Origin of the sequence: Rhodobacter capsulatus, assembly GCF_052363175.1 — a bacterium.
GTDB lineage: Bacteria > Pseudomonadota > Alphaproteobacteria > Rhodobacterales > Rhodobacteraceae > Rhodobacter > Rhodobacter capsulatus_D.
In genome coordinates, this window is sequence record NZ_CP198946.1 from 3,390,563 (window position 1) to 3,445,168 (window position 54,606).

General features: G+C 66.1%; 56 protein-coding genes (1 of these 56 running past the window's edge). 29 read left to right on the forward strand and 27 right to left on the reverse strand.

The genetic code is table 11. The features are described from left to right. Nucleotides 1-28: 28 nt before the first annotated feature. A complete protein-coding gene (gene fsa, locus ACTTAI_RS17570) occupies nt 29-682 on the reverse strand; it encodes a fructose-6-phosphate aldolase (protein WP_444452790.1) in 654 nt (217 codons plus the stop codon). Nucleotides 683-888: 206 nt separating this feature from the next. Between fsa and ACTTAI_RS17575 the strand changes: the two genes are divergently transcribed. The 3 genes from ACTTAI_RS17575 (at nt 889) to ACTTAI_RS17585 (ending at nt 4,455) form a co-directional block, all read left to right on the forward strand. Continuing rightward, nucleotides 889-3,072 (forward strand): primosomal protein N', encoded by a 2,184-nt coding sequence (locus ACTTAI_RS17575; RefSeq protein ID WP_444452791.1) that lies wholly within the window; start codon nt 889-891, stop codon nt 3,070-3,072. A gap of 63 nt (nt 3,073-3,135) precedes the next feature. Then, entirely contained in the window at nt 3,136-4,005 is an 870-nt protein-coding gene (locus tag ACTTAI_RS17580; RefSeq protein ID WP_444452792.1) for a 50S ribosomal protein L11 methyltransferase, read from the forward strand. A 102-nt stretch (nt 4,006-4,107) separates the two neighbouring features. Further along, complete coding sequence (locus ACTTAI_RS17585) at nt 4,108-4,455, forward strand: hypothetical protein (RefSeq protein WP_444452793.1); 348 nt, start codon at nt 4,108-4,110, stop codon at nt 4,453-4,455. 108 nt (nt 4,456-4,563) lie between these two features. Here ACTTAI_RS17585 and ACTTAI_RS17590 read toward each other — a convergent pair whose 3' ends face one another. After that, complete coding sequence (locus ACTTAI_RS17590; protein WP_444452794.1) at nt 4,564-4,752, reverse strand: DUF1127 domain-containing protein; 189 nt, start codon at nt 4,750-4,752, stop codon at nt 4,564-4,566. A gap of 337 nt (nt 4,753-5,089) precedes the next feature. Here ACTTAI_RS17590 and ruvC point away from each other — a divergent pair, with 337 nt between their 5' ends. The 4 genes from ruvC (at nt 5,090) to ACTTAI_RS17610 (ending at nt 7,858) form a co-directional block, all read left to right on the forward strand. Further along, nucleotides 5,090-5,641, forward strand: a complete 552-nt coding sequence (gene ruvC, locus ACTTAI_RS17595) for a crossover junction endodeoxyribonuclease RuvC (protein ID WP_444452795.1) — start codon at nt 5,090-5,092, stop codon at nt 5,639-5,641. Next, complete coding sequence (ruvA, locus tag ACTTAI_RS17600; protein ID WP_444452796.1) at nt 5,638-6,306, forward strand: Holliday junction branch migration protein RuvA; 669 nt, start codon at nt 5,638-5,640, stop codon at nt 6,304-6,306. The genes ruvC and ruvA overlap by 4 nt, the downstream gene beginning before the upstream one ends. Nucleotides 6,307-6,374: 68 nt before the next feature. Continuing rightward, entirely contained in the window at nt 6,375-7,412 is a 1,038-nt protein-coding gene (ruvB, locus tag ACTTAI_RS17605; protein WP_444452797.1) for a Holliday junction branch migration DNA helicase RuvB, read from the forward strand. Nucleotides 7,413-7,447: 35 nt separating this feature from the next. Further along, nucleotides 7,448-7,858 carry a group III truncated hemoglobin gene (locus ACTTAI_RS17610; RefSeq protein WP_110806154.1) on the forward strand — a complete coding sequence of 137 codons (411 nt, stop codon included), beginning with the start codon at nt 7,448-7,450 and terminating at the stop codon, nt 7,856-7,858. A 56-nt stretch (nt 7,859-7,914) separates the two neighbouring features. Here the strand turns inward: ACTTAI_RS17610 and ACTTAI_RS17615 are convergent, their stop codons facing one another. Further along, nucleotides 7,915-8,919 carry a YcjF family protein gene (locus tag ACTTAI_RS17615; RefSeq protein ID WP_444452798.1) on the reverse strand — a complete coding sequence of 335 codons (1,005 nt, stop codon included), beginning with the start codon at nt 8,917-8,919 and terminating at the stop codon, nt 7,915-7,917. Further along, nucleotides 8,916-10,319, reverse strand: a complete 1,404-nt coding sequence (locus tag ACTTAI_RS17620) for a YcjX family protein (protein ID WP_444452799.1) — start codon at nt 10,317-10,319, stop codon at nt 8,916-8,918. The genes ACTTAI_RS17615 and ACTTAI_RS17620 overlap by 4 nt, the downstream gene beginning before the upstream one ends. A gap of 127 nt (nt 10,320-10,446) precedes the next feature. Between ACTTAI_RS17620 and truA the strand changes: the two genes are divergently transcribed. Beyond that, nucleotides 10,447-11,214: a tRNA pseudouridine(38-40) synthase TruA gene (gene truA / locus ACTTAI_RS17625; RefSeq protein ID WP_444452800.1), complete on the forward strand. Its 768-nt coding sequence runs from the start codon at nt 10,447-10,449 to the stop codon at nt 11,212-11,214. A 1-nt stretch (nt 11,215) separates the two neighbouring features. On the opposite strand, the gene ACTTAI_RS17630 is transcribed toward truA, so the two are convergent. The 3 genes from ACTTAI_RS17630 to ACTTAI_RS17640 form a co-directional block, all read right to left on the reverse strand. Continuing rightward, a complete protein-coding gene (locus ACTTAI_RS17630) occupies nt 11,216-13,150 on the reverse strand; it encodes a polysaccharide biosynthesis protein (RefSeq protein ID WP_444452801.1) in 1,935 nt (644 codons plus the stop codon). Between the two features lie 130 nt (nt 13,151-13,280). Further along, complete coding sequence (locus ACTTAI_RS17635; protein WP_444452802.1) at nt 13,281-13,886, reverse strand: sugar transferase; 606 nt, start codon at nt 13,884-13,886, stop codon at nt 13,281-13,283. Beyond that, nucleotides 13,883-14,761 (reverse strand): NAD-dependent epimerase/dehydratase family protein, encoded by an 879-nt coding sequence (locus ACTTAI_RS17640; protein WP_444452803.1) that lies wholly within the window; start codon nt 14,759-14,761, stop codon nt 13,883-13,885. The genes ACTTAI_RS17635 and ACTTAI_RS17640 overlap by 4 nt, the downstream gene beginning before the upstream one ends. Before the next feature lie 84 nt (nt 14,762-14,845). On the opposite strand from ACTTAI_RS17640, the gene ACTTAI_RS17645 reads away from it, so the two are divergent. From ACTTAI_RS17645 to ACTTAI_RS17710, 14 genes are all read left to right on the forward strand, one after another. Beyond that, a complete protein-coding gene (locus tag ACTTAI_RS17645; protein ID WP_444452804.1) occupies nt 14,846-15,970 on the forward strand; it encodes a polysaccharide biosynthesis/export family protein in 1,125 nt (374 codons plus the stop codon). A gap of 81 nt (nt 15,971-16,051) precedes the next feature. Next, on the forward strand, nt 16,052-16,918 hold the full coding sequence (locus tag ACTTAI_RS17650) for a branched-chain amino acid aminotransferase (protein WP_444452805.1): 867 nt from the start codon (nt 16,052-16,054) through the stop codon (nt 16,916-16,918). 56 nt (nt 16,919-16,974) lie between these two features. Then, on the forward strand, nt 16,975-17,430 hold the full coding sequence (locus ACTTAI_RS17655; RefSeq protein ID WP_444452806.1) for a universal stress protein: 456 nt from the start codon (nt 16,975-16,977) through the stop codon (nt 17,428-17,430). Nucleotide 17,431: 1 nt separating this feature from the next. Further along, nucleotides 17,432-17,890, forward strand: a complete 459-nt coding sequence (locus tag ACTTAI_RS17660; RefSeq protein WP_444452807.1) for a DUF2267 domain-containing protein — start codon at nt 17,432-17,434, stop codon at nt 17,888-17,890. A gap of 66 nt (nt 17,891-17,956) precedes the next feature. Continuing rightward, entirely contained in the window at nt 17,957-18,523 is a 567-nt protein-coding gene (locus tag ACTTAI_RS17665) for a NifU family protein (protein ID WP_444452808.1), read from the forward strand. Then, complete coding sequence (tsaB, locus tag ACTTAI_RS17670; protein ID WP_444452809.1) at nt 18,513-19,145, forward strand: tRNA (adenosine(37)-N6)-threonylcarbamoyltransferase complex dimerization subunit type 1 TsaB; 633 nt, start codon at nt 18,513-18,515, stop codon at nt 19,143-19,145. The genes ACTTAI_RS17665 and tsaB overlap by 11 nt, the downstream gene beginning before the upstream one ends. Beyond that, complete coding sequence (gene rimI, locus ACTTAI_RS17675; protein WP_444452810.1) at nt 19,145-19,564, forward strand: ribosomal protein S18-alanine N-acetyltransferase; 420 nt, start codon at nt 19,145-19,147, stop codon at nt 19,562-19,564. The genes tsaB and rimI overlap by 1 nt, the downstream gene beginning before the upstream one ends. A gap of 150 nt (nt 19,565-19,714) precedes the next feature. Then, on the forward strand, nt 19,715-20,791 hold the full coding sequence (locus ACTTAI_RS17680) for a BMP family lipoprotein (RefSeq protein ID WP_444452811.1): 1,077 nt from the start codon (nt 19,715-19,717) through the stop codon (nt 20,789-20,791). Continuing rightward, nucleotides 20,791-22,383, forward strand: a complete 1,593-nt coding sequence (locus ACTTAI_RS17685; RefSeq protein ID WP_444452812.1) for an ABC transporter ATP-binding protein — start codon at nt 20,791-20,793, stop codon at nt 22,381-22,383. Before ACTTAI_RS17680 ends, ACTTAI_RS17685 begins: the two co-directional genes overlap by 1 nt. Beyond that, a complete protein-coding gene (locus ACTTAI_RS17690; protein ID WP_444452813.1) occupies nt 22,383-23,486 on the forward strand; it encodes an ABC transporter permease in 1,104 nt (367 codons plus the stop codon). The genes ACTTAI_RS17685 and ACTTAI_RS17690 overlap by 1 nt, the downstream gene beginning before the upstream one ends. Beyond that, entirely contained in the window at nt 23,486-24,460 is a 975-nt protein-coding gene (locus ACTTAI_RS17695; protein ID WP_444452814.1) for an ABC transporter permease, read from the forward strand. Before ACTTAI_RS17690 ends, ACTTAI_RS17695 begins: the two co-directional genes overlap by 1 nt. Continuing rightward, nucleotides 24,444-25,244 (forward strand): purine-nucleoside phosphorylase, encoded by an 801-nt coding sequence (locus tag ACTTAI_RS17700; RefSeq protein ID WP_444452815.1) that lies wholly within the window; start codon nt 24,444-24,446, stop codon nt 25,242-25,244. The genes ACTTAI_RS17695 and ACTTAI_RS17700 overlap by 17 nt, the downstream gene beginning before the upstream one ends. Nucleotides 25,245-25,317: 73 nt before the next feature. Then, complete coding sequence (locus ACTTAI_RS17705) at nt 25,318-26,238, forward strand: sulfite exporter TauE/SafE family protein (protein ID WP_444452816.1); 921 nt, start codon at nt 25,318-25,320, stop codon at nt 26,236-26,238. Then, the gene (locus tag ACTTAI_RS17710) at nt 26,235-26,993 is read left to right on the forward strand and encodes a TIGR02186 family protein (protein ID WP_444452817.1); all 759 of its coding nucleotides are present in this window, start codon (nt 26,235-26,237) and stop codon (nt 26,991-26,993) included. The genes ACTTAI_RS17705 and ACTTAI_RS17710 overlap by 4 nt, the downstream gene beginning before the upstream one ends. A 2-nt stretch (nt 26,994-26,995) precedes the next feature. Here ACTTAI_RS17710 and ACTTAI_RS17715 read toward each other — a convergent pair whose 3' ends face one another. The 3 genes from ACTTAI_RS17715 to ACTTAI_RS17725 all read right to left on the reverse strand — a co-directional run bounded on the left by ACTTAI_RS17715 (nt 26,996) and on the right by ACTTAI_RS17725 (nt 30,990). Then, nucleotides 26,996-27,232 carry an Lrp/AsnC family transcriptional regulator gene (locus ACTTAI_RS17715; RefSeq protein WP_110806172.1) on the reverse strand — a complete coding sequence of 79 codons (237 nt, stop codon included), beginning with the start codon at nt 27,230-27,232 and terminating at the stop codon, nt 26,996-26,998. A 73-nt stretch (nt 27,233-27,305) separates the two neighbouring features. Then, the gene (locus ACTTAI_RS17720) at nt 27,306-28,847 is read right to left on the reverse strand and encodes an ATP-dependent DNA helicase (RefSeq protein ID WP_444452818.1); all 1,542 of its coding nucleotides are present in this window, start codon (nt 28,845-28,847) and stop codon (nt 27,306-27,308) included. 169 nt (nt 28,848-29,016) lie between these two features. Then, the gene (locus tag ACTTAI_RS17725; RefSeq protein ID WP_444452819.1) at nt 29,017-30,990 is read right to left on the reverse strand and encodes a protein meaA; all 1,974 of its coding nucleotides are present in this window, start codon (nt 30,988-30,990) and stop codon (nt 29,017-29,019) included. Nucleotides 30,991-31,201: 211 nt separating this feature from the next. Here ACTTAI_RS17725 and ACTTAI_RS17730 point away from each other — a divergent pair, with 211 nt between their 5' ends. The 3 genes from ACTTAI_RS17730 (at nt 31,202) to ACTTAI_RS17740 (ending at nt 34,377) form a co-directional block, all read left to right on the forward strand. Then, nucleotides 31,202-31,534 carry a hypothetical protein gene (locus ACTTAI_RS17730; RefSeq protein ID WP_444452820.1) on the forward strand — a complete coding sequence of 111 codons (333 nt, stop codon included), beginning with the start codon at nt 31,202-31,204 and terminating at the stop codon, nt 31,532-31,534. A 184-nt stretch (nt 31,535-31,718) separates the two neighbouring features. Then, nucleotides 31,719-33,011 (forward strand): crotonyl-CoA carboxylase/reductase, encoded by a 1,293-nt coding sequence (ccrA, locus tag ACTTAI_RS17735; protein WP_444452821.1) that lies wholly within the window; start codon nt 31,719-31,721, stop codon nt 33,009-33,011. A 151-nt stretch (nt 33,012-33,162) separates the two neighbouring features. Next, nucleotides 33,163-34,377 (forward strand): ROK family transcriptional regulator, encoded by a 1,215-nt coding sequence (locus tag ACTTAI_RS17740; protein ID WP_444455799.1) that lies wholly within the window; start codon nt 33,163-33,165, stop codon nt 34,375-34,377. Here the strand turns inward: ACTTAI_RS17740 and ACTTAI_RS17745 are convergent. The 6 genes from ACTTAI_RS17745 to ACTTAI_RS17770 all read right to left on the reverse strand — a co-directional run bounded on the left by ACTTAI_RS17745 (nt 34,374) and on the right by ACTTAI_RS17770 (nt 39,045). Further along, nucleotides 34,374-35,045, reverse strand: coding sequence for a glycosyltransferase family 2 protein (locus ACTTAI_RS17745; protein WP_444452822.1), 672 nt, complete (start codon nt 35,043-35,045; stop codon nt 34,374-34,376). The genes ACTTAI_RS17740 and ACTTAI_RS17745 overlap by 4 nt on opposite strands. Nucleotides 35,046-35,048: 3 nt before the next feature. After that, nucleotides 35,049-36,161, reverse strand: coding sequence for a ceramide glucosyltransferase (locus tag ACTTAI_RS17750; protein ID WP_444452823.1), 1,113 nt, complete (start codon nt 36,159-36,161; stop codon nt 35,049-35,051). After that, entirely contained in the window at nt 36,158-36,955 is a 798-nt protein-coding gene (locus ACTTAI_RS17755) for a UDP-2,3-diacylglucosamine diphosphatase (protein WP_444452824.1), read from the reverse strand. Before ACTTAI_RS17755 ends, ACTTAI_RS17750 begins: the two co-directional genes overlap by 4 nt. Before the next feature lie 197 nt (nt 36,956-37,152). Next, nucleotides 37,153-37,725: a biotin transporter BioY gene (locus ACTTAI_RS17760; protein ID WP_444452825.1), complete on the reverse strand. Its 573-nt coding sequence runs from the start codon at nt 37,723-37,725 to the stop codon at nt 37,153-37,155. Between the two features lies 1 nt (nt 37,726). After that, nucleotides 37,727-38,347, reverse strand: coding sequence for an energy-coupling factor transporter transmembrane component T family protein (locus tag ACTTAI_RS17765; RefSeq protein WP_444452826.1), 621 nt, complete (start codon nt 38,345-38,347; stop codon nt 37,727-37,729). After that, entirely contained in the window at nt 38,341-39,045 is a 705-nt protein-coding gene (locus tag ACTTAI_RS17770) for an energy-coupling factor ABC transporter ATP-binding protein (protein ID WP_444452827.1), read from the reverse strand. Before ACTTAI_RS17770 ends, ACTTAI_RS17765 begins: the two co-directional genes overlap by 7 nt. Before the next feature lie 158 nt (nt 39,046-39,203). Between ACTTAI_RS17770 and ACTTAI_RS17775 the strand changes: the two genes are divergently transcribed. Beyond that, a complete protein-coding gene (locus tag ACTTAI_RS17775) occupies nt 39,204-40,907 on the forward strand; it encodes an ABC transporter ATP-binding protein/permease (RefSeq protein ID WP_444452828.1) in 1,704 nt (567 codons plus the stop codon). Further along, nucleotides 40,904-42,568 carry a thiol reductant ABC exporter subunit CydC gene (cydC, locus tag ACTTAI_RS17780; protein ID WP_444452829.1) on the forward strand — a complete coding sequence of 555 codons (1,665 nt, stop codon included), beginning with the start codon at nt 40,904-40,906 and terminating at the stop codon, nt 42,566-42,568. Before ACTTAI_RS17775 ends, cydC begins: the two co-directional genes overlap by 4 nt. Before the next feature lie 15 nt (nt 42,569-42,583). Here the strand turns inward: cydC and ACTTAI_RS17785 are convergent, their stop codons facing one another. Further along, nucleotides 42,584-43,984: a cytochrome P450 gene (locus ACTTAI_RS17785; protein WP_444452830.1), complete on the reverse strand. Its 1,401-nt coding sequence runs from the start codon at nt 43,982-43,984 to the stop codon at nt 42,584-42,586. Between the two features lie 272 nt (nt 43,985-44,256). Here ACTTAI_RS17785 and ACTTAI_RS17790 point away from each other — a divergent pair, with 272 nt between their 5' ends. Both ACTTAI_RS17790 and ACTTAI_RS17795 read left to right on the forward strand, forming a co-directional pair. Beyond that, the gene (locus ACTTAI_RS17790) at nt 44,257-44,922 is read left to right on the forward strand and encodes a Crp/Fnr family transcriptional regulator (RefSeq protein WP_444452831.1); all 666 of its coding nucleotides are present in this window, start codon (nt 44,257-44,259) and stop codon (nt 44,920-44,922) included. A gap of 433 nt (nt 44,923-45,355) precedes the next feature. Next, nucleotides 45,356-47,050, forward strand: coding sequence for a hypothetical protein (locus tag ACTTAI_RS17795; RefSeq protein WP_444452832.1), 1,695 nt, complete (start codon nt 45,356-45,358; stop codon nt 47,048-47,050). A gap of 8 nt (nt 47,051-47,058) precedes the next feature. On the opposite strand, the gene ACTTAI_RS17800 is transcribed toward ACTTAI_RS17795, so the two are convergent. From ACTTAI_RS17800 to ACTTAI_RS17845, 10 genes are all read right to left on the reverse strand, one after another. Then, a complete protein-coding gene (locus ACTTAI_RS17800; protein WP_444452833.1) occupies nt 47,059-48,477 on the reverse strand; it encodes a cytochrome P450 in 1,419 nt (472 codons plus the stop codon). Nucleotides 48,478-48,562: 85 nt separating this feature from the next. Further along, nucleotides 48,563-49,237 (reverse strand): peptide-methionine (S)-S-oxide reductase MsrA, encoded by a 675-nt coding sequence (msrA, locus tag ACTTAI_RS17805; RefSeq protein ID WP_444452834.1) that lies wholly within the window; start codon nt 49,235-49,237, stop codon nt 48,563-48,565. A gap of 11 nt (nt 49,238-49,248) precedes the next feature. After that, nucleotides 49,249-51,003: a cytochrome c biogenesis protein DipZ gene (locus ACTTAI_RS17810; RefSeq protein WP_444452835.1), complete on the reverse strand. Its 1,755-nt coding sequence runs from the start codon at nt 51,001-51,003 to the stop codon at nt 49,249-49,251. 3 nt (nt 51,004-51,006) lie between these two features. Further along, nucleotides 51,007-51,480 carry a peptide-methionine (R)-S-oxide reductase MsrB gene (gene msrB, locus ACTTAI_RS17815; RefSeq protein ID WP_444452836.1) on the reverse strand — a complete coding sequence of 158 codons (474 nt, stop codon included), beginning with the start codon at nt 51,478-51,480 and terminating at the stop codon, nt 51,007-51,009. An 87-nt stretch (nt 51,481-51,567) separates the two neighbouring features. Beyond that, complete coding sequence (locus ACTTAI_RS17820; protein WP_444452837.1) at nt 51,568-52,533, reverse strand: NAD(P)H-binding protein; 966 nt, start codon at nt 52,531-52,533, stop codon at nt 51,568-51,570. Between the two features lie 129 nt (nt 52,534-52,662). After that, nucleotides 52,663-52,869 (reverse strand): TOBE domain-containing protein, encoded by a 207-nt coding sequence (locus ACTTAI_RS17825; protein ID WP_444452838.1) that lies wholly within the window; start codon nt 52,867-52,869, stop codon nt 52,663-52,665. A gap of 160 nt (nt 52,870-53,029) precedes the next feature. Further along, the gene (locus ACTTAI_RS17830) at nt 53,030-53,863 is read right to left on the reverse strand and encodes an SIR2 family NAD-dependent protein deacylase (RefSeq protein ID WP_444452839.1); all 834 of its coding nucleotides are present in this window, start codon (nt 53,861-53,863) and stop codon (nt 53,030-53,032) included. 2 nt (nt 53,864-53,865) lie between these two features. Next, nucleotides 53,866-54,078 carry a putative nitrogen fixation protein NifT gene (gene nifT / locus ACTTAI_RS17835; protein ID WP_444452840.1) on the reverse strand — a complete coding sequence of 71 codons (213 nt, stop codon included), beginning with the start codon at nt 54,076-54,078 and terminating at the stop codon, nt 53,866-53,868. Beyond that, nucleotides 54,075-54,428: a nitrogen fixation protein NifZ gene (locus tag ACTTAI_RS17840; protein ID WP_444452841.1), complete on the reverse strand. Its 354-nt coding sequence runs from the start codon at nt 54,426-54,428 to the stop codon at nt 54,075-54,077. Before ACTTAI_RS17840 ends, nifT begins: the two co-directional genes overlap by 4 nt. Nucleotides 54,429-54,431: 3 nt before the next feature. Next, nucleotides 54,432-54,606 carry the final stretch of a 4Fe4S-binding leucine-rich repeat protein gene (locus ACTTAI_RS17845; protein ID WP_444452842.1) on the reverse strand. Its footprint extends 563 nt past the window's final position, so 175 of the gene's 738 nt are visible here — the last part of the coding sequence; its start codon lies off the right edge, out of view; the stop codon is at nt 54,432-54,434.

The following is a 54,606-nucleotide window of genomic DNA, read 5'->3' on the forward strand; positions in this document are numbered from 1 at the left end:
GCGGGCCGTCGCGTTCGGATCACAGATCTCAGACGATCGACTGACCGGTTTTCGCCCAGTCCTTCAGGAACTGTTCCAGCCCCTTGTCGGTCAGCGGGTGGTTCGCCATCGCCTTGATCACCGAGGGCGGCGCGGTGATGACATCGGCGCCGATCCGGGCCACGTCGGTGATGTGGTTGACCGAGCGGATCGAGGCGGCCAGGATCTCGGTCTTGAAGCCGTAATTGTCATAGATGGTGCGGATGTCCTCGATCAGTTGCACGCCATCGAGGTTGATGTCGTCGAGCCGGCCGATGAAGGGCGAGATGAAGCTGGCGCCCGCCTTCGCCGCCAGAATCGCCTGCGCGGCCGAGAAGCACAGAGTGACGTTGACCATGTGGCCTTCGGATGCGAAAGCCTTGCAGGCGGTGAGACCGGCCCAGGTCAGCGGCACCTTGATGGCGATGTTGGAGGCGATCTTGACCAGTTTCAGCCCTTCGGCGATCATGTCCTTCGCTTCGGTCGCCACCACTTCGGCCGAGACCGGACCCGCAACCATGTCGCAGATTTCCTTCGTCACTTCGAGAATGTCGCGGCCCGATTTCAGGATCAGCGACGGGTTGGTGGTGACACCATCGACCATGCCGAGATCATTGAGTTCCTTGATCGCGGCGACATCCGCGGTATCGACGAAGAATTTCATGAAGGGCCTCCTGCGCTCTGTCTGGCCGCGATTTAGCGCAAACAGCGCGCGATTGCGAGAGCGGAATCGGGTGCCTGGGGGGGCTTGCCGCCCCCCGCGGCCTGACGGCCTCTCCCCCCGCGCGTATTTGGGCCAAGAAAAAGCCCATCCGTTTTTTCTTGGCCCAAATACGCCCGCAGGAGGCGTTGCAGGGCGCGAGGCCGGGCATGTCTGAGCAGGGGTTCTTTCCGGAAGGCGCCCGGGTCTCGGTCCTGACCGCCGAACCGATCGGCAAGCCGCTTGATTATCTGGCGCCGGAGGGCGGCTGTTTCCCGGGTGCCTTCGTCGAGGTGCCACTCGGGCCGCGCCGGGTCGTCGGCGTCGTCTGGGGCGCGGGCGACGGGCGGTTCGAAGCGGGCAAGCTGCGCGCGGTGGCGCGCGTCCTGGATGTGCCGCCGATGCGGGCGGAGCTGCAGGAGTTCCTGATCCGCATGGGAAGCTACACGATGACCTCGCTCCCCGGGGTGTTGCGGCTGGCCACGCGCACGCCGGGGCTGTTTGACCCGCCCGGCGCGCGGCGGATCTATCGGCTGGGCGCAGGGATGCCGAGCAAGCTGACCGAGGCGCGGGAAAAGGTTCTGGCCGTGCTGCGCGATCATGGCGGCGCGGGGTTTTATCTGACGGAACTTGCGCAGCTCGCGGGCGTCACGCCGCAGGTGGTGAAGGGGCTCGTCAAGCTTGGCGCGATCGAGGAGGCCGAACAGCCGCGCGATCTGCCCTTGCCGCGGCTCGACTTCACCCTGCCGGGCAAGGCGCTGTCCGAGGATCAGGCCGCCGCGGCCGCGGCGCTGAAGGGCGAGGGCTTTGGGGTGACGCTGCTCAAGGGCGTCACCGGCTCGGGCAAGACCGAGGTTTACCTTGAGGCCGTCGCGGAGTGTCTGAGCCGCGGGCGGCAGGCTCTGGTGCTGCTGCCGGAAATCGCGCTGACCTCCGAGTTTCTCTCGCGGGTCGAGGCGCGGTTTGGCGCCCGGCCCGGCGAATGGCATTCGGGCGTGACCGAGGCCGAGCGGCGGCGGCTTTGGCGGATGGTGGCGACGGGGGGCGCGCAGATGGTCGTCGGCGCCCGCTCGGCGCTGTTCCTGCCGTTTCAGGATCTGGGTCTGATCGTCGTCGATGAGGAGCACGACACCTCCTACAAGCAGGAGGAGGGCGCGCTTTATAACGCCCGCGACATGGCCGTGCTGCGGGCCTCGCTCGCCGGATCGCAGGTGGTGCTGGCCTCGGCCACGCCGAGCCTTGAAAGCTGGGTCAATGCGGCGACCGGGAAATACCGCCGCATTGATCTGGCCGCGCGCTTTGGCGCCTCGGAACTGCCCGAGATGCGCACCATCGACATGCGCGAGGAACGCATCGAATCGGTGCACTGGATCTCGCCCAGCCTCGTCGGCGCGGTGCTGGCAACGCTCTCGCGCGGGGAGCAGGCAATGCTGTTCCTGAACCGGCGCGGCTATGCCCCGGTCACGCTTTGCCGCGCCTGCGGGCAACAGATCGGCTGCGATCACTGCGACGCGCGTATGGTCGAGCATCGCTTCCTCAAGCGCCTCGTCTGCCATCAATGCGGCGAGACGAAACCGATTCCCACCACCTGCCCCGCCTGCGGGGTCGAGGGCAAGCTGGCCCCCGTCGGCCCCGGCGTCGAGCGTCTGGCCGAGGAGGTGGCGGAACGCTTCCCCACAGCGCGGGTGGCGGTGCTGTCCTCGGACCTCTTCGGTTCGGCCCGCGCACTGAAAGAGGCGGTCGAGAGCATCGCCAAAGGCGGTGCCGATATCATCATCGGCACGCAGATCGTCGCCAAGGGGCACAACTTTCCGCTGCTCACCTTGGTTGGGGTGATCGATGCGGACCTTGGCCTGCAAGGCTCGGACCTGCGCGCGGCGGAGCGCACCTTTCAGCTGATGCGGCAGGTGGCGGGCCGCGCCGGGCGCGCGGAAAAGCCCGGGGTGGCGCTTTTGCAGACCTATCAGCCCGAGCATCCGGTGATCCGCGCAATTCTGGGCGGCGACGAGGAAGCCTTCTGGAAGGCCGAGGCCGAGGGGCGCAAGGTGGCGGGCGTGCCGCCCTTCGGCCGGATGGCGGGGATCATCCTGTCGGGCGCCGAGATCGAGCCGCTCTTTGCCTATGGCAATGACCTCGCCCAGCATGACGGCCCGCTGCGCCGGATCGGCGCGCAGCTTTTCGGCCCCGCCCCTGCCCCCATCGCGCGGGTCCGCGGGCGGCACCGGGTGCGCCTCTTGATCCGGGCCGACAAGACCGCGCCGCTGCAACAGGCGATCAAGGCGTGGCTGCGCGGGGTGAAACAGCCCAATTCGGTGCGCCTTGCCATCGACATCGACCCGCAGAGCTTCCTTTAGCCTTGTTTCGATTGACCCCCCGCCCCTTTCGCGCCATTGGGGGCGAAACCAACGGAGCCCGCCATGACCACCTTCACCGCCTTCGCCGTTCTGTCCGACCGCGACCTTGCCGATGATCTGGCCGAGCGGCTCGAAGACCTGGACCCCGGCCCCTATGGCGTCGGCGTCTTCGAGATCGAGGACGGCTCGGGCAATTTCGAGGTCGGCGCCTATTTCCTCGACCGCCCGAATGACATCGTGCTCGACCTGCTGGCGGCAGCCTATGGCGCCACCGGCTTCGTCGTCTCGGAACTGCCGGAAACCGACTGGGTGGCGCATGTAAAACGCGAACTGGCCCCGGTGGTCGCAGGGCGCTTCTTCGTGCATGGCAGCCATGACGCCGACAAGGTGCCCGAAGGCGCGATCCCGCTGGTGATCGACGCGGCGATGGCCTTCGGCACCGGTCATCACGGCACGACGCTCGGCTGCCTGACCGCGCTTGACCGTCTGGCGGGCGAAGGCTTCCATCCGCACAAGACCGTCGACATCGGCTGCGGCACCGCCGTGCTGGCGATGGCCGCCGCGAAGCTCTGGCCCGAAACGGTGCTGGCCTCCGATATCGACCCGGTCGCGGTTGAAACCGCCGCCGCCAATGTCACCGGCAACGATCTGGCGGGCCGGGTGATCTGCCTGCAGGCGGCGGGGTTCGCCCATCCCGACCTGCAAGCCGCCGCGCCCTTTGACCTTATTTTCGCCAATATTCTGAAAGGGCCGCTGATCACGCTCGCCCCCGACATGGGGCGGCTTTGCGCCGAATCGGGCCTTGTTATCTTGTCCGGAATCCTGATCGAGCAGGGCGACGAAGTGATCGCGGCCTATGAAGCCCAGGATTTCAGTCTCGTCTCGCGAAACAATTACGGCGACTGGACGACATTGGTTCTCTCAAAGAACTGATCACTGGAAAGCTTTCTCGCCGGATCACGGAAACTCGGGCATAGTCGTTAATCAGTCGTTAGGCATTTTGGCCCGCGACCGGTTTTCGATGTGGAGCCTGTCATGCGTAATTCGGTTCATTCTGACTTTGAACGCCGCTTGGCGCGGATTGACCGGATTCATGCCGCTGGCGGCGCTTTCGAAGCGACCGGGGCGCTTGGCCGCGCCTATTTCGACAGCCATCGCCCGAAAGAGCGCCGCCGCTTCCCGTGGCGCGCTGTGGCGATGGTCTTTCTGGGGATGCTTCTGTTCAAGGGCGCGATCCTCGCGCAGATCGGCCCCGAAACCTACGCACATCGCGTCGACGCTCTCGCCGCAGGCACGGCCGCGGAAAAGATCGGCGCCTGGGTGCTGCGCGCCGACGCACCAACCCAATTCATCGCAACGCAACTGCACGCCATTCTTTACTGAGCCTTTAGACCGGCAAATTTCGCTACAGCTTTTTCAAGAACCACATTTCAGACAATAAAAGGCCGCGCAGTGCCCTGCGCGGCCTTGTTGTTTCAGCTCCCTGCGGGCTCAGCGGCCGATGCAGTCGATATCGGCGCGGGTCAGGCCGATGTCATTGAGTTCCCGGTCGCTCAGCCGCGCAAGCGCCCGGCGCGTCAGCCGGGCGTCATTCCACAGCGTCATCGCGTCGATCAGGCGTGCAAACATCCCGGCCCGGCCATGGCGGGCGGAGAGGGAGAGGGTGTCGAGGGCGGACATGATGCGGTTCCTTTATTTTCTGCTGTTTTGCTGGGCGTTTCGCCGTTGATTGGGCAGTTAATCAAGGCAGATTGCGAAAACAAGCGCGGCACGATCAGCCCCGCCATGCAGTTTCTGCATGGCTTTTTCAGCTGCTGACGGCGTCGTGAGCGGCTTCGGCATTTTGCCGCCCGGCTCCGGCATTCTGGTGACGCATTCGGCTGCGAAGTGTCGCTTTGCGCCGCTTCACGGCCGTTTCGACATCGGGCAGTTACAGGACTGTAACGCTTTGCGCTTTCCGATGTTCTTCTTTTGTGCTAAATGCGGAGAAAATGCCACAGGCAAAAAGGGCAGTCACATGCGGGTGATCGGGATCGATCCGGGGTTACGCAACCTCGGTTGGGGGGTGATCGAGGTCGACGGGTCCCGTTTGCGCCACATCGCGAATGGAATCATCCACTCGGCAGGCGACGATCTGGCAAAGCGCCTTGTCGTGCTGCACGCAGGCCTGACCGAGGTGATCGCAACGCATCAGCCCGAGGCGGCTGCGGTCGAGCAGACCTTCGTCAACAAGGACGCGGTGGCGACGCTGAAACTCGGTCAGGCGCGCGGCATCGCGCTTCTGGTGCCGGCGCAGGCCGGGCTCGAGATCGGGGAATATGCGCCCAATGCGGTGAAAAAGGCGGTCGTCGGCGTCGGTCATGCCGACAAGGGGCAGGTGCAGCACATGGTGCGCCACCAGCTGCCGGGCGTCACCTTTGACGGGCCCGATGCGGCGGATGCGCTCGCTGTCGCGATCTGCCACGCGCATCACCTGCAATCCGCCCGCCGGGCCTCGGCGGCGATGCTGGGCCGCGGCGCGCTGGACATCACCGCGGGCCAGGCCCGGATCCGGAGGACAGGCGCATGATCGGACGTATCGCCGGGGTGATCTTGCACCGCGCCATGGATCATGTGCTGATCGACGTGCGCGGCGTCGGCTACATCGTCCATGTCTCCTCCCGCACCGCCGCCAACCTGCCCCCGGTGGGCGAGGCCTGCGCGCTTTACACCGAGCTTCTGGTGCGCGAGGACCTGCTGCAGCTTTTCGGCTTCCCGACGCTGATCGAAAAGGAATGGCACCGGCTGCTCACCTCGGTGCAGGGGATCGGCGCGAAGGCTGCGCTCGCTATCCTCGGCACGCTTGGCCCCGATGGCGTTTCCCGCGCGCTGGCGCTTGGCGACTGGAATGCGATCAAGGCCGCCCCCGGGGTCGGACCGAAGCTGGCGCAGCGGGTGGTGATGGAACTCAAGGACAAGGCGCCGACCGTGATGGCGATGGGCGGGACGCTGACCGTCGACACAGCGCCCTCGGACGAGGTGATCGAGGCGGCGCCGAAACCCGTGAAACGCCCCGCGCCCGCCGCGACCCGGCAAGTAAACTTCACCGCCGAGGCGCTGAGCGCGCTGACCAACCTCGGCTATTCCCCCTCGGACGCCGCCACCGCCGTCGCCAAGGCCAGCGAAAACCCCGAGGCCACCGATACCGCCAAGCTGATCCGCGCCGCCCTGCGCCTCCTCGCCCCAAAGGACTAGCCTTTTTATCTTGCCTTAAATATCCCGGGGTGCGGGGCAGAGCCCCGCTCCGACGCTGAAAGCCAAGCATGACCGAACCCGATCCGACCCTCCGCCCCGACCGCCTGCCCGAGGACGCCGACCGCGCCCTGCGCCCGCAGGTGCTGGAGGAATTCATCGGTCAGGCCGAGGCGCGGGCGAACCTGCGCGTCTTCATCGAAAGCGCGAAGATGCGCGGTCAGGCGATGGATCACACGCTGTTTCACGGCCCGCCCGGCCTGGGCAAGACTACGCTCGCACAGATCATGGCCCGCGAATTGGGCGTGAATTTCAAGATGACCTCCGGCCCGGTTCTGGCGCGGGCGGGGGATCTGGCCGCGATCCTGACCAACCTTGAAAACCGCGACGTGCTTTTCATCGACGAGATCCACCGGATGAACCCGGCGGTCGAGGAAGTGCTCTACCCGGCGATGGAGGATTTCGAGCTGGATCTGGTGATCGGCGAAGGCCCGGCCGCGCGCACCGTGCGGATCGAGTTGCAGCCCTTCACCCTTGTCGGCGCCACCACACGCCTCGGCCTGCTCACCACCCCCCTGCGCGACCGTTTCGGCATCCCGACCCGGCTGCAATTCTACACCGAAGACGAGCTCGACCTGATCGTGTCCCGCGGCGCCCGGCTTCTGGGCATTCCCGCCGATCCCGACGGCACGCGCGAGATCGCCAAGCGCGCCCGCGGCACGCCGCGGATTGCCGGACGGCTTCTGCGCCGCGTCGTCGATTTCGCGCTGGTCGAGGGCGACGGGCGGCTAACCCGCAAGCTTGCCGACAATGCGCTGACCCGGCTCGGCGTCGATCATCTGGGGCTCGATGGCGCCGACCGGCGCTACATGATGTTGATGGCCGAACATTACGGTGGCGGTCCGGTGGGAGTGGAAACGCTCTCGGCGGCGCTTTCCGAGAGCCGCGATGCGCTCGAAGAGGTGATTGAGCCTTACCTTCTGCAACAGGGTCTGATCCAGCGCACCCCGCGCGGGCGGATGCTGGGGCACCGGGCCTGGCGGCATCTGGGGCTGGAGGCGCCGCAAACGCAAGTTCCGGTCCAGAACGACCTTTTCGACGCGGGTTGACTGGACGCGCCGCCCGAGCGGTGTATCCTTGACCCATGTCCACCGCCCTGCCCCCCCGTTTCCCCGTCACCGAGGCCCAGATCGAGGCCGTCGTGGCTGAATTCTATGCCCGCGTCCGCGCCCATCCCGAACTTGCGCCGATCTTCGCCGCGCATGTGAAAGACTGGGCGCATCACGAGGCGAAGATCGCCCGGTTCTGGAAGGGCTCGATCCTGCACATGCAGGGCTACGAGGGCAGCCCGATGATCTCGCACCGCCGCGCGGGCGATGTGGAGGGCGGGCATTTTCCGCTCTGGCTCGCCACCTTTGATGCGGTTCTTCATGACACGCTTGACCCGGTGGCGGCGGCGGGCTGGTCGGCCTTGGCGCATCGGATCGGCAAGGGGCTGCGGATGGGGGTCGAGGATGTGGGCCGCCCGCCGGATGCGGTGCCCAATCTGCGCTGAGCCGCCCCTGCCCCAGCGGGGAAAGGGCGTATTTGGGCCAAGAAAAAGCGGCAGGGTCAGTCTTCGTCTTTCGATTTGGTGAAGACGCCTTTCAGCGCGCCGCCGGTCAGTTGCGTGACTTTCGGGCGAGCGAGCGCGGTGAAGGGCATGGGCCGACAGACCTCCATCGCGGCGATGCCGACGCGGGCGGTCAGCGCGCCGTTGATCACGCCTTCGCCGAAGCGGCGCGAGATTTTCGCGGCGAGATGCCCCCCGGTCATCGTCTCGATCAGGTCATCGCCCGCCGAGACCGCGCCCGTCGCGATCACATGCGTCATCACCGTGCGGGCCAGTCGCAGGGCACCAAGGCTGCCCGCGCGGCCGCCGTAAACCTCGGCAACGCCGCGGATCATCCGCAGGTTGGCGATCAGCGCCGTGGCCACATCGGCCAGCGCCAGCGGCACCAGCGCGGTCACCGTCGCCACCGTGCGGGAGGCCGCCTCAATTTCCAGACGCGCGGCGGCATCAAGCGGCGCCATCAGCTCGGTCTCGGTCAGCCGCAACAGGGTCTGGGTGTCAAGCTGCTCGGGCGCGCGCTCGCGCAGGCGCGCAAGCGACCATTTCATCTCGGGTCGCGCGGAATAGAGCTTCGCCATCCGATCAACCGCCTTGCGCGCGGCGCGCAGATCATCGCGGTTGCCCGCCTCGATCACTTCCTGATGCAGCTTGTCGAGCCGGCCGAGCTTCGCATAGGCGGTCAGTTCGCGCAAAACGACCAGCACGCAGGCGATCAGGAACAGAATCAACAGCCCCGTCGCCACCCAGCCAAGGATCGGATTGGCGGCGAAAAGCCCAGTGACGAAATTCCACAAGGCGACGGTGATCAGGAAGCTGACCAGCGCCCCCGTCGCCTGCCAGAAGAACCGCGTCAGCCGGGACCGCGGTCTTGCGGCGAGTTTCGCCGCGATCTGCATGGCGCGGCCTTGCGGGGGCGCGTCGAAGGTGGGTTGGTCGATCACCGGCGGCGCCTCGGCGGGCGAGGCGGGCGGGGCGTCCAGTTCCAGAATGACAGGTCGTTTCACAGCTTGTCCCCGATCAGGAATTCGGCGGCGCGGTCGATGCGGATATGCGGCGGGCCCTCGCCCGGGCGCAGCACACCGGGCGCGGGGGCGAAATTCATCAGCCCGAAATCGGCATCAAGCCAATCCTCGGCGCCGTCGCGCGCGGGGGTGAGCAACTCGGCCGGATCGGTCGGCAATTCCCCCGGGTAAAGCGCGACCGAGCGGCCATCGGCCAGACGCCCCCGCACCGCAGGAAGGTCTTCGCCGGAATGGGGAATGATGTCCTCGGTCGTCGTGCGCAAGCTGGCCAGCGACATCGCCTCGGTCTCGGCGCCCGCGAAACTGGCGCGGTCCTTGGCTTCGCGCAGCAAAGCCTCGGTGATCGCGGTCAATTTGGCGTGCTGGATGTGATGCAGATGGTCGGCCTTGGTCGCGGCAAAAAGGATGCGTTCCACCCGTTTCGCGCCGAGAAGCGTCAGCAGGAACCCGGGCACACCGGGGCGGAAGGCCGAGAGGATCGCCGCCATCGATTGGCGCAGATCCTCCAAGGCGGCAGGCCCGGCGTGAATGGCGCCCAGCACATCGACCAGCACCACCTGCCGGTCGATGCGGGCGAAATGATCGCGAAAGAAGGGCTTCACCACCTCGCGCTTGTAGGCGTCAAAGCGGCGTTCCATCTCGCGTCCGAGCGAGTCGCGCGGATAGGTGGCGGGCGGGATCGGCGCGAAGGTCAAAACGGGCGAGCCCGCCATTTCGCCGGGCAACAGGAACCGCCCGGGCGAGCAATCGGAAAAGCCCGCCTCGCGCGAGGCGATCAGATGGTCGGTGAAGGATTCCGCCAAAGCCTTTGCTGCGGTCTCGCTGAAGCGGGCATAAAGGTCGATCTCGTCCAGCGTTTGCAGGAAGGCATCCGCCCCCGGGCGGCCGGGCAGACGGTCGAGCACACCCGCCGACCAGTCCTCGAAGCTTTTCTCGATCAGGCCAAGGTCAAGCAGCCATTCGCCGGGGTAATCGACGATATCGAGATGCACGGTGCGCGGCTTGTAAAGCGCGCCCAGCATCCCCGAGGGCTGCAGCCGGAAGCTGAGCCTCAGTTCCGAAACCGCCCGCGTGCCCTCGGGCCAGCTCGGGGTCGGGCCGGTCATGCTGGCGAGATGGCTTTCATAATCGAACCGCGGCACGGTGTCGTCGGGCTGGGGCTTCAGATAGGCGGCGCGGATGCGCCCTGCCCCGGTCAGCGCGGGCATCCGGCCGCGATCGAGCAGGTTTGCCACCAGCGAGGTGATGAAAACGGTCTTGCCCGCCCGCGAGAGCCCGGTGACGCCCAGCCGGATCACCGGCTCGAACAGGGCTTCTGAAACCGAGGAGCTGAGCCCCTCGATGCTGCGGCCGATGTCCTCGGCAAGGTCGGTGATGCCCACTGCGCTGCCTTTCCCGGTCATTCTGATTGAGGCGAAGATAGGCATTGCCCCAACCGATTCACAGAGGGGAAAGCAGCGCACCCCCGGGGCCATTGCGCAAAACCCGCGGCCGCGCTATCGCCGGAACATGCCCAGATTTGCCTTCAGGATCGAATATGATGGCGGCCCCTTTGCCGGATGGCAAAGGCAGGCCGTGGCTCCCTCGGTGCAAGGCGCGGTGGAGGCGGCGCTGGCCCGGCTCGAACCCGGGGAGCACACGATCGCCGCCGCCGGGCGGACCGATGCGGGGGTGCATGCGACCGCGCAGGTGGCCCATGCCGATCTGGCGAAGGACTGGGACCCGTTTAGGCTCTCCGAGGCGCTGAACCATCATCTGCGGCCGCAGCCGGTGGCGATCGTCGCCTGTGCCCGCGTGAGCGACGACTTCCACGCGCGGTTTTCCGCGATCGAGCGGCGCTATCTGTTTCGGCTGATCACCCGCCGCGCGCCGATGGTGCACGAGCGCGGCAAGGTCTGGCATGTGCAGAATCCGCTGGATGTGGACGCGATGCGCGAAGCCGCCGCGCATCTGATCGGGCTGCATGATTTCACCACCTTCCGCGCCACGATGTGCCAGGCGAAATCGCCGGTGAAAACGCTCGATGAAATCCGCATCGAGGAGATCACCTTGCCGAACGGGCGCGAAATCCGTTTTCATCTGCGCGCGCGCAGCTTCCTGCACAATCAGGTGCGCTCGATCGTCGGCACGCTGGAGCGGGTGGGGGCAGGAGCATGGACACCCGAAGAGGTGCGACAGGCGCTGGCCGCGCGCGACCGGGCGGCTTGCGGTCCGGTCTGCCCGCCGCAGGGGCTTTACCTGTGCGGCGTCGGCTACCCGGAAGATCCGTTCGCATAAATTACCCCGCGGGGAGTTCCGCCGTCCGCTCGGTGCGTTGCGCTTTTACGACCTGACATTGCAGCGACGAGGCTGGCAGGCTTTGCGGCGCATATTCGGGAACGGCTCGGGCCACCACCGAAATCACATCGACATCCGAGCCACGATCGATCGCCTCGCGCAGATCGCGCAAGGCCGCGGCCGTCGCCAGTTCCGACAGATGATCCTCGCGCACCGAGATGATCTTCGGATGCGCGGTGGTCTGCGCGCCCTTGCGCACCATCAGCTCTTCATGCAGCTTTTCGCCCGGGCGCAGCCCGGTGGTGACGATCTCGATATCGCCATCGGGATTATGCGCATCGCGCACGGTAAAGCCCGAGCTTTCGATCAGCCGCCGCGCCAGTTCGATGATCTTCACCGGCTTGCCCATGTCGAGCACGAAGACCTCGCCGCCCTCGGCAAAGGAGCCCGCCAGCAGCACCAGCCGCGAGGCTTCCTGAATCGTCATGAAATAGCGTGTCACCCGCTTGTCGGTCAGGGTGACCGGACCGCCGCGGGCAATCTGTTCCTGAAACAGCGGCACGACCGAGCCGGACGAGCCCAGCACATTGCCGAAGCGCACGATCGAGAACACGGTATTGCCCGGACGCGCGGCAAGATCCTGCACGATCAGTTCGGCCAACCGCTTCGAGGCGCCCATCAGGTTGCCCGGACGCACCGCCTTGTCGGTCGACACCAGAACGAAGCGCTTGACCTGCGCCTCGCGGGCCGCCCGCGCCAGAATCGCCGTGCCCAGCACATTGTTCGCCATGCCAGCCCGGGCGTTCATCTCGACCAGCGGCACATGTTTGTAGGCGGCGGCATGCAGGACGATCTCGATGTCATGTTCGTCGAGGACCTGCATCACCTGCACCCGATCCGCGACCGAGCCAAGCACCGGGACGATCTCGACGCCGGTGGCTTCCGTCAGCACCCGCATTTCCGCCTCGGCATTGTAAAGCGCGAGTTCCGAAAGTTCGTAGAGCACCAGTCTCTTCGGACGGCAGGAGACGACCTGACGGCAAAGCTCAAGACCGATCGAGCCGCCCGCGCCAGAAATCAGCACATTGGCGTCCCGATAGGCGTTGCGCCCCGCGGTCAGCTCGTGACTGAGCGGGTCACGGCACAAAAGCGCCGCGGTTCCGACCGGACGCAGCAGATCGAGCAATTCCTTGCCGCCGTGGATCTGGGTGAAGGCAGGCAGGCTGTGCACCTGCAGCCCAAGGTTTTCCAGCCGCTTCGAGATGAAGGTCTGCTTGTCGGTCGACACCGAAGGCATCGCAATGATCACGCGATTGATCTTGTATTGCTCGATCACCCGGGCGGCATGAACGCCGGAATGGATCGGCACGCCGTTCATCGTCATGCCCGCCAGCGTCGCGTTGTCGTCCAGAAATGCACAGACGACGAAATCGTCGCTGTTGCGCAACTCCCGGGCCAGCGCCATGCCGGTACGGCCGGCGCCATAGATCGCCACGCGCGAGAGAGTGCGGGAATTGCGGTAGATCGCGGTCAGGATCCGCGTCAGCCCGACGCGGCTGAAGAAGAAAGCGGTAAAGTAAAGCAGCCCGAACACCACATGCAGACCGGGCGCCTGGGCCACCTCCGCAAATCTGGATTGCAGCGCCGAGGTGATCGTCATAGAGGCCGCCAGCACGGCCGAACGCATCACCGCCTCGCCCTGATACTCGCGCAGCTTGATCCGAGACAGGCCCAGCACTTGGCTGAGCATCCCGGCTTCGACAATCAGCAGGGGCAGTTCCAGCACATGTGAACGGATCAGCGATAGCGTACCACTGCCTTCGCTCAGCAAAAGCAGCGCAAGGCAGAAACTCAGCGGAACCAGAAGAACATCGACCGCAAGGAGGATCGAGGACTTTTGCCTCCGGCTGAGCGAGATGATCGATTTGAAGAGCACTCCTGCGCCCCGCCTCCACATGCTATGCGTGTGCAGAATACCGAGCGCCCCGCTTCGGTCAACGGCATGTGCGTCAAAACCGCACCTATTGCCTGGAACCATTGCAAAAAGGCCGCGCAATCGGCGGCAATCAGCTTATCATCCGTGCGATTGTGCGCCCAATCAGCTGCAAATCGAAGCAAACCGAGGCATGGCGCGCATAGATCAGATCAAGCCGAGCCTTTGCCGGGATGCACAGGCGGCAGTAGATCCGGTCGGTTTCCGCAGCGCAGCGGGATCGCGCCAGCAGCCATTCCTCGTGACGATGATAGTGGATCGAGGCGAGGCCGGTCACGCCGGGACGGGATTTCAGCACCTCGCCGTAGATTTCGGGGAAACGCTCGACATATTCGCGCAGCGGCGGACGCGGCCCGACGAAGCTGATGTCGCCGCGCAGGATGTTCCACAGTTGCGGCAGCTCATCGAGCCGGAAGCGACGCAGCACCCGACCGACCGGGGTGATCCGCGCCGCCTTGTCGGCCCCGGACACTCCGGCGTCGGTCGCGACCACGGTCATGGTGCGAAACTTCCACAACCGGAAAGCCTGCGTCGGAGATTTCATCCGCTCGGCAGCATAAAAGAACGGCCGCCCTTGCGTCAGCGCGAGCGCCAGCAGCACAACCGCCCCGATCAGCGCGATCAACGGCAGGATCAGCAGCGCAAAACAAAGATCGAAAAGCCGCTTCGTCCCGCTCATGCCCGCCCGTCCTCATATCGCAGATCAGCCAGCAGGGACGCCGCCGTCACCGGCAGATCGGGCACAAGCCCAAGCGAAAGCGCCCGCTCCACCGACAGTTCGACTGTTGCGATCGCCTCGGGCGGTGCGGGGTCGGCCTGCCAGCCCTCCCCCGCCGCGCGCAAAAGCGCATCCATCCCGACAGCCCCCGGAAGCGCCAGATTGATCACCCCGGGCAGCGCAGCGCCGCCAAGCGACAGCCGCACGAGCCGCGACAGCGCCCGCCCAAGGGCCTGCGGCCCGATATAGCTGCGCCGCGGCGCAAATCCGTCGGGAAAGACATGCAACCTGCGCCCGCCGGGCGGGGCGGGTTGCCCCAACAACGCATCCGCCCCCGCGACGTTGCCGATCCGCAGCACGACGGCTTCGGGGCGTCCGGCCGCCACGGCCTCCATCGCGACCTTGGCGCGACCATAGTCCGACAGAGGCGCCAACGCGTCTTCCTCGCGGCAGAGGGGTTGGGTCGGAGCGCCATAAACCGCCGCCGAAGAGGCCAGAAACACCGGCCGCCCCCCGGCAAGATCCAGCACCAGAGCGGCAAGACTGCGATGCACCGACAGCGCCTCGGCCGGGCCCTGCGTCGGGCCCGCCAGCATCAGCACCGCATCGGTGGCGGCCATCGCCTGACGCAGGGCCTCGGGCGCGGCAAGCGGATCGAAAACCGTCGTCGGCCCGCCAAAAGCGGCAAAATCATCGGGCCTGCGCGCCTGCCATACCACGCGCAGCGCCCCCGCCCGCTGCCAGGCGTTGCGCAAATGCCCCCCCAGCCGCCCGGATCCGCCCAGAACGAGCAGGCGCGGAAACTCCGGCTTGAGGTTTGACGGGAATGAACGCATAGACTTGGCTGCCGCAGGTGGGGTGAATCGTTGGTCAAAAGAGCCTTAGCACCCGATGCGGGACGCTGGAACGGGGGAACGTGAATGCTGTCGAAACCGGGACTCGTCGTCGCCGTGCTGCTGACTGCGGCCCTTTCGGGATGCACGCTGCCACGCGGGGCCGCCATGCAAAGCGAAATCCTCAGCAATGCCAACGACAAGACCCCCAATTTCGCGCATTACCCCGTGGATTCAAAGCTGCTGTCCGAGCTGCCGAACTGGCCTGCGGGCAAGAGCGGTGCCGCGAAGCGCTCCTGGATCAAGGGCGGCAACGGCGCCTCGGGTCAGGTTCTGGCCGCGGGCGACACCGTTTCGCTGTCAATCTGGGAAGGTGGGCAGAACAAGCTTCTGACCAGCGAGGGCGCCCCGGCAACGCAGATCGCCCCCACCACCGTGGCGAACAATGGCCAGATTTTCGTGCCCTATGTCGGCGCGGTGAAAGTGTCGGGTCTCAGCGTCGAAGCCGCACGCGAAAAGGTGCAGCAATCCGTTGAAGCCCTGATCCCCGAAGCGCAGGTGCAGCTGGCCGCCACCCCGGGCAAGGGCAATACCGTCTCGCTGATCGGCGGCGTTTCCAATCCGGGCACGATCCCGCTGGTGGACCGCTCGCTGACCGTTCTGGGCGCGATTTCAGAGGCGGGCGGGGCACACGCCGCGATCGAGAACCCGCAACTGCGGCTTTACCGGGGCGGCAAGGTCTACGAGACCTCGCTGCAGCGCGTGCTGGACGATCCGGCACTGGATGCCGGGCTGCGGCCGGGCGACAAGCTGATGGTGCTCAAGGATGATCGCAGTTTCCTCGCGCTTGGCGCCTCGGGGGTGGAAAAGATCATTCCCTTCCCGAAAGATCATGTGAACGCGCTGGAAGCCGTGACGCTGGCGGGCGGCATCAGCGACGCAAGGGCCAATCCCAAAGGTGTGCTGATCCTGCGCGAATACCCCGCCAGTGCTGTGAGCAGCGACGCGACGCAGGGGCCCCAGAATGCCCGCGTGGTGTTCTCGATGGATCTGACGACCTCGGAAGGTCTGTTCTCGGCGCAGAACTTCGAGGTGCAGCCGAACGATCTCGTGCTCGCCACCGAAAGCTCGCTGGTCAACACCCGGACCATCCTTGGCCTGTTCGGTTCGACGCTGGGTCTGGCGCGGACGGCGGACGCGATCACGAACTGATCCGCTGTCCCCGATACAATCCCGTCTCTGGACCTTTGGGCGCGGCTGTGGCTAGGGTCGCGCCCGACAAAGGAGACCGTCATGGCATTCGGAACGAACATCCGCACCTGGTTCGAAGGACGCTGGCACGAGGGCGACGTCGCCGTCATGCGCGCGGCCGATCACGGCATCTGGCAGGGCTCGTCGGTCTTCGACGGCGCGCGGCTGTTCGACGGGCTTGTGCCCGATCTTGACCTGCATTGCGCCCGGGTGAACCGCTCCGCCGCGGCGCTGATGATCACGCCGACCATCGATCCGGCCGAGATGGTCGAGATCGCCCGCGAAGGCCTGCGCAAATATGCCAAGGGCGCGGCGGTCTATATCCGGCCGATGTATTGGGCACTGGACGGTTCGGAACTGGGCGTCGCGCCGAAAGAGGGGGCGACGGGCTTCGCGCTCTGTCTGGAAGAGGTGGCGATGCCGCCCGCCGACAAGGCGACGACGCTGACGACGACGCAATTCCGCCGCCCGGTGCTGGCCGACAACGTCTGCAACGCCAAGGCGGGCTGCCTTTATCCGAACAACGCCCGGATGCTGGTCGAGGCCAAGCGCAAGGGCTTCGGCAATGCGCTGGTGCAGGACGCAATGGGCAATGTCGCGGAATCGGCGACGGCGAACGTCTTCATCGTCAAGGATGGCGTCGTGCTGACGCCGGTTGCGAATGGCACCTTCCTTGCGGGCATCACCCGGGCGCGCCACATGGCGAACCTGCGCGCCGCGGGCGTCGAGGTGCGCGAGACCGTGCTGACGCTCGACGACGTGCGGGCGGCGGACGAGGTGTTCCTCTCGGGCAACTTCGGCAAGGTGACGCCGGTGACGGGCTTCGATGAGGTGACCTATGCCCACGGCCCGATGACGAAACGCATCCGCGAGATCTACATGGACTGGGCGCTGTCCGCGCCGCTCTGAAACGATTGCCAAAAGGTCAAGTTCCGGTCCATGATGACTGCAATCCGGAGGACAGGATGCGCAAGTTTCTCGTGGTGCTCGACCAGACCCGCGAATGTCTGAATGCGATGCGTTATGCCGCGATGCGGGCGGCGCATACGGGCGGGGGTGTCACCATTCTGTCGGTGATCCCGCCCGACGAATACCAGCACTGGATCGGCGTCGCCGAGATCATGCGGGCCGAAGCCCGCGAGACGATCACCGCGCATTTCGAGGTCTTCGCGAAATGGATGCGCGACAAGCAGGGGGTGAACCCCGAGCTGGTGATCCGCGAAGGCGATCCGGTGACCGAGATCATGGGTCTGGTGCGCGAAGACCCGGAAATCGGCGTGCTGGTTCTGGGCGCGGGCACCGAAAAATCCGGGCCGGGGCCGCTGGTGACGCAGCTTTCGCGCAGCTCGGGCAATCTGCCGGTGCCGCTCACCATCGTTCCGGGCGACATGTCCAAGGAGCGGCTGGAATCGATCACTTGACATGCCGATGCCTTGGACCTACCGACACGCGCAGAAGGAATTTCAGGCATTTCTGGCCGATGCGAAAGAGCGTATGGGGCTGGTGTCGGACAATTCCACCTTCACCGCCGTCGAGGGGGTTCTGCGGGCCTTTCGCGCCTGTCTGACCCCGCGGCAGGCGCTGGCCTTCGCCGATTGCCTGCCCTCGGTCTTGCGGGCGCTGTTCGTTTCGGGCTGGGATATCGGTGTCGCGCCGCGCCCGTTCGGATCGCGCGCCGAGATGACCCGGATCGCACAGGCACTGCGACCGCATCACAACCTGACCCCCGATAATGCGATCGAAGCCACCGCCTTCGCGCTGTGGCGCTATGTCGATCACGCGGCGCTGGTCCGGGCGCTGGCGCAGATCGGCCCCGAGGCCGAGGCCTTCTGGCGCCCGGATATCGCCGATCCCTCCGAGATTGCGCCGAGGATTTTCTGATCCGCCGCTAATCTTGATTATTTTGCTTGCAGGGCGCATATCTGCCGCAAGCCAAGGAGGCGCCCGATGTTCATCCAGACCGAGACCACCCCGAACCCCGCAACGCTGAAATTCCTGCCGGGCCTTGACGTGATGCCCGAGGGCGTCGCCGATTTCACCAGTTCGGAGGCCGCGCAGGTCTCGCCGCTCGCGGGCCGGATCTTCCGCGTTGCAGGCGTCAAGGCGGTGTTTCTGGGCTCGGATTTCGTCACCGTGACCAAAGACGAGGCCACCGAATGGGCCCATGCCCGCCCCGCGATCATGGGCGCGATCATGGAGCATTACCAGTCGGGCCAGCCGGTTCTTATGGGCGCGGCCGCGGGCGGTCACACCGAGGGCGGCGCCGAGGATGGCGAAGACGGCGCGATCATCACGCAGATCAAGGAACTGCTGGATACCCGCGTGCGGCCCGCGGTGGCCCGTGACGGCGGCGACATCACCTTCCACGGGTTCGAACGCGGCGTGGTTTACCTGCACATGCAGGGCGCCTGCGCGGGCTGCCCCTCCTCGACCTACACGCTGAAGATGGGGATCGAGAACCTGCTGCGCCACTACATCCCGGAAGTCAGCGAGGTCCGCGCCGTTGCGCAGTGAGCCGCTGGTTCTGGGCTTTGACACGTCGGCCGCGCATTGCGCGGCCGCTTTGGTTCGGGGCGACACGGTTCTGACGTCCCGCGTCGAAGACATGGCCAAGGGGCAGGCCGAACGGCTGATGCCGCTGCTGGAAGACCTGCTTGCAGAGGCGGGCCTTGGCTGGAAAGATCTTGATGCCCTTGGCGTTGGCACTGGCCCCGGAAATTTCACCGGCGTGCGGATTTCGGTGGCCGCCGCCCGCGGTCTGGCGCTGGGGCTGCAGATCCCGGCGATCGGCATTTCGATCTTCGAGGCGCTGGCCCATGACACCCCCCGCCCGGTGGCGGTGGCGCTGGATGCCCGCCGCGACGAGACCTATGCGCAGCTCTTCACCGCGACGGGCGCCGAGGCCCCGAGCCTGACCCCCGCCGTCGCTCTGGCCGAAACGCTGGCCGGGGTTCCGGTGATCGGCCTTGCCCTGCCGCGCTCGGCATCGCTTCCCCCCCGCCATCCGCTGGCCGAGGCGGTGGCGCTGGTGGCGGCAACGAAGCTCGGCACCGCGCAACCCCGGCCTGCCCCGCTTTACCTGCGCGGCGCCGATGCCGCGCCGCCCTCCGACCCGCCACCAGTGATTCTCGACTGATGACCCCGGACGCCCTTGCCGATCTGCATGCCCGCTGCTTCACCACGCCCCGGCCGTGGTCAGCGGCGGAGTTTGCCGATTTTCTGGGCTCGCCCTTCTGTTTTCTGTTGACCGAACCGGCGGGGTTCCTGCTTGGTCGGGTCATCGCGGACGAGGCCGAACTTCTGACCGTCGCCGTCGATCCTGCCGCGCGACGGCAGGGCATCGGCGCAAGGCTTCTGTCCGGTTTTGCCGCCGCCGCACAGGCCCGCGGCGCCAGCTGTGCCTTCCTTGAGGTCGCCGCCACGAACGCCCCGGCGCAGGCGCTTTACCGGAAGGCGGGCTGGCACGAGACCGGGCGGCGCCGCGCCTATTACCACGCCCCGGACGGCACGGCGGAAGACGCGCTCGTCATGGCCTGCGACCTGTCGCACCCCTGAGCCCCCCACGCGCTTCGTGCCGCGAAGTCCCCCTTGACCCCCTGCCCCGGTTCTGGCCCTATCGGCCTCGGGTTGCCCGTCCTCGCCGGGCGGACCGAAATCGGACAGAGGCCGCCAGAACCTGCGGCCATAGTCGACAGGAGAGATGTCATGAAGAACGTTTTGCTGGGAACCGTCGCCTTTCTCGCGGTGGCTGCGGTCGGTGGGTATGTCCTCGTCCTCAAGCCCGGAGCGTCTTCCGCCCCGCAACCCACCCCCGCCGCCGAACCGGCTCCGGCCACCGCGGCCGATGCCACCGCCGCGGCCGGTCCGGCGCTGATCTTCGACCTTGGCGGCAAGTTCGACAAATCCTTCAACGAAGCTGCCTTCAACGGCGCGCAGAAATGGGCGGCCGAGACCGGCGCGACATTCAAGGAACTGGAAATGCAGTCGGAAGCCCAGCGTGAACAGGCGCTGCGCCGCTTCGCCGAAGCGGGCGCAAACCCGATCGCGATGACCGGCTTCGCCTTTGGCGACGTGCTGAACACCGTCGCCCCGGATTATCCGAACACCAAATTCGTCATCGTCGATGCGGTCGTCGATCAGCCGAACGTGCGCTCGGTCGTGTTCCAGGAAGAACAGGGCTCGTATCTGGTCGGCATGATGGCGGCGATGGCCTCGAAGACCGGCACCGTGGGCTTCGTCGGCGGCATGGACATTCCGCTGATCCGCAAGTTCGAATGCGGCTATGCGCAGGGCGCGAAAGCGGCCAAACCCGATATCAAGGTCGTCTACAACATGACCGGCACCACCCCGGCCGCGTGGAACGACCCGGTGAAGGGCTCGGAACTGACCAAGGCGCAGATCGCGCAGGGCGCGGACGTCGTCTTTGCCGCCGCGGGCTCGACCGGGCTTGGCATCCTGCAGACCGCCGCGGACGAGAACATCCTCGGCATCGGCGTCGACAGCAACCAGAACTACCTGCATCCGGGCAAGATCCTGACCTCGATGGTCAAGCGCGTCGATGTCACGATCTATGACGCCTTCAAGGAAGGCGCCGCGATGAAGACGGGCACTGTCGTCGCCGGTCTGAAGGACGAAGGCATCGGCTATGCGATGGATGAAAACAACGCCAAGCTGGTGACGCCGGAGATGAAGGCCGCGGTCGATGCCGCCGCCGAGAAGATCAAGTCGGGCGAGATTCAGGTGCACGACTACATGACGGACAACACCTGCCCGGTGAACTGATGGCATCGGGAACCGAGACGGGGCGGCAGGCAACTGCCGCCCCAGCCGCAAGACCGCCTGCGATCGAGCTGCGGGGGATTTCGAAATCCTTCGGCGCGGTGCAGGCGAACAAGGACATTTCGATCCGTGTCAGGCCGGGCACGATCCACGGCATCGTCGGCGAAAACGGCGCGGGCAAGTCCACGCTGATGTCGATCCTGTATGGCTTCTACCGCGCCGACGCCGGGGAAATCCTGATCGACGGCCGCCCCACCGTGATCCATGACAGTCAGGCCGCGATCCGCGCGGGCATCGGGATGGTGTTCCAGCACTTCAAGCTGGTGCCGAATTTCTCGGTTCTGGAAAACGTGATCCTGGGCGCCGAAGACGGGGCGCTGCTTCGCCCCTCGCTCGCCAAGGCGCGGAAAACGCTGGCAGATCTGGCGCGGGACTATGAGCTTGACGTCGATCCGGACGCGCTTGTCGAAGAGCTTTCCGTGGGCCATCAGCAGCGCGTCGAGATCCTGAAGGCGCTTTATCGCCACGCCGACATTCTCATTCTGGACGAGCCGACCGGGGTTCTGACCCCGGACGAGGCCGACCATCTGTTTCGCATCCTGCGCGGGCTGAAGGCGCAAGGCAAGACGATCCTCCTGATCACCCACAAGCTGCGCGAGATCATGGAGATCACCGATGAGGTTTCGGTGATGCGCCGCGGCGAGATGGTGGCGACGGTCACGACCGCCGAAACCAGCCCCGAACAGCTGGCCGAGCTGATGGTGGGCCGCAAGGTGCTGCTGCATGTGCCGAAGGGCCCGGCCAATCCGGGGCGCGAGGTGCTGCGCGTCAGCGATCTGCGCGTCACCGATGCGCTTGGCGTCGAGCGGCTCAAGGGCATCAGCCTGACGATCCGCGCGGGCGAGATCCTCGGCATCGCGGGCGTCGCGGGCAATGGCCAGTCGGAGCTGTTGCAGGTTCTGGGCGGCTTCGCCAAGGGCAATGTCAGCGGCACGATCGCGGTTGAGGGGGCGCCCGTCCCCGCCGCGGGCAAGGGCGCGACCGGCCAGACCCGGCGGCAGATCGGCATTTCCCATGTGCCGGAAGATCGCCACCACCTCGGTCTGATCCTTGATTTCGCGGCCTGGGAAAACATCGCCTTTGGCTACCACTCGGCGCCCGAATATCAGGCGAATGCGCTCTTCATGGACAATGACGCCATCCTGCGCGACACCGAGGGCAAGATGGACCGCTTCGACGTGCGTCCGCCGGCCCCGTCCTTGCCCGCGAAAAGCTTCTCGGGCGGCAATCAGCAGAAGATCGTTCTGGCGCGCGAGATCGAACGCAATCCGGTGCTGCTGCTCGTCGGTCAGCCGACGCGCGGCGTCGACATTGGCGCCATCGAATTCATCCACCGCCGCATCGTCGATCTGCGCGACGCGGGGGCGGCGGTGCTGCTGGTCTCGGTCGAACTGGACGAAATCCTGTCGCTGTCGGACCGCATCGCGGTGATGTTCGACGGCCAGATCATGGGCGAGCGCCTGCCCGCCGAGACGAACGAACGCGAGCTGGGCCTGCTCATGGCCGGTGTCGCCAAGACCGCGGGGGCCGCGTGATGGAGAAACTTCCGGCTTGGGCCGATCTGGTTCTGGTGCCCTTGATTTCGCTTTTGCTGGCAGCGCTGATTTCCGCGCTTGTGGTGCTGGGCATCGGCGGCGACCCGATCGAGGCGGTCTCGGTGATGGTCAAGGGCGCGCTCGGCTCGGCCTATGGCTGGGGCTACACGCTTTACTACACCACCTCCTTCATCTTCACCGGGCTTGCGGTCACGGTCGCCTATCACGCCAGCCAGTTCAACATCGGCGGCGAGGGACAGGCGCAGCTCGGCGGCCTTGGCGTCGCGCTGGTGCTTCTGGCCTTTGACTGGCCGCACTGGTCGGTGGCGCTGCTCGCCGCCAGCCTTGGCGCGGCGGCTTTCGGCGCGGCCTGGGCGGCGATCCCGGCGTGGCTGCAGGCAAAACGCGGCAGTCACATCGTCATCACCACGATCATGTTCAACTACATCGCCGCCGCGCTGATCGTCTATCTGCTGGTCGAGGTGCTGCGCCCCGTGGGCCAGATGGACCCGGCGACGGCACATTTCCCGGCCTCGGCGCATCTGCCGAGCTTTGGCGAAATCCCGGGCCTGTCGCTGGTCTTTTCGAAACAGGTGCCAGTGAACGTCTCGTTCTTTCTGGCCATTGCGGCCTGTTTCGCGGTCTGGGTGCTGCTGTGGCGCACCCGGCTCGGCTATGAAATCCGCGCCTTTGGCAAATCCGAAACCGCGGCCGTCTATGCCGGCATTTCGCCCACCAAGGTCATCGTCGTCTCGATGCTGATTTCGGGTGCGCTGGCCGGGCTGATGGCGGTGAACAACGTCATGGGCGAGTCCGAGCGGCTCTTGCAGAACGCCTCCGAAGGGGCCGGTTTCATCGGCATCGCGGTCGCACTGATGGGGCGCAACCATCCGCTTGGCGTCTTCCTGGCTGCGCTGCTCTTTGGTTTCCTTTATCAAGGCGGGGCCGAGATGGGGCTTTGGACCACGATCCCGATCGAGCTGCGCACGCTTTTGCAGGGCCTTGTGATCCTGTTCACCGGGGCGCTTGATACGATGGTGCGGATGATGCTGGTGCCGCTCTTTCGCGCGGCGCCGATGAACCGCATCGGGGGGGCGGCGTGATGGATTACACGACGCTGATCGAGATCCTCGGCTCGACGCTGCGCCTTGGCACGCCGCTGCTTCTGGCCTGCATTGCCGGGCTTTATTCCGAACGCGCGGGCATCTTCGACATCGGGCTCGAGGGCAAGATGCTGATGGCCGCGATGGCCTCGGGCGCGGTGGCGGCGCTGACCGGCTCGGCCTGGATCGGGCTTGCGGCGGGCATCACCGCCTCGCTGCTGTTCGCGGCGATCCACGGGCTGGCCTCGATCACCTTCCGCGGCAATCAGCTGATTTCCGGGGTGGCGCTGAACTTCGTCGCCTCGGGGGCAACGATCCTGATCGCGCAGACGGCTTTCGGACAGGGTGGCCGCACGCCGCCGCTGATGGGCGAGGCTCGGTTTCAGGCGATCACCCTGCCCTTTGCCGAGGCGCTGTCAGGGGTGCCGCTGATCGGCCCCTTCTATGCCAAGGTGATCTCGGGGCAATCGCTGCTCGTCTATCTGGCGCTCGCCATCGTGCCCGCGACCTGGTGGCTTTTGTACCGCACCCGCTTCGGGCTGCGCCTGCGCGCGGTGGGCGAGAACCCGGAATCGGTCGACACCGCGGGCGTTTCGGTGATCCGGCTGCGCTATACTGCCCTTGCGCTGACGGGCGTGCTGTGCGGCATTGCCGGGGCCTATATGGCGACCTCGCTGCAGGCGGGCTTTGGCCGCGAGATGACCGCGGGCCGAGGCTACATCGCGCTCGCCGCGCTGATCTTTGCGAAATGGCGGCCGTGGCAGGCGCTTTGGGCCACGATGCTCTTTGGCTTCCTGCAGGCGCTCGCCCTGCGTCCCGACGTGATTGCCGCGATGTCGCCGGGCAGCCTGACCATCCCGGTCTCGTTCCTCGATGCGCTGCCCTATATCCTGACCGTGATCGTGCTGGCGGGCTTCGTCGGCCGCGCCATCCCCCCCCGTGCCGGAGGCCAACCCTATGTCAAAGAGCGCTGAACTTGCCGATCTGATCCGGTCCCGCGCCGGGGCGGAGCCGCCCGCGATCGGGCTGATCCTTGGCTCGGGCCTTGGCCATATCGCCGAGGAGATCGAGGGCATCTTCATCGATTATGCCGATCTGCCGGGCTTTCCGCAGGCGGGCGTGTCCGGGCACAATCCGAAGCTGGTGATCGGCCAGCTGGAGGGGGTGCGGGTCGCGGTTTTCGGCGGGCGGGTGCATTATTACGAACACGGCAACCCGGCCGAGATGCGGCTGCCGCTTGAGATCCTCCGCGATCTGGGCTGCTCAGAGCTTCTCCTGACCAATGCCGCCGGATCGCTTCGCGACGACATCGGCCCGGGCGATCTGATGGCGCTGTCCGATCACATCAACTTCGCCGGGGTGAACCCGCTCATTGGCGAGCCGAACGACGCCCGCTTCGTGCCGATGACCGAGGCTTACGATCCGCAGATGCGCGCCGCCCTGCAAGCCGCCGCGAAAGCCGAGGGGATCGCGCTGCCCGAAGGCGTCTATTGCTGGTTCTCGGGCCCCTCGTTCGAAACCCCTGCGGAAATCCGCGCCGCCAAGGTGTTCGGCGCCGATGCGGTCGGCATGTCGACCGTGCCCGAGGTGATCCTGGCCCGCTTCCTTGGCCTGCGCGTGGCGGCGGTTTCGGTTGTCACCAACATGGGCGCGGGGCTTTCCTCCGAGGCGATCAGCCACGACCACACCAAGGCGATTGGCCCGCTTGGCGCGGCGAAATTCGACCGCATCCTGAGGCGGTTCCTGCGGTCTCGATAACGTTACGGTAAGCCCCTCTTGCTACGCTTTGCCGCACGGGGCATGGTGGGGCAACCAAGCCGTTCGGACGACCATGCAGATCTACCTCCCCATCGCCGAGGTATCGGTCAACATCTTCCTCTTGCTGGGTCTGGGCGGCCTTGTCGGGCTGCTTTCAGGCCTTTTTGGCGTGGGCGGTGGTTTCATCATCACGCCGCTTTTGTTCTTCATCGGCATTCCGCCCACCGTGGCGGTGGCGACGGGCGCCAATCAGGTCGTGGCTTCCTCGGTCTCGGGCGTGCTGGCGCAATTCCGGCGCAAGGCGGTCGACGTTCCAATGGGGGTCGTGCTGCAGGTGGGCGGCATCCTCGGTTCGGGCCTTGGTATCGTGCTCTTCAACTGGCTGACCCGGCTTGGTCAGGTCGATCTGGCGGTGCAGCTGGCCTATGTCGTCTTTCTGGGCGGGATCGGCGCGATGATGCTGCAGGAATCGATCCGCGCCCTGCGCCGCGCCAATCGCCCCGGCGCGGTGCGGCCTCGCGATCAAAGCCGCAAGCTGGTGCATCGGCTGCCCTTCAAGATGCGCTTTCGGACCTCGGGCCTGTATATCTCGGTGATCCCACCGTTTCTGGTCGGCATGACGGTCGGCGTGCTGGCCGCGGTGATGGGCGTCGGTGGCGGCTTCATCATGGTGCCGGCGATGATCTACCTGCTCGGCATGCCGACCAAGGTGGTGATCGGCACCTCGCTGTTTCAGATCCTGATCGTTTCGGCCTTCACCACGCTGATGCACGCGATCACCAACCAGTCGGTCGACGTGATCCTGGCGCTTTTGCTGATCGTCGGCGGCGTGGTGGGGGCGCAGATCGGCACCCGCCTTGGCGCCCAGCTGAAGGCCGAACAGCTGCGCATCCTGCTGGCGCTGCTGGTGCTGGCCGTGGCGCTGAAACTGGGCCTTGATCTGGTCCTGCCCCCGTCCGAGATCTACAGCCTGCAAACGGGACGTGCCCGATGATCCTGCGCGCGCTGCTCCTGCTGGTCCTGATGACCCTGCCCGCGCAGGCCGAACGCGTCGTCGCGGGCATCAGCGCCGACAACATCGGCATCACCGCCGCGTTCGACGGCTCATCGGTGCTGATCTTCGGCGCGGTGAAACGCGACGCCCCCGAGCCCGAGGGGCAGCTGGGCGTCATCGTCACCCTCGAAGGCCCATCGCAAAAGGTCACCGTGCGGCGCAAGACGCGCGAGATGGGGATCTGGGTGAACAGCGACAAGATGGTGATCAGCTCGGTGCCGAGCTTCTATGCCGTCGCCTCGTCGGCCCCGCTCGACCGCATCCTCTCGCCCGAGACGGATGCCAAGGAACACATCTCGGTCCCCGTCGCGGTCGAGGCCTATGCCGGTCCCTTGGGCCGCAGCGATGGCCGCCCCTTTGCCGAGGCACTTTTGCGCCTGCGCGACGCCTCGGGGGCCTATTCGGTGTCTGAGCGCGCGGTGACGCTGGCGGCCGACACACTCTTTCGCGCCGATTTCGACCTGCCCGCCAATCTGATCGAGGGCGAATACACCGCGCGCATGTATCTGCTGCGCGAGGGCAAGGTGATCGATCAGACCTATGCGCCGATCAAGGTGCAACGGATCGGGCTCGAGCGCTTCACCTATGTGCTCTCGCGCGAACAGCCGCTGATCTACGGGCTGATGTCGCTGTCGCTGGCGATCTTTGCCGGTTGGGCCGCGGCGGCGGCGTTCCGGATGATCCGGAACTCCTGATCTCAGAACGCCCGGAAGGTCATCGTCGTCAGCGTGCGGGCGATCCCCTCGATGCCGAACAGGTTTTCGTTCAGCCAATGGCCGACATCGGCCTCCTCGGGGATGTAGACCTTGGCGATCAGGTCATATTCGCCCGAGGTCGAATAAAGCTCGCTCACCACCTCGCGCTCGTAGATGGCATCGGCGACGGCATAGGTCTTGCCGGGCTGGCAACGGAACTGGACGAAAACGCAACGCATCGCGGGCCTCCTCGGGGTGGGGCAGAGTTCGGGTTGGCGGCAGATTAGGCGCGGACGCGGGAAAGGAAAAGCCTCACTCTTCTTCGCGTTCAAGCGTCAGCGCGGCGGCGGAACTGGGCAGATCGTCGATGCCCAAAGGCCCCGAAGGCCGCGCCAGCATCGCTTTCGTCACCCAAAGCAGCCGATGCTCGGCCCGGGTGATCGCGACATAGGCGAGCCGCTTCCACAAGGGAATCCCCGCCTCGGAGCGCCCGGTGCGGAAGGCGGCATAGATATCGGGGGCAAAGACCTGCACATCGGGCCATTGGCTGCCCTGCGCCTTGTGGATCGTCACCGCCGCCCCATGCAGGAAAGTCGCCCCCATCCGCGCGGCAAAGGGGATGAAGGGCTCTTCCTCGTCCGGCATCTCGATCTTGACGATCGAGGCGGCGGAGAGCCGCGGATCCTCGGCGCCGATCACATGCAGCCGCGAAAAGCCGGGCTTGCGGCCGGGGCCAAGGTAGATCACCTGCGCCCCCTTGATCAGCCCGCGCGCCTCCAGATCGATGCGCTTCTTGCGATGCTTGAGCGGCAATTCGATGCCGTCGCAGATCAGGGGCTCCCCGGGCAAGAGCGCATCGGCAGGGGCACCGTGCGCATTGCGGAACGCCTGAATGAGCCGGATGCGGGTCGCGTTGCGCCAGACCAGAACGGGGGACCGCGCCATCAGATCGCTTTCCACCCGCTCGGCCCAGACCACCCGCGGATCGCGCTTGGCGGCCTGCGCCACCATCCGCTCGAAGGTGTAGAAATCAAGGCTTTCATCGGCCAAAGCATGGGCCAGATCAAGGATCGGGTTGTCATCGGCCTGCCGGTGGATGCGGTGCAGGGAATGCACCGCGGCCTCGGGCAGCCGTTCGAAACTCATATGGCCGGATTGGTTCACAGGCGCCAGCTGCGCCGGATCGCCAAACAGCACCAGCGTCGGGAAGATCTCTTTCAGATCGTCGAACTGGCGTTCATCCAGCATCGAGGCTTCATCGACAAAGCCGATATCCAGCGGGTCTTCGCGCCGTTTCCAGCCCGAGATGAAATCCGACCCGCGCAGCCCCGCCGCGGCCAAGGCGCCCGGGATCGACTTGTTCGTTTCGTAAAACGCCTTGGCCCGATCGAGCGACAGGTCCGTCAGCCCCTCGATGCGCAACAGGTCCAGATTGGGCCGCTCGCCCTGCCCCGCCAGCCATTCCGCAATGCGCTCGTATTCCGGGTGATAGACGGGGGTGTAAAGGATGCGGTGGATCGTCGTCGCGGGCACGCCGCGCGAGCGCAGCACCGAGGCCGCCTTGTTTGTCGGCGCGAGGATCGCCAGCGTGCGCCGGTCCTTGCGCCGCTTGCCTTCCCAATCGCCCGAAACCACCTCGACCCCGGCGGCCTCAAGCCCCTTGTAAAGCTGCGCCAGAAGCAGCGTCTTGCCCGAGCCCGCCTTGCCGATCACCGCCAGAACCGAGGGCTCGCCGCCCTCGGGCATCAGCGTGCCATCGACAAGATCGACGCCCGCACGCTCCAGAGCAGAAGCGACGGCATCCCAGGCTTCGGCCTGATCTTCGGAAAAGGTGACAGCGGCAGGAAGGTTCATGGCTGCGACCCTACACGGCACGCCCGGCTTTCGAAAGGCGCGAAATCACCCGCGGGGGGGGAGCCTCCGGCGGGGATATTTGGGGCAAGATAAAGGGGTTTGGCTTCTTCTTGGGGCAAATACGCCATGGGGGTGCGGGGGGGGGGGTGAACCCCCCCCGCCGCCACGGTCAGGCCGCGACTGTCTCCGGCGTCGCGAGCGTGACGATATCCATCATGATCCGGTTCAGCTCGAAATCCTTCGGCGTGTAGACCCGGGCAACGCCCATCGCCTTCAGCTTCGCCGCATCCTCGTCGGGGATGATGCCGCCGACGCAGACCGGCACATGGCCCAGCCCCGCCGCGCGCATCCGGTCCATCACCTCTTCCATCAGCGGCAGGTGCGAGCCCGACAGGATCGACAGGCCGATCACATGCGCGCCCTCGGCCACCGCCTGCGCCACGATCTGCTCGGGCGTCAGGCGGATCCCGTCATAGGTGATGTCCATGCCGCAATCGCGGGCACGGAAAGCGATCTGCTCGGCGCCGTTGCTATGCCCGTCAAGCCCCGGCTTGCCGACCAGGAACTTCAAGCGCCGCCCGAGCTGCGAGCTGACCGCATCGACCGCGGCGCGGATCTCATCCAGCCCCTCGGTCCGGTTCGACGGGCTGCGCGAAACGCCGGTCGGCCCACGATATTCGCCATGCACCGCCCGCATCACGCCGGCCCATTCGCCGGTCGTCGCGCCCGCTTTCGCCGCCGCGATCGAGGCCGGCATGATGTTCTTGCCCGCCGCCGCATCGGCGCGCAGCTGCTCCAGCGCCGCCGCGACAGCGGCCGCATCGCGCGAGGTCCGCCAAGCCTGCAACCGGGCGATCTGATCCTGTTCCACCGCCGGATCAACGACCATGATGCCACCATCCGAACCGACAAGCGGCGAAGGCTCGCCCTCGGTCCAGCGGTTCACACCGACGATCGTGGTATTGCCGGTTTCGATATTGCCGACGCGGGCGGCGTTGCTTTCGACCAGACGCGCCTTCATGTAATCGATCGCGGCGATTGCGCCGCCCATCGCATCGAGCGTTTCCAGCTCCTGCCGCGCACCCGCCTTCAGGGTTTCGACCTTCGCCGTCACCACCGGGTTGCCATCGAACAGATCGCCATATTCCAAGAGGTCGGTCTCATAGGCCATGATCTGCTGCATGCGCAGCGACCATTGCTGATCCCAGGGCCGCGGCAGGCCGAGCGCCTCGTTCCAGGCGGGCAGCTGCACGGCGCGGGCGCGGGCGTTTTTAGACAGCGTCACCGCCAGCATCTCGATCAGGATCCGGTAGACGTTGTTTTCCGGCTGCTGCTCGGTCAGGCCAAGGCTGTTCACCTGCACGCCATAGCGGAAACGACGGTATTTTTCCTCGGCGATCCCGAAGCGCTCGCGGCAGATTTCATCCCAGAGCTCGGTAAAGGCGCGCATCTTGCACATCTCGGTGACGAAGCGGATCCCCGCATTCACGAAGAACGAGATCCGCCCCACCATCGCCGGGAAGTCCGCCGCCGGAACCTTGCCCTTGAGGTCATCAAGCACCGCAATGCCGGTGGCCAGCGCAAAGGCCAGCTCCTGCTCCGGCGTCGCCCCCGCCTCCTGCAGGTGGTAGGAACAGACGTTCATCGGGTTCCATTTTGGCAGGTGGCTTGCCGTATAGGCCGCCACATCGGTGATCATCGTCAGCGACGGTTTCGGCGGGCAGATATAGGTGCCGCGCGACAGGTATTCCTTCACCAGATCGTTCTGCACCGTGCCCTGCAGCTTCGAGATATCGGCGCCCTGCTCCTCGGCCACGGCGATATAAAGCGACAACAGCCACGGCGCGGGCGCGTTGATCGTCATCGAGGTGTTCATCTGCTCGAGCGGGATCTGGTCGAACAGCGCCCGCATGTCGCCCAGATGGCAGACCGGCACGCCGACCTTGCCCACCTCGCCGCGCGCCAGAACGTGATCGCTGTCATAGCCCGTCTGCGTCGGCAGATCGAAGGCGACCGAGAGACCCGTCTGACCCTTGGCCAGGTTGGTCCGGTAAAGCGCATTCGACTTCGCGGCCGTCGAGTGACCGGCATAGGTGCGGAAGAGCCAGGGGTGATCCTTGGCGGGCTTGGTCGTCTCGGTCATGGCGGCCTCCGGCATCGATTCTGGTTTCGCAAGAAAGTTGCTTTGATCGACCTGATAGGCGAAACAATGTGTCGCTGTCAATTCGCCGCAGCGCGGCGAGACGCGAAGTCCCGAAAATCTTCAAATCCTTTCAAGACGAGACTTGCTGTCGATCACGTTTCTGTCATCTTTCGGACTATGGCCCCAAGGCCATGCACATTGGGGGAAGGACATGTCGCAGAGAAGGATTGTTGCCGCGCTGGCCGTGGTCGCCACGCTGGGTTCGATTGCCTCGCCGGTTTGGGCGCTCAATCGTCATGTGACCATCGTGAACAACACGGGATACACGATGGTGAAGTTCTACGGCTCCAACACGGGCACGGACAACTGGGAAGAAGACATTCTGGGCAATGATGTTCTGCCCTCTGGATCGTCGGTGGACATCAACTTCAACGATCAATCCGGTTACTGCAAATTCGACTTCAAGGCGGTTTTCGAGGACGGCGACGAGCTGGTGCGCCAGAACGTCAACGTCTGCGAGGTCGGGACTTTTACCTACAACTGACCTCAGGGACGATTCTGGCAAGCCGCGCCCCCGGGCGCGGCTTGCTGTTTCAGAAATGCTGCAACTGCAGGGTCATAAAATTACAAAAACCTAACGTCACTCATTGCATTGTTGCTTTGCAAAGTTTATTTCACTCCTCGAAGCTCGCGTCGATTCTGCAACGCGGCGAGAACAGGAGACGCTGATGGCCCTCGATCAGAACACCGGCATCGCGCCCTATGAGGCGCCCGAGAAAGACCTTTACGAAATCGGCGAGATGCCGCCGCTCGGTTATGTGCCGAAGAACATGTACGCCTGGGCGATCCGCCGCGAGCGTCACGGCGAGCCCGAGCAGTCGTTCCAGGTCGAGGTCGTGCCGACCTGGGAGATCGACAGCCATGAAGTGCTGGTTCTGGTGATGGCCGCGGGCGTGAACTACAACGGCGTCTGGGCGGGCCTTGGCGTGCCGGTCTCGCCGTTTGACGGTCACAAGCAGCCCTATCACATCGCAGGCTCCGACGCCTCGGGGATCGTCTGGAAGGTCGGTTCCAAGGTCAAGGGCTGGAAGGTCGGCGACGAGGTGGTGATCCACTGCAACCAGGACGACGGCGACGACGAGGAATGCAACGGCGGCGACCCGATGTTCTCGCCCAGCCAGCGGATCTGGGGTTACGAGACGAACGACGGCAGCTTCGCGCAGTTCACCCGTGTGCAGGCGCAGCAGCTGATGCGGCGTCCCCAGCACCTGACCTGGGAAGAGTCGGCCTGCTACACCCTGACGCTCGCCACCGCCTACCGGATGCTCTTCGGCCACCCGCCGCATGACCTGCAACCCGGGCAGAACGTGCTCGTCTGGGGCGCCTCGGGCGGGCTTGGCAGCTTCGCCATCCAGCTGATCAATGCGGCGGGCGGTAACGCCATCGGCGTGATCTCGGATGAAGACAAGCGCGATTTCGTCATGGGTCTGGGCGCCAAGGGCGTGATCAACCGCAAGGACTTCAAGTGCTGGGGCCAGCTGCCCAAAGTCAACTCCGAGGAATACAACGTCTGGCTGAAGGAAGCGCGCAAGTTCGGCAAGGCGATCTGGGATATCACCGGCAAGGGCGTGAACGTCGACATGGTGTTCGAGCATCCCGGCGAAGCGACCTTCCCGGTCAGCTCGCTCGTGTGCAAGAAGGGCGGCATGGTCGTGATCTGCGCCGGCACCTCGGGCTTCAACTGCACCTTTGACGTGCGCTACATGTGGATGCACCAGAAGCGTCTGCAAGGCTCGCACTTCGCGCACCTGAAGCAGGCGGCGTCGGCAAACCGGCTGATGCTGGAACGTCGTCTTGACCCCTGCATGTCCGAGGTCTTCCCCTGGGCCGAGATCCCGAAGGCGCATACGAAAATGCTTCGCAACCAGCACAAGCCGGGCAACATGGCCGTGCTGGTGCAGGCACCGACGACCGGGCTGCGCACCTTCGAAGACGCGTTCGAAGCCGGGCCGAAGGCCTGACCCGAACTCCTCCCAAACCTCCGTATCCCGCGCCTTCGGGCGCGGGTTTTGCATGAAGATCTCGCGTTAAATCATCATTGTTTATTTATTCCTTGACCCACGCCTTCCTCCACGTCATTCTCAAACGAAGTGGGGGGCGCTCGTGCAACGGATGGTCAAGGAAGAGACGGACGGCGCGGGCGCCAAGATCGGCACCGACCATTCCGCGATGCGCGCCCGCAACGAGCGGCTGGTTCTGTCGCTGATCCGCCGCCACGGGGCCTTGGCGAAATCCGAAATTGCGCGATTGACCGGGCTGTCGGCGCAGACCGTTTCGGTGATCATGCGCGGGCTTGAGGCAGCCGGACTGCTGAGCCGTCAGGCCCCGGTGCGCGGCAAGGTGGGCCAACCGACGGTGCCGATGTCGCTTGCGCCCGAGGGGGCGCTGTTTCTGGGCCTCAAGGTCGGGCGGCGCCGGACCGAGATGGTGCTGATCGATTTCATCGGTCAGGTCCGCGGCGCCCGGGTGATGCGGCACGACTTTCCCAGCCCCGATGGCGTGCTGGACTTCGCCCGCCGCTCGGTCGCAGAGCTGACCGCCCCCCTGCCCGAAGAATTGTTAGCCCGGATTCAAGGGCTTGGCATTGGCCTGCCGTTCCAGCTCTGGGATTGGGCGGTGTCGCTTGGTCTTGCGGCGGATGCGATGGACGACTGGCGCCACCGCGATATCCGCGCCGAACTCGCGCCCGAGATGCCCTGGCCGGTGCTCTTGGAAAACGACGCCTCGGCCGCCTGCAATGCCGAGCTGGTCTTCGGCAAGGGCAGCTTGCCGAAGGACTTCGTCTATGCCTTCCTAGGCTTCTTCGTCGGCGGCGGGCTGGTCCTCGGAGGCTCGATGTTTGCCGGTCACAGCGGCAATGCCGGGGCGCTCGCCTCGACGCCGGTGCCGGACGGGCGCGGCGGCTCGCGGCAGCTGGTCGAGGTGGCCTCGCTTTCAGCACTGGAACGGGCGCTGGTGCTGCGCGGTCAAAGCGGCGCCTTCCTGTGGGAATCCGCGCCAGATTGGGAATTGGACGAGGATATCGTTGCGCCGTGGCTGGCAGAGGCGGCAAAGGGGCTGGCCCATGTCGCGGCCTCGGCCGGGGCGCTGTGCGATCTGCAGGCGATGGTGATCGACGGCTGGCTTCCGGACCGGCTGCGCACGCGGCTGATCGCGGCGATCGAGACCGAGCTGGATCACATAGACCTTTCGGGGATGGCGCGGCCGCGGATCATGGCGGGCACGGCGGGGCCGCAAGCGCGGTCGCTTGGCGCCGCCAGCCTGCCGCTCTCGGCAAAGTTTCTGGTCGAATTCGCCTCGCTGCCCGACGTGCCGGATCGCGACTAGGCCGCAAGCCCGCGCATCGCCACGATCTGCCCGACCGCCTGGTGCAAGGGAACGGTGCGGAACATGTCAGCGAGCATCCGCAGATCGGCCAGAACGCCAGCCAGACGGCCGCGTTTCGTGCCTTTCCACGGGCTTGCCACCTCGGGCCAGCGCACGATCGCAATCCGCGCCCGGGCCGCGATCAGGCGGCGGTTGAGGTGCATTTCCAGCCCGAAGCGCGGCAGCGCCCGCAGCGCTTGCGGCTGACCGATCAGCCCGCGGCGCAGCACCCGCTCGCCCGAGATGTAGTCAAGCCCGATCAGCCGCCACGGCCAAGGCGCATTGCCCCGCAGCGAGATCGCCACATCCGCCCGACCGGACAGGACCGGCTCGATCAGGTCCGAGATCGCCTCGGGCGCAAGGCCGAGCAGGTCGCTGTCGAGAAGCAGGATCAGCTCGTGACGCGCGGCCTCGATGCCGACCGAGACCGCCCAGCTTTTGCCCCGGTTCGGGCTTTGCCGGATCAGCCGGAGACCGGGCACCAGCGCCGCCACCTCGGCGGTGCCGTCGCCCGATCCGTCATCGACCACGATCACCTCGTCGATCAGCGGGTGGCCGATCACGGTTTGCAGCACCGCGGCGATGCGCGGGGCCTCGTTATAGGCCGGGATGATGCAGGACACGCCCATGACTTACGCCTTCGCCTCTTGCGTCGGCGCCAGCGCATTGCCGCGCCATTCGAACCCGCGCGCGCGCCAGGTGGCGACCCAGAGCGGCGCCAGCAGCAGATCGCGCAGCACCATCGCGGCAATGTCGATCCGCCGCGCAGGCCAGCCCGCGACACGGTTCATCGCCACTTCGACCCCATACCAGAGCGCAAAGAAGGGCAGCGCCAGAGCCGCCGTCCAAAGGCCAAGCATCGGGATCAGCGCCAAGAGCGGCACGAACGGCCCGAGCAGGATTTCGGCGGCAAAGAGCAGCGGGAAGCCATCGCGGCGCACCCGCGCCCAGCGCAACTGCCGCTTCCAGACCGAGGTGAAGCCGCGCGGCCCGATCGGCTGGGTAAAGGCCTGCCGTGTCAGCCGCACCTTCAACCCCTGCGCCCGCACCGCCTTGGTCGAGGCGACGTCTTCGGCCAGATCGCGGCCCAGCGCCACCAGACCGCCCGCGTTCTCCAGCACCTCACGCCGCCACGCCAGCGTCTTGCCCTGCGCGAAGCCGTTGCCCAGACTGTCGGAGGCCAGCTGCCAGCGATCCTGAAAACCGTCAAGAAACGCGCATTCGAGCGCGGCCCACAGCCCCTCGGCGCGGATGCCGACCGGGGGCGAGGTGACGAGCCCGGTATCGGGGCGGAAGGTGGCGAGGATCTGCTCGATATAGTCGCGCGGCAGCAGCAGGTTCGAATCCGCCATCGCGACGATCGCGCCCTTCGATGCCTTCCAACCCTTTTCCAGATTGTTGAGCTTCGGATTGCCGGTGATCCGGTCCTCGCCAATGAGCAGTTGCGCCCGCGCCTGCGGGTATTCGGCAATCAGACCCCGCAGCAGCATCACCGCCGGGTCGTCCTCCAGTGCCGCACAGAAGATGATTTCGAGGTTCGGATAGCTGAGTTCAAAGGACGAGCGCAGCGTTTCCGCGTCATGGGTGTCGAGCCCGCAGACCGGCCGCAACAGCGTCACCAGCGGCGGATTGGCGGGCAGCAGCACCGGCGCAGGGCCGCGATAGCGCCAAGCCGTCAGCGCGGCGGTCGAGACATGCAGGGCAGCGGCCAGACCGGCAAACCCGGCCAGAGTTTCGGCGATCATGCTTCGACCTCCCCCATCAGACCTTGGCGGGCCGGAACGGCTTCCACCTCGGCACGCCATTCGACAAGTTGGAGAGCGCCGTCGAAGGTTTCAACCAGCGCCGTCCGGCTGTCGACCCAATCGCCGCAGTTCGCATAGGTGATCGGGCCGCTCTGCCGCAGTGCCGCCTTGTGGAAGTGACCGCAAATCACCCCTTCGTGCCCGGTCGTGATCGCCATCGTCGCCAGACGCTTCTCGAAGCCGTTGCCGACCATCATCAAGGCATTGACGCCGCAGATCGCCCATTCGAAGATCCCCCGCTTGGCCGAGGGCCGCAGCCCGCGCAACGCGTGATCGACGCAGCGCAGTGCGGCATCCAGTCGCGAGCCGATCCGGGTCATGAAGTGAAAGCGGAAGATCCGCGCATCGACCTGATCGCCATGCAGGACAAGGTAGCGGGTGCCGTCAGCGGCAATGTGGGTCAGGCTGTCGGTCAGCTCGAAACATTCGTAACGGTCGCCCTCGATCTCGCGCAGGGGGGCGTCGTGATTGCCGGGCAGGTAGACGACGCGGGTGCCGGACCGGGCGCGGGCGCTCAGATCGCTCCAGATCGCATCCTGCGCCGCGCCCCAGTGCAGCTTGCCCGGGTGCCAGACATCCAGGATGTCGCCGACCAGATAGATCGTCTCGGCGTCGACACCGGTCAGGAAATCGAGGATCTCCGCCGCGCGGCACCCCCTTGCGCCTAGGTGCAGGTCAGACAGGAACAGGCTGCGGTAGCGACGGCGCGGACGGGTGGCGGAAGCGTCGAGCATGATCAAACCCCGTTGTCGATGCATCATGACTAACAACAGCCGGGAGCAACGCTTCCGTTGCAACTTCACGAAGATTTCATGACGCATCGCTGCAATGCAGCGTCAGGGTGTCGCATCTTTGGGCGCATGTCTTGAAATCGGGGCATGAAAAAGCCCGAAGCGCAGGCGCGCTTCGGGCTTTTCGAAGTCTTGCAGGCTCAGGCGCGGGCGAGCAACGCCGAGGGGCGGTATTGCGCGATGGTCCGCGCCACAAGGCCGGTCACCACCACCTTGATCAGATCGCCCAGGATGAAGGGCGCCATAATCAGCGTCGCGGCCGAGAGGCTCATCGGCGCGTCTTCGGGTTTCAGGCCCGCGTTCTTCACCAGCCAGAAGCCGACGATGCCGAGCGCATACAGCACGACGATGCCGCCGAGCGTCGCGCCGATCCCGGCGGCGAAAGCGACCGGAACGCGGCGCAGGCGCTCGACGATCAGGCCGGTGACGAAGGCGGCCGGAAGCCAGCCGATCAGGAAGCCCGCGGTCGGGCCGACGAAAATGCCAAGGCCACCGCGGCCGCCCGCCAGAACCGGCAGGCCGATCGCGACCAGCGCCTGCACCAGAAGCACCGCCAGCGCCCCGCGCCAGCTGCCAAGGACGGCGCCCGCCAGCATCACGCCCAACGATTGCAGCGTGATCGGCACGCCGAAGCCAAGCGGAATGGCAGGCACGAAGCCCAGCGCCACGATCAGCGCGGCGAACAGCCCGATAAGGGTCACATTACGTTCCAAGTCAGTCTCTCCCCCTGTGCGGCAGGGCCAAGCCACCGCGTGCGCGCAGTGCATCGGCCATATGATCTGCATCGTCAAGCAGCGAAAATGTCAATGGCGCAAGGAGTTTCGTCCGGGGTTTGCGGGCAGACCGGGCCATCCACGCCTCGGTCAGGGTGTCGTAGCGGGCACGCAGGACCGGCACGAACCGGATCGCCAGAGCCACCGAAATCGCCGGGATACGCGGGGAAATACCAAACTTCGCAAGCGGTTGGGCAAGGCGTTCGATCAGCGCGACGATCTCGGGCAAGGGCGTCGTCAGGGTCACCACATTGGCCAGCCCGACCATCGCGAAGACCCGCAGCCCGAACAGAACCCCCAGACGAAAGTCGCCCTGCAGCGTGTCCCAGATCAGGATCACCGCCACGATCCAGACCAGCGGGCGCAGCGTCACAAGGCTTTGCGCCACCGCGCGGCGCCCCAGACTAGCGGTCAGCGCCAATGCGATCAGCACCGCCGCCCCCTGCCCCGCAAGAGTGCCGATCTGCATCAGCCCGATCATCGCAAGCGTCAGAAGACCGAATTTCAGCGCCGCGGGCAGGCGATGCGCCCAGGTGCGATAGGGCAGCGCAAGGCTCAGCATGCCGCGTCGCGCGCCAGCGCCTCCATCGCCGCGATGTAGCGCGGCAGAACCTCGGCGGGCGGGCCATCGGCCTCGATCCGGCCCGCTTCCAGCCACAGGATGCGGTCAAAGCCGGTCAGCCGCGCCGGATCATGCGTCACCAGCACGACATTCTGCGCCAGCGCCGCGATCCGCGCCTCGATCGCCAGCGCGGTCGGCAGATCGAGCGAATTGAACGGCTCGTCGAACAGGATCCAGTCCGGCTCCATCGCGAGGATCGACATCAGGCAGACCAGCTGGCGCTGCCCCTGCGACAGGGTATGGCAGAGCCGATCCGCCCAGTCCGACCGCCCCTGCGCCGCCAGAACGGCCTCGGCCCGGCGCAGGGCCTCGGCGCGCTTCAGGCCCTTCTGTTCCAGACCGAAAGCGATCTCGTCGCGCACCACCGGAAAGATGATCTGGTGATCGGGGTTCTGAAACAGCAGACCGACCGTCGCCAGCGCCCCGGTGCGATCCTTGGCGACCTCGACCCCGTTCACCCGGACCCGCCCGCGCTGCGGCGCCACAAGCCCGGTGATCAGCCGGATCAGCGAGGATTTGCCCGCGCCGTTGCGGCCAACGACCCCGATGCGCCGCTCGGTCAGCTGCAGGGTCAGATCGGGAAAGACCATTGCCCCGTCCCGTTCCAGCGTCACATGTCCGATATCGATCGCGCGCATCATCGCCTCCGGCGTCTGCCTTGCCCGCTTGGCTCCGCAAGGTCAACCGCGAAGCGGTGGCGATTGCGCGGCGGCGGTGATAAGGCTGGCAACGGTGGGCGGAATCATGTCGCCGATCCTGACCCATCGCCGTGCAAAGGCCCAAGATCGAAGGCTCGATGACCGACACCTGTCTTTCTCCCGCTGAAGCCAAGGCCGAACTGGCCCGTCTGACCGCTCCGGTCTCAAAGCAATTGCGCTCCGCCGGGATGCTGGCCGCCCTGTCCGAGATGCTCTGGGCCGCACAGGCCGCGCTGGTCGCCACCGCGCTTGGCGGTCTGGTGGCCCCGCCTGCCAGCCTGTCGGTGCCACAGGCCGCAATCGGGTTCGTCTTCGTGATGCTGCTGCGGGCCGCGCTTGATGCCGCCGCGCAGGCCCGCGCCAATCGCGCCGCGACGACGCTGGTGGCCAGCGAGCGGGCGCAACTGCTGACCGAGGCCGCGCGTCTTGATGCCCGGGCCACCGGCATGGCCCCCGCCGAACTCGCCAGCCTTGCGGGCGAGAAGCTGGCGCTGCTTGGCCCCTATGTCTCGCGCTTCACCCCGGCGATGACGCGCTCGCGCATCGTGCCGATCGTGTTTCTGGCGCTGGTCGCGCCGCTCAGCTGGGTCGTCGCGCTGATCTTCATGATCGCCGGGCCGCTGATCCCGGTCTTCATGGCGCTGATCGGGATGGCGGCGCAGCAAGCCTCGGAACGGCAGATGGCGCATATGGGCACGCTGAACGGCACGCTGGCCGACCGGATCGCGGCGAGCGCCGATCTGCGGCTGCTGGGCGCCGAGGCCCGGGCCGGGCGCGAGTTGTCGATCGTCTTTCACATCCTGCGCGCCCGCACGATGAAGGTGCTGACTGTCGCCTTCCTCTCGTCCACCGTGCTTGAACTCTTTTCCGCGCTTGGCGTCGCGCTGGTCGCGGTTTACGTCGGCTTCAATCTGCTGGGCGAGATCACCTGGGGCTCGTGGGGCGGGCAACTGCATCCGGCGAGCGGGATTTTCCTTCTGATGCTGGCGCCGAACATGTTCCAGCCGATGCGCGATCTGGCCGCCGCCTGGCATGACCGGGCCTCGGCCTTTGCCGTTGCGGGCGAACTCAAGGCCGCCAAGGCGATGCTGTCGGAAGAAGGTCAGATCATGGGCTCGGGCGCCGCTGCGACGGCGCTGCCGCCTGCCGCGCTCAGCTGGCACGGTCTGGCGCTGCGCCCCGGCCCCGGAGCGTCGCCGATTGCCCTGCCCGATGGACACGTGGCGCCGGGCGAGGCTGTCGCGATTTCCGGCCCCTCGGGCGCGGGCAAATCCACGCTGATCGCGGCGCTGGCCGGGCTGATCCGCCCCGATGCCGGGGAAATCCGCTGGGGCGAGACCGCTTTGGCCGAAGACAGCGCCGATGCGATCCGCGCGGGGCTCGGTTGGCTGCCACAGGCACCGCAATTCATCGCCGCGCCATTGTCCGAGGCGATCACGCTTGGCCGTCCGGGCGATCTCTCCGCGGCGCTGAAGGCCGCCCATGCCGAGGAAATCATTGCCGCCCTGCCCGAAGGCTTGGCGACGCCCTTGGGCGATATCGGCGGCGGCGTGTCCGGTGGCGAGGCGCGGCGGCTGATGCTGGCGCGTGCGCACCATGCGCAGGCACATCTGATCCTGGCCGACGAGCCGACTGCCGACCTTGATGCCGAAACCGCGCAACTGGTTCTGGCCGGGCTGATGGCGCTGCGCGATGGCGGCGCGGCGCTGTTGATTGCCAGCCACGATCCCACGGTGATCGCCGCGATGGATCGGGTGATCGCCCTCGACGGCACTGACCATGATGCGGAGGACCGGACATGATCGCACTTTTCCGTCTGGCCCGTCGCCTGTCCGAGACCGAACGCACCGCCTTCCTGCGCGGCCTTGCGCTGATGGTGACGGTGCTCATCATGGGCGTCGCCCTGCTCGGCCTCTCGGGCTGGTTCGTCACCGCCGCGGCGGCAGCCGGTGTGGCCGGGGTCGGCGTCGGCTTCGATTTCTTCCGCCCCTCGGCCGGGGTCCGGTTTCTGGCGCTTGGCCGCGCGATGGCGCGCTATGGCGAGCGGCTCTTGACCCATGACGCCACCCTGCGCGCCTTGGCGGGCATGCGCAGTGCCGTCTATGCCGGGATAACCCGGCTGCCGCATGAGGTGCAAACGCGCCTGCGCGGGGCCGAGGCGCTGAACCGCATCACCTCGGATATCGACGCGCTCGACGGGCTGATGCTGCGCCTTGTGCTGCCGCTCAGCGCGGCGCTGGCGGGTCTGGCCGGGGGCACGCTGGCGGTCTGGTTCCTTGTCACCCCCGCCGCCGCGATTGCGCTGGCGCTGATCTACGCGCTTGGCGGCACGCTGATCCTTGCCGTCACTGCCCGCATCGCCCATCGCCCGGCCGCCGCCGCCGAGGCGGGACTGCAAGCGCTGCGCGCTTCGAGCCTTGATCTGATGCGCAACCGGGCCGATCTGGCCGTGGCCGGGGCGCTCGACCGTCTGACCGGGGTGGCGCTTGAGGCGGTGAATGCCGAAGAAACCGCCCGCAACCGTCTCGACGACATCGAGCGGCAATCCTCTTCGGCGCTGTCGCTGACGGTGGGTCTGGCAGCTGCGGCCACGCTCTATCTGGGCGGCACCGCGGCCGAGGCCGGGCTGATCTCGCCCGCCCGCGCCGCCATCGGCTTCTTCGTGGCGCTGGCGCTGGCCGAAAGCCTGGGCGCGCTGCGCCGCGGTCTGGCGGAATGGGGCCGGATGCAGGGCGCGGCCGAGCGGGTGCTGCGCCTGACCGACACGCCGCCGCGGCCCGAACCGGCCGTCGTGCCGCTGCCCCTGCCCGAAAAACCGCTGCTTGAAGTGACCGACCTGCGCCACCGCCGTCACGGCGCGCAGCGCGACAGTTTCGGGCCGGTCTCCTTCACCCTTGCCCGGGCCGAGACGCTGCTGATCACCGGGCCGTCGGGCGTCGGCAAATCCACACTGCTCGCCACGCTTGCCGGTCTGACTGCGCCGGTTTCGGGGCAGATCCTGCTCTCGGGCGTACCTTTGGCGGATTGGTCTGAAGAACTGCTGCGCTCGTGGCTGACGCTGGTGCCGCAACGCTCGGCGCTGATGGCGGGCACGGTGCTCGAAAACCTGTCGCTGGCCCTGCCCGAGGGCCAACCGGTTGACGAAGATAACCTCTGGACGGTGCTTGAGGCCGTCGATCTGGCCAGCACGCTGCGCGCGCGCGAGGGGCTGGCGACGCAGCTTGGCCCGCATGGCTCGGGGCTGTCGGGCGGTCAGGCAAAGCGGCTCGCCCTTGCCCGCGCGCTGCTGCGCCGCCCGAAGGTGCTGATGCTCGACGAGCCGACCGAGGGGCTGGATGCGCCGACGGCCAAGGCGACGCTGGCGGGTATCCGCGCGCTTCTGCCCGAAACCGGGATCGTCTTCGTCAGCCACCGCAGCCCCGATGCGGATCTGGCCGACCGGGTGCTGCATCTGGCGGAATGAAACGCCTCCCCCGGATCAGCTCCGGGGGGTCAGTTTCAGCTTGATCCCGGCATCCGAGCGCACGGTCAGATGCGCGACCGGCATCGGCACCTCGCCCGCCACCGGCTCGAACCGGAAGGCGCGCAGGAAGATCGACAGGATGAGCGGCCCTTCGGCCATCGCGAAGGCGGCGCCGGGGCAGACCCGCGGCCCTTCCGAGAAGGGCACATAGGCGTCGCGCAACCCGATCTTGCCGTTCTCGGTCTCCCAGCGGCCGGGATCGAAGGCATCCGGGTTGTCCCAGATCCGCTCGTGCCGGTGCAGGTGCCACGGGCTGACGATGATCTGCGCGCCCTTCTTCACCTTGCGGCCGCGGAACGTCATCGGGCAGGCGGCCTCGCGCACGAACATCGGCACCGGCGGGTAAAGCCGCATCGCTTCGCGGAACACCGCGCGCGACAGTTTCAGCTTGTTGATGATGGAAAACACCGGGATGTCGTCGCCCAGCACCTCGGCCGCCTCGGCGGTCAGTTTCTCCTGCCATTCGGGATGGGTGGCGAGCAGGTACAGCGACCAGGCCAGCGCCGCGGCCGAGGTCTCGTGTCCGGCAAGGAAAAAGATCGCCACCTGATCGACCATCTCTTCGGTGCCGAAGACGCGACCGGTTTCCGGGTCGGGCGTCGTCATGATCTTCGTCGCCAGATCGTCGGGCGCGATGCCGTTTTCGATCTCGTTCGCCCGCATCGTCGCAAGCTGCCCGATCAGGTCGCGGATCGCCTTGGCGGTGCTGCGCGTCTGTTTCGAATGGAACGACGGGAACCATTTCGGCAAGGGCAGGATCGCCGCAAGGTTCGCCACCGGATGCGCCGCCTGATGGGCGCGGAAGCCCTCGAAGGCGGCCTGCGCGATCTCGTGCTCGATCGGCATCGAGAACATCGTGCGGAAGATCACATCCATCGCCACATGGCTGGTTTCCGCCTCGATTTCCAAAGGCTTGCCATCGGCCTTGGCCTTCAGCCGTTCGACCGCGGCCACGCCGCTGTCCCACATCGCCGGGAAAACCTCGCGCAACCGGCCGCCCTCGAAGGCCGGGTCGATGATGCGGCGTTGATGCTCCCAAAGCGCGCCGTTGGTGATGAAAACGCTATCACGCAGAAGCGGTTTCAGGCCAAAGCGGATGCGTTCGGATTTCGGGAAATCATGCGGCGAGCCGCGCAGCACCCGGTGCACCAGCTCAGGTTCGTTGCACAGGAACGACCGGAAGAACGGCGTTTTCATCTCGGCCATCCAGGCGCGGTAAAGATGCGCGGGCTGCGCCGAAAGGATGTCGCGCTGAAAGAGCCGAAGGTATTCGACAAGCGAGACCTTGCCCTCGCGCGCGGCCGGTTTCGGCGGCAAACGGGTCCCCTGCGGAGCGGTTGCGGTGTCATCTCTCATCGGGTCGCTCCGGCGCTGCAAGGTCATCGGCGGGTATCCAAAGGCAATTTGCGCTTGTCAGTGACGGCTATCACAGGAAATTGCCCCTGTCCGCAAAGTGATACCTTGGGTCGCACTCGCCCGGACCGGGAAACGGGAGTAAAGTCGTCGGAAATGCAACCGGCGCAAAGGCCCGAGTTTCGATGCTTGACGCCCTCGATCCCCCGACGCACCCCTGCGGGAAGTGTCTCTTTTACGAAAAGAGCCTGTGGAATCCCGTGGGGATTGGCGGCGTGTCGGTCTTGGCCTGCGGCTTTTCCCGCCGCGAGATCGCCGCGGGCGAGGTGCTGTTCGAACAGGGCAGCCGCAACAAGGGCGTGTTCTGCGTCTCGAAGGGGCTGATCGCGCTGCGCAGCCATAACCCCGACGGCTCGTCGACGCTGATGCGCCTTGCCTATCCGGGCGAGATCGTCGGCTTTCGCTCCTTCCTGAGCCATGGCGAGCATCAGACCGAGGCAAGGGCGCTGATGCCCGCGCGGGTCTGCACCGTCGCTCGCGGCAGCGCCGAGAAACTTTTGCGCAGCCACCCGGCGATCATGGAACGGCTGATGGTGCGCGCGGTGGCGGAAATCGACCGCAGCCATGCGCGGATCATCGCCGCCGCGACGACCTCGAACAAAGACCGGCTGGAAGAGCTGCTGACCTGGCTGATGGCCCGACACGGCAGCCGCGACGGGGCCGAGTTGCGGATGCAACTGCCGATGACGCGGTCGGATCTGGCCGATCTGATCGGGGTGCAGCGCGAAACCATGTCGCGTCTGATCAAGCGGCTGGAAGAAGACGGCGTGTTCCGTTTCTCGGGCCGCGAGGTCTGCATGCGGATGAGCGGCGATGTGATGGCCGAATGCAGCGCCGAAGAACGCGCCGAGGTGGAACTTCTGGTGCAGCGTTTGCGCTGACCCCAAAAAGGCATCACCGCGTCACGACAACGCAATAAAATTCGACCGGAAACGAACCGGATTAGCGTTTCGGTAAGCTGCGGCCCGTAGCGTGCAGGCGTCTTGCCAGTAGCGCACCCGATGATCGACCTTTGCGATTCCCATTCCCTGCAGGAGATGACCGGGCTTCGGCGCGGTCTGTTGCGTTGGCTCAAGACACCCACTCGCCGTGCCCATTCGCCTGCCGCGACGGCTATGGCCAAGGATTTCGCCCCCCTGCCCGGTCCGACCGCCTCACCGATCTCTTCCGGGTGGAAACCGGCATGACCCTGTCTTCGGCACGGCGCAGTTTGAACAAGGGGCGCACACAAGAACAATCTGCCACGGCAGCATTGGCGATGCCCCCCGTGTCCTGCGCCGCAGGTCTTGGACGCACATCGCAGGGAGGTGTTACATGATCCCGTCGAACCCCGCTCTCTGCGCGACCGCCCAGAGCTGCTCGGATCTGGTTCACACCGTCCGCACTGAAACCGAAGCACATTTCCTGCGTGCGGGGGTGGCCCTTGTGTCCGTCTGCGAGCGGTTCGACATGGTGGAACGGCCGATTGCGGCCCTGTCCGATCTGTCCCAGAGCGGCGACGTGCAGGGGCTTTCCAGCCAGATCCGGCAGTTCGAAACCATGCTGCAGAGCCTGATCCTCAGCGTGCGCGATGCCCGGACGCCGCTCGGTCACACGCTGGAAAAGGCGCGTTCGATGCATGGTGTCGTGGCGCAGCTCGCCCGGGTGATCCGCACCATGAACATCGTGACACTGAACGCCCGCGTGGCCGTGGCGCCGATGGTGGATGCGAAGACCTCGATGTCCGTCTTCACCCGCGACGCGGCCGAGCTCGTGCAACATGCCTTTCGCAAGCTGACGGAAATCGAGCAGGCGCTTTCGGACCTCGATGTGCAGGTGGAGCTGTCGCGCTGCCAATCGGGCGATCTTGGCCGGATGCTCGACGAACGGGCCGCGGCGGCTTTGGGCGAGATCGTCGATGGTCTGGCACGGCTCGAAGATCATATCGGCACGCTGACGATGCGCGGCGGCAAGCTGTCGCGCGCGGCGCTGACGATCCGCGACGCGGTGGCGAAATCGGTCATGGCGCTGCAGGCGGGCGATGCGATGCGCCAGCGGCTCGAACATGTCGAAGCCATGCTGCGTGCGGTCTCGGATCCCGCCCCCGGAACCGGGATGCAGGCGGCATTGCTGAACCTGTCGCAGCGACAGATGTCTGACGCCTCTGAGCGCCATGCGCCCCATATCGCGATGCTTGAGCGGCAGCTGCAGCTGGCAGCGGGCCAGACCACCACTTTCCTTGGCGAGGTCGACGAGGTGTTCCACCCCGGTCGCTCGGGGGTCAATGATCTGCTCAATGCCTTCAGCGACATCGAACGGGTGCTGGCAGATGCGGCCGGGCTGCAGCTGTCACTGGGCGAACATGCCCGCAAGCTGATGGCTGCGGTCGATATGGTCCAAACCCATGTGAAGGAAATCGGCGCGCTTGAAGCGCGGATGAACCTGATCGGCATCAATGCGGTGATCGCCTGTTCGAGCCTTGGACAGGATGGTCTGGCACTGAAGGTGATCGCGCATCAGCTGCGCGATCTGGTCGAGGAAAGCAGCGGCTGCGTCACACGGATGCAGCGCGATCTTGGGGGCATCCGCAGCACCGCGCAAGAAGTGGCCGAATTGCTCGATCTGCAGGCGCAAGACACGCGATCCATCCGCGAGGGGCTGGAAACGCAGGTGACGCCGGGGCTGACCAAACTGCGTCTGGCGCTGCGGGAGGTCCGCGGCGCAGTGAATGCCAACCAGTCGCATCTGTCGGGCGGTCTGCAAGACGGGCTGAGCGCGATGGAGGCGCATCGCATCCGGATGGAGACAATGGTGCAGCGGGTGGAGACGACGCTGGCCTCCCAGCCGCGGCTGCGTCAGTTCACCCTGACCCCGGACGAGATGGCCCTGATCACCTCGCTCCGCGATATCCTCTCGATCGAGGCGGAGCGCACGGTGCATGATGCCTGGCTGTCGAGCATCGGCGTCGATGCCTCGGCATTCGAAGTGTCGATCCCGCAGGCGGTCGGGTCGGATATCGTCCTGTTCTGAGGGCCCGCTCAGCGCGGGGTCAGCGCCAACCAGATCCCGTCGCGGCCGCGCACGGTCAGCTGCGCCACCGGCATCGGCTCGCGGCCCGGCACCAGCGCGACGCGGAAGTGCTTCAGCATCATCGCCAGCAACAACGGCCCCTCGGCCATGGCGAAGCCCGCCCCGGGGCAGACCCGCGGCCCGGCCGAGAACGGCACATAGGCCAGCCGCGAACTTTCCCGCCCTTCGGGTGTGTCCCAGCGCGTCGGGTCGAAATCGTCCGGGTCTTTCCAAATCCGTTCGTGTCGATGCAGGTGCCAGGGGCTGACGACGATCAGGGAGCCCTTCGGCACCTTGCGGCCGCGGAAGGTTTCCTCCTGCTCGGCCTCGCGCAGATACATCGGCACCGGCGGATAAAGCCGCATCGATTCCCGGAACACCGCGCGGGCCAGTTTCAGCCGCGGCACCGACGAGGCGTAGATCTTCTCGACATCGATCACCGTCTCGGCTTCCTCGGCCAGCTTGTCCTGCCATTCCGGGTAAAGCGCCATGAGATACAGCGACCAGGCCAGCGCGGCGGCACCGGTCTCGTGCCCGGCCAGAAGGAAGATGCCGACCTGATCGACCATCTCGCCCGGGCTGAAGCACTTGCCATCCTCGGGGTCGGGAGTGGTCATGATCCGCGTTGCCAGATCATCGGGCGCGGTGCCCGCCGCGATCTCGGCGGCCCGCGCTTCAACGAGCGAAGAGATGAAGCCGCGGATCTGTTTCGCCGTTTTCGCCGTCGCGCCAAAGCGCAGCCGCGGCAGCCAGCGCGGCAGGGAAAACAGCGTCCCCGTATTCACCATCGGCCGCGAGGCCTGATGCGCGCGGAAGGCATCAAAGACCGCATTCGCCGTCGCATTCTCGACCGGGATCGAAAAGAGCGTGCGGAAGATCACATCGAGCGCGATATGGCTCGCCTGCCCCTCGACATCGATCGGGCGACCATCGGCCAGCGGTTTCAGCCGCTCGACGCCCGAAAGCGCGGCATCCCACATCGCGGGCAGAACATCCTTGGTGCGGCCACCGTCAAAGGCCGGATCGATGATCCGGCGCTGCCGTTCCCATTCCGGCCCGTTGGTGATGAAGATCGAATGGCCCAGCAGCGGCGTCAGCCCCTCGAAGAGCCGCAGCGATTTCGGGAAATCCTCGGGGCGGCGGGTCAGGATCAGATCGACCAGATCGGGGTCGTTGCACAGGAACGAGGTGAAGAAGGGCGAGTGAAATTCCGCCATCCAGGCGCGGAACATCCGGGCCGGTTGCACCGCCAGAATGTCCTGCCGGATCAGGCGGAAGAAATCGCGGACGCCGACACGCTCGGGCCGGGGCGCGGGCTTGACCGGGCGGCGATGCGCAAAGGGGCATTGCGGTTCCTTGGCGGCGCGGTCGGCGGTTGCGTCTTTCATCTGTGTCTCACCCTACCCAGTTCGGCCCCTTGTGGCACGAAGCAGGCGCAGCTGTGTTGACCATCGTCAAGTTTATGCTGCGATCTCAGTCGACTGCGGGCACCAGAACCGGCTCGGCCCGCCAATCGTCGGGGAACATCCGCTCCAGCGCCGCGATCTTCGGCATGTCGATCGTCGCGATATAGGGGTGGTCGGGATAGACGGTCAGGAAGTTCTGATGATAGCCCTCGGCCGGGTAGAAGGGCACGCCCGGATCAATCTTCGTGACAATGGCGGCCTCGAAGGCGCGGGCGCGGGTCAGCTGATCGATATAGGCTTTCGCGATCCGCGCCTGATCCTCCGTGGTCGGAAACAGCGCCGAGCGGTATTGCGTCCCGACATCCGGGCCTTGCCGGTTCAGCTGCGTCGGATCATGCGCGACCGAGAAAAACACATGAAGCAGCTCGCCATAGCTGATCTGTTTCGGGTCAAAGACGACCTGCACGGATTCGGCATGGCCGGTGTCTCCGCCCGAGACCTGATCATAACTCGCCGTCGCCGCCTCGCCGCCCGCATAGCCCGAGGTGGCGTTGATCACGCCCTTCAGATGCTGAAACACCCCCTGCACGCCCCAGAAGCAGCCACCCGCAAAGATCGCGGTTTCGGGGCCGCTTAGCGCGGTTTCATCGACGGCGGGGGGCGGGATCACCCGGCCTTCCTCGGCCAAAACAGGGGTGGCGAAAGACAGGGCAAGCGTCAGGGCAAGACCAAGGCGGCGCATTTTGCGATCCTTTATCCGAAGGTGAAGGCAAAGGCCCGGACGCCGGGGGCGTCGAAGCGGATCTCGAACAGGTGGTCTGCAACCGGGCCTTTGGCGCGGTAGAGCTGGTAGAGCCGATCCTCGGTCACGGTGCCGCGGCCCGCGGCATCGACATCGAGCCCCGCATCGGCCCCGGGGGGTTGGCCGTCGATCGTCACGGTGAAGGGCACGGGGGCCGCGCCCGGCGCCAGCACCAGATGCAGGTCGCGGGCATGAAAGCGCATCGTGACGCTGCCACCGGGGGCAGTCAGCTGTGCGGCCTCGACGCCCACGGTCCAGTCGCCTGCCAGCGCCCATTCGTTCAGCCGAAGATCGGGCGCGGTGTAGCGGTGCGATTGATCGGCGATCAGCCCCTCAGGGTTAAGGTTACCGCTGGCGCGGGCATGGCCAAGGTAGGTCTCGGGCGAGGCCACATCTTGCATGTCCGCCGGGGCCGAGACGCCCGCGGCCTGCACCTGCGCCTTGGTGTCGGGCGCCTGCCCGGCTTCGGCCAGAAGCGTGCGGATCACCTGTTCGGACTCCTCATAGCCGCCCTCGCCGAAATGGTGGTGGCGGATCTGGCCTTTTGCATCGACGAAGTAATGCGCGGGCCAGTAGCGGTTCGAAAACGCCCGCCACAGCGCGTAATCATTGTCGAGCGCGACGGGATAGGTCAGGCCCAGATCCTTGACCGCCTTGGCGACATTGGCCGGGTCTTTCTCGAAGGCGAATTCGGGCGCGTGCACGCCGATCACCACCAGCCCCTTGTCACGATAGGCGGCGTCCCAGGCCTGCACATGCGGCAGCGCGCGCAGGCAGTTGATGCAGGAATAGGTCCAGAAATCGATCAACACGACCTTGCCGCGCAACTGGGCCGCGGTCAGCGGCGGCGAGTTGAGCCATTGCACCGCGCCGGTCAGATCGGGCATCTGGCCTTCGACCGGCAGCGCCTCGGGTTGGCCTTTCGCGGTCATAGCCGGACCGGCCATCATCGCAGGACCGCCCGTCATCGCCGGAGCGGCCTGCATCACCGCACCGCCGTCCGGGCCGAACCGTGACAGGAGCGCCGCCTCAAGCCGGTTTGTCGAAGCGGTCGAGAGCCGCGTCAGCACGCCGGTATCCAGCCCCAAGGCAATTGCCGCAACGCCCACCAGAACGAGCGCGCCAAGGCCGCGTCGCAGCCCTTCGCCAATGCCAAGGCCGCGCTTCATCAGCGCAAAGACCCGCCCCCCGGCCAGAAGTGCCACAGCCAAAGCCGTGGCCGCCCCCAGCGCATAGGCGAAGAGAAGTCCGGTCGTCGCAAGGCTCGCCCCGTTCAGCGCCGCCCCGGTCAGGATCAGCCCGAGGATCGGCCCGGCGCAGGGCGCCCATAAAAGCCCGGTCGCCACCCCCAGCGCGACCGAACCGAGGAGCCCCTCGCCCTGCCCCGCGCTGCGGTTGCCAAGCGCGACCAAGGGCCGGGTCAGGCGCTCGGAGAGCGCCGGGAAGAGCAGCATCAGCCCGAAGGCACCGAGCAGCGCCAAAGCGATCCCCCGGCCCCAGCCATTCGCCGCCACCGCCCAGCCGCCGCCAAGGGCGGCAAGGCTTGCCACGGCAGAAAAGGCCAGCGCCATTCCGCCGAGCATCGGCAAGCCATTCGTCCAAAAGGGTTTTCCCGCGCGGGCAAAGACGAAGGGCAGAACCGGCAGGATGCAGGGGCTGAGGATCGTCAGCACCCCGCCCAGCCAGGCCAGAAAGACAAGGGCCATGGCTCAGGCCGCGGCGGGGGTGAAGGTCATCGCCACCCCGTTCATGCAGTAGCGCAGCCCGGTCGGCGGCGGGCCGTCCTCGAAGACATGGCCAAGATGCCCGCCGCAGCGGGCACAATGCACCTCGGTCCGGGTCATCATCAGCGCACCGTCGATACGGGTGCCCACCGCGGTCTCGGAAATCGGCTGGTAGAAACTGGGCCAGCCGGTGCCGCTGTCGAATTTCGTGTCAGAGGAAAACAAGGGCAGAGCGCAGCCCGCACATGCAAAGGTGCCCTTGCGGTGTTCCTGCTCCAAGGGGCTCGTGTAGGGATATTCCGTGCCCTCCTTGCGCAGCACCGAATAGGCCTCGGGCGTCAGCAGCTTGCGCCATTCGTCATCGCTGTGCACGACTTCGAAACTTTCGGCCGGGGCCTTGTGCGGCGCCAGCCCGACGGCGGCCAGACCCACCGACAACAGCAGATTTCTCCGGTTCATGCGCTCCTCCGCAGCTTGATCCGGAGCATCAGTTAGGGCGCTAACGGCCGCTGTCACGGGTCCGCGGCCAAAGCTTTCGTGAGCTGGTTAAAAGATCGCGTGATCGCCCCGATCATCTGCAATCTCGCCGCGCAGCATCGCAGCGACGTAATCCTCGAACCGGTCGGTGCCGAATTCCGGCGTCGCATCAGCATCATAGCAGCCCTTGGCCGGGTTCCAGAGCAGCATCGATTCCGAGGCGTAATAGCGCCCGATCTTTGCCAGCTCGGCCTTGCCCGCAAGCTTCGGGGAAAATTTGCCAAAGACCGTCAGCACGCCGACAATCGCATCCATCAGCTTCGGCGTCACATGCTTGATCTTCACGGGCTTGCCGGTCAGGCGTTCGAGCATCGCCGCCTGATCAAGCGGCGTCATCGCCGGGCCGGGGCCGCCAATCGGCAGCACCTTGCGGATCTTGTCGGGATCATTGAGGCAGGAGGTGATGAACCGCCCCAGATCGGCATCGGAAATCGGCTTGCAGGCCGTGATGCGCCCGTCGCCGAAAACCAGAAACGGCTTGCCCTTCTGCACCCGCGGGATCTGCCCCGAGAGCGACTTGAAGAACGCCGTCGGCCGCACGATCGACCATTCGAGCGGCGAGCCGCGCAGTTGCGATTCAAACGCCAGCTTGGCTTTCTGGAATTGCAGATAGGGCTTTTGCACGCAGATGGCCGAGAGCAGCACGAATTTGCGCACCCGTGCCTCCATCGCAGCTTCGAGCGCATTGGCATGGGCGCGGTCATCGATGGCCCAGGCGTCGGCGGGCAGCCCGGTGCGCGAGGCAAGGCAGGACACGATCGCGGCGCAGGGATGATCCTTCAGCACCCGGGCCACGGTGTCGGGATGGCTCACGTCGCCCTCGATCAGCGTGCAGCCGGGCAGCTTGGCGGGATCGGTACCGGGACGCACCAGCGCCCAGACGCCATGCCCCTCGGCCAGAAGCGCCGCAGCAGTGGCCCGGCCGATGGTGCCGGTGCCCCCCAGCAAAAGCACACGGAATTTCAGATCTTTCATCGCAAGGCCCCCTTATCGCGCCCGCACCTTAGCAGGATGAACGGGCGCGGCCAGACGCAGTTTGGCGCAGGGGAAACGAAAGGGGCGCAGACCCCGCGGCCTGCGCCCCCGACCCGTCAGATGCGGCGATCAGTTCTTGCCGACGATCACGTCGGAGGCCTTGATGATCGCGCAGGCCTCGTCCCCGACCTTCAGCGCGAGGTCGGCGGCAGCTTCATTGGTTATGGAGGCGGTGACGATGGTCCCGCCGATGTCGATCTTGACATGGGTGGTGACGTTACCGATTTCGACGGCGGTCACTTTGCCCGCCAGAATATTGCGTGCGCTGAGTTTCATCGGGGTGTCCTTTCCCGGTACGATTGAGTCCATTTGTGCCAATTTCTTGCGGCGAGGATAGTGTCAATCTTTGCTAGAGCTTTGACAATATAAGAAAAATCTACATATCGGAGCCATGCGGTCACCGCATGGCTCCCCTTCCGGTGGTGGGACGGAGACCTTAGCCCTCGGGGACGGTAAGAAGGTCGGTCAGCGCCGAAAGCGGCAGATCCAGACGGCGGATCTGCAATTCCTCAAGGAATTTCTCCTCCATCTTCGTCAGCGGGCCGGGGATCACCGCGACATGGCCCGCGCCCGAGCGCTTGGCGATCTGACGCGCGTAAATCCGCAGCAACTGATCATCAAAGCGGCAGCCAAGGAACAGGAAGGGCCGACCGGTGCGACGTTCGCGGACCTCCTCCGGAATCGGCGTCTGGATGTCGATCTCGGTCAGCACCTCGACGTAATCGGCATCCGAGAGCAGGAACGACGACCCCATCCGCACGAGGCCATTGGGTTTGTAGATCAGCGATTTCCACGCCGGATCGGGGGCCGCGACGGGTTCGCCGAAACTGTCGAAGGCGGCGGTGAAGGCATCGGAATGCGTCCCCGCCCGGCTGATCCCCTGCACAAGGCCCCAATCGCCATCGCCGGGGCCAAAGGCGCGCAGGATGCCCTCGTCATACCAGGTGTCGACGACCATCGGCACCCGCATGCTTGCCAGCCAGTCATGCACTGGATTGGGCCGATCGGGTCGGCCGACAAAAGCCTTGCGCACCAGCGCATCCAAAGTCGCGCGGAACTTCCGGCTTTCGATATATTGCGCCACCGACCACAGATTGCCCGAGGCCCGGCGCGGCACCCGCACTTCGGCTTCAAGGCGGCGGCACAGCTCGGCCGTCGTGCCGGGCGCCTGCCCGCCCGACAGCGCCGAGACCTCCGGGCCAAGATAGGGAATGCGGCGGCCCGCCCCCACCTCGGCCATGACAGCTTCCAGAATCTCGGGTTCGGTCATGTTCACTCCTCGTCTGAAAGCTTGCGCGCCTCGACCGTCACCGGCAGCTGCGGCGGGGTGTCGAACTCGGGCATGGCAAAGACCCAGCCATTGGCGAGCTTCGCCCAGCCGCCCCAGAGCCCGGGTTTTTCCTGCTCGACCACCATTTCCTCAAGGTCTTTCTTCGGCACATAGGCTTCGATGCCCTTGGCGGTTTCGCGGATCATCACTTTCATCGGGGCAGTTCCTTCGCGGGTTGGGCGAGCATGTCGCGGGTCACAATGTGGGATTGCAGTTGCCGTTCGCCGCTGCTGGTGCGGGCGGCCTCGGCGGGTTTGATTTCCTTCTCGCGCATGCCGACGATCGAGCCGCGCTCGATGAAGTCGATGGCGTAGATGTAGAACTGCGACAGGAACACACCGATGTCGCGGACATAGCCGACGTCGCCCTTTTTCACGACAATGTCGCCGATCTCGAAGCCGGGCATGGTGCCGTCGTTCTTCACCTGCTTGCGGGCGATCACCTTGTCGCCCGGCATGTAGGCGGGGGCGCGGTAGACCTCGATTTCACGGTCGTCGGTCGACATGGGTCACTCCTCGATATGGGCGAGCCGGTGGATTGCGGTCTCGCGGATGATGTCTTCGGGGTCGGCGACAAGGCGGCGCAGCTCGTCCCGCCCGCCTTCCTCGGCGACGGTGTGGCGCACGCGGATGTCGTCGTCGGCGACAAAAAGCGCGGGCCGCCGCCGCGCCGCCACCCGCCGC

What these genes read in the sequence shown, in the direction of transcription:
- fsa (WP_444452790.1), bottom strand. Translation starts at nt 682, where the DNA reads ATGAAATTCTTCGTCGATACCGCGGATGTCGCCGCGATCAAGGAACTC.
- ACTTAI_RS17575 (WP_444452791.1), top strand. Translation starts at nt 889, where the DNA reads ATGTCTGAGCAGGGGTTCTTTCCGGAAGGCGCCCGGGTCTCGGTCCTG.
- ACTTAI_RS17580 (WP_444452792.1), top strand. Translation starts at nt 3,136, where the DNA reads ATGACCACCTTCACCGCCTTCGCCGTTCTGTCCGACCGCGACCTTGCC.
- ACTTAI_RS17585 (WP_444452793.1), top strand. Translation starts at nt 4,108, where the DNA reads ATGCGTAATTCGGTTCATTCTGACTTTGAACGCCGCTTGGCGCGGATT.
- ACTTAI_RS17590 (WP_444452794.1), bottom strand. Translation starts at nt 4,752, where the DNA reads ATGTCCGCCCTCGACACCCTCTCCCTCTCCGCCCGCCATGGCCGGGCC.
- ruvC (WP_444452795.1), top strand. Translation starts at nt 5,090, where the DNA reads ATGCGGGTGATCGGGATCGATCCGGGGTTACGCAACCTCGGTTGGGGG.
- ruvA (WP_444452796.1), top strand. Translation starts at nt 5,638, where the DNA reads ATGATCGGACGTATCGCCGGGGTGATCTTGCACCGCGCCATGGATCAT.
- ruvB (WP_444452797.1), top strand. Translation starts at nt 6,375, where the DNA reads ATGACCGAACCCGATCCGACCCTCCGCCCCGACCGCCTGCCCGAGGAC.
- ACTTAI_RS17610 (WP_110806154.1), top strand. Translation starts at nt 7,448, where the DNA reads ATGTCCACCGCCCTGCCCCCCCGTTTCCCCGTCACCGAGGCCCAGATC.
- truA (WP_444452800.1), top strand. Translation starts at nt 10,447, where the DNA reads ATGCCCAGATTTGCCTTCAGGATCGAATATGATGGCGGCCCCTTTGCC.
- ACTTAI_RS17635 (WP_444452802.1), bottom strand. Translation starts at nt 13,886, where the DNA reads ATGAGCGGGACGAAGCGGCTTTTCGATCTTTGTTTTGCGCTGCTGATC.
- ACTTAI_RS17640 (WP_444452803.1), bottom strand. Translation starts at nt 14,761, where the DNA reads ATGCGTTCATTCCCGTCAAACCTCAAGCCGGAGTTTCCGCGCCTGCTC.
- ACTTAI_RS17645 (WP_444452804.1), top strand. Translation starts at nt 14,846, where the DNA reads ATGCTGTCGAAACCGGGACTCGTCGTCGCCGTGCTGCTGACTGCGGCC.
- ACTTAI_RS17650 (WP_444452805.1), top strand. Translation starts at nt 16,052, where the DNA reads ATGGCATTCGGAACGAACATCCGCACCTGGTTCGAAGGACGCTGGCAC.
- ACTTAI_RS17655 (WP_444452806.1), top strand. Translation starts at nt 16,975, where the DNA reads ATGCGCAAGTTTCTCGTGGTGCTCGACCAGACCCGCGAATGTCTGAAT.
- ACTTAI_RS17660 (WP_444452807.1), top strand. Translation starts at nt 17,432, where the DNA reads ATGCCGATGCCTTGGACCTACCGACACGCGCAGAAGGAATTTCAGGCA.
- ACTTAI_RS17665 (WP_444452808.1), top strand. Translation starts at nt 17,957, where the DNA reads ATGTTCATCCAGACCGAGACCACCCCGAACCCCGCAACGCTGAAATTC.
- rimI (WP_444452810.1), top strand. Translation starts at nt 19,145, where the DNA reads ATGACCCCGGACGCCCTTGCCGATCTGCATGCCCGCTGCTTCACCACG.
- ACTTAI_RS17680 (WP_444452811.1), top strand. Translation starts at nt 19,715, where the DNA reads ATGAAGAACGTTTTGCTGGGAACCGTCGCCTTTCTCGCGGTGGCTGCG.
- ACTTAI_RS17685 (WP_444452812.1), top strand. Translation starts at nt 20,791, where the DNA reads ATGGCATCGGGAACCGAGACGGGGCGGCAGGCAACTGCCGCCCCAGCC.
- ACTTAI_RS17690 (WP_444452813.1), top strand. Translation starts at nt 22,383, where the DNA reads ATGGAGAAACTTCCGGCTTGGGCCGATCTGGTTCTGGTGCCCTTGATT.
- ACTTAI_RS17695 (WP_444452814.1), top strand. Translation starts at nt 23,486, where the DNA reads ATGGATTACACGACGCTGATCGAGATCCTCGGCTCGACGCTGCGCCTT.
- ACTTAI_RS17700 (WP_444452815.1), top strand. Translation starts at nt 24,444, where the DNA reads ATGTCAAAGAGCGCTGAACTTGCCGATCTGATCCGGTCCCGCGCCGGG.
- ACTTAI_RS17705 (WP_444452816.1), top strand. Translation starts at nt 25,318, where the DNA reads ATGCAGATCTACCTCCCCATCGCCGAGGTATCGGTCAACATCTTCCTC.
- ACTTAI_RS17710 (WP_444452817.1), top strand. Translation starts at nt 26,235, where the DNA reads ATGATCCTGCGCGCGCTGCTCCTGCTGGTCCTGATGACCCTGCCCGCG.
- ACTTAI_RS17715 (WP_110806172.1), bottom strand. Translation starts at nt 27,232, where the DNA reads ATGCGTTGCGTTTTCGTCCAGTTCCGTTGCCAGCCCGGCAAGACCTAT.
- ACTTAI_RS17720 (WP_444452818.1), bottom strand. Translation starts at nt 28,847, where the DNA reads ATGAACCTTCCTGCCGCTGTCACCTTTTCCGAAGATCAGGCCGAAGCC.
- ACTTAI_RS17725 (WP_444452819.1), bottom strand. Translation starts at nt 30,990, where the DNA reads ATGACCGAGACGACCAAGCCCGCCAAGGATCACCCCTGGCTCTTCCGC.
- ACTTAI_RS17730 (WP_444452820.1), top strand. Translation starts at nt 31,202, where the DNA reads ATGTCGCAGAGAAGGATTGTTGCCGCGCTGGCCGTGGTCGCCACGCTG.
- ccrA (WP_444452821.1), top strand. Translation starts at nt 31,719, where the DNA reads ATGGCCCTCGATCAGAACACCGGCATCGCGCCCTATGAGGCGCCCGAG.
- ACTTAI_RS17740 (WP_444455799.1), top strand. Translation starts at nt 33,163, where the DNA reads ATGGTCAAGGAAGAGACGGACGGCGCGGGCGCCAAGATCGGCACCGAC.
- ACTTAI_RS17745 (WP_444452822.1), bottom strand. Translation starts at nt 35,045, where the DNA reads ATGGGCGTGTCCTGCATCATCCCGGCCTATAACGAGGCCCCGCGCATC.
- ACTTAI_RS17750 (WP_444452823.1), bottom strand. Translation starts at nt 36,161, where the DNA reads ATGATCGCCGAAACTCTGGCCGGGTTTGCCGGTCTGGCCGCTGCCCTG.
- ACTTAI_RS17755 (WP_444452824.1), bottom strand. Translation starts at nt 36,955, where the DNA reads ATGCTCGACGCTTCCGCCACCCGTCCGCGCCGTCGCTACCGCAGCCTG.
- ACTTAI_RS17765 (WP_444452826.1), bottom strand. Translation starts at nt 38,347, where the DNA reads ATGCTGAGCCTTGCGCTGCCCTATCGCACCTGGGCGCATCGCCTGCCC.
- ACTTAI_RS17770 (WP_444452827.1), bottom strand. Translation starts at nt 39,045, where the DNA reads ATGCGCGCGATCGATATCGGACATGTGACGCTGGAACGGGACGGGGCA.
- ACTTAI_RS17775 (WP_444452828.1), top strand. Translation starts at nt 39,204, where the DNA reads ATGACCGACACCTGTCTTTCTCCCGCTGAAGCCAAGGCCGAACTGGCC.
- cydC (WP_444452829.1), top strand. Translation starts at nt 40,904, where the DNA reads ATGATCGCACTTTTCCGTCTGGCCCGTCGCCTGTCCGAGACCGAACGC.
- ACTTAI_RS17785 (WP_444452830.1), bottom strand. Translation starts at nt 43,984, where the DNA reads ATGAGAGATGACACCGCAACCGCTCCGCAGGGGACCCGTTTGCCGCCG.
- ACTTAI_RS17795 (WP_444452832.1), top strand. Translation starts at nt 45,356, where the DNA reads ATGATCCCGTCGAACCCCGCTCTCTGCGCGACCGCCCAGAGCTGCTCG.
- ACTTAI_RS17800 (WP_444452833.1), bottom strand. Translation starts at nt 48,477, where the DNA reads ATGAAAGACGCAACCGCCGACCGCGCCGCCAAGGAACCGCAATGCCCC.
- msrA (WP_444452834.1), bottom strand. Translation starts at nt 49,237, where the DNA reads ATGCGCCGCCTTGGTCTTGCCCTGACGCTTGCCCTGTCTTTCGCCACC.
- ACTTAI_RS17810 (WP_444452835.1), bottom strand. Translation starts at nt 51,003, where the DNA reads ATGGCCCTTGTCTTTCTGGCCTGGCTGGGCGGGGTGCTGACGATCCTC.
- msrB (WP_444452836.1), bottom strand. Translation starts at nt 51,480, where the DNA reads ATGAACCGGAGAAATCTGCTGTTGTCGGTGGGTCTGGCCGCCGTCGGG.
- ACTTAI_RS17820 (WP_444452837.1), bottom strand. Translation starts at nt 52,533, where the DNA reads ATGAAAGATCTGAAATTCCGTGTGCTTTTGCTGGGGGGCACCGGCACC.
- ACTTAI_RS17825 (WP_444452838.1), bottom strand. Translation starts at nt 52,869, where the DNA reads ATGAAACTCAGCGCACGCAATATTCTGGCGGGCAAAGTGACCGCCGTC.
- ACTTAI_RS17830 (WP_444452839.1), bottom strand. Translation starts at nt 53,863, where the DNA reads ATGACCGAACCCGAGATTCTGGAAGCTGTCATGGCCGAGGTGGGGGCG.
- nifT (WP_444452840.1), bottom strand. Translation starts at nt 54,078, where the DNA reads ATGAAAGTGATGATCCGCGAAACCGCCAAGGGCATCGAAGCCTATGTG.
- ACTTAI_RS17840 (WP_444452841.1), bottom strand. Translation starts at nt 54,428, where the DNA reads ATGTCGACCGACGACCGTGAAATCGAGGTCTACCGCGCCCCCGCCTAC.